Below are 48,646 nucleotides of genomic sequence, written 5' to 3' on the forward strand. Positions count from 1 at the left end.
AGCTCCGGGAGACGACGCTTGTGAGCCAGACCAGACAGCGGGGTGGTTGGGGCCAGAAACCACCCCCCCCCCCCCCCCCCGCCGCTCCATGCCGTACCACCGCACGGCACACTGTTCGCCACCCCACCGTGAGGAGACCAGCCCCATGGCCCTGTTCGACATGCCGCTGCCCGAACTCCGCGCCTACCGGCCGCAGATCGACGAACCGGACGACTTCGACGCCTTCTGGGTGAAGACCCTCGCCGAGACCCGCGCCCACGACCCCGCGGTCTCCTTCGAACCCGTCGAGACCGGACTGACCGGCATGCGCACCTGGGACGTCACGTTCGCCGGCTTCGGCGGCCACCCCATCAAGGGCTGGTTCAGCGCCCCCGCGAACGCCGAGGGCCCGCTCCCGCTCGTCGTCCAGTTCCACGGCTACAACGGCGGCCGCAGCCTTCCGCACTGCTGGGGCATGTGGCCGCTGGCGGGCTTCGCCCACTTCATCATGGACGTGCGGGGCCAGGGCAGCGGCGGCAACATCGGTGACACCCCCGACCCGGTCGGCTCGGGCCCCTCCCACGCGGGCTTCATGACCCGGGGCATCGAGGACCCGGAGAGCTACTACTACCGCCGGGTCTACGCCGATGCCGTACGCGCCGTGGAAGCGGCCCGGTCCCATCCGCTCGCCGACCCCGCCCGCACCGTCGCGCTCGGCGGCAGCCAGGGTGGCGGCATCACCCTCGCGGTCGGTGGACTCGTCCCCGACCTGGCCGCCATCGCCGTCGACGTCCCGTTCCTCTGCCACTTCGGACGGGCCGTCACACTCACCGACTCCAACCCGTACGCGGAGATAGCCCGCTACCTCAAGATCCACCGCGGCAAGGAGGAGACCGTCCTGCGCACCCTGTCGTACTTCGACGGGGTGTCCTTCGCCGCACGTGGCAGCGCCCCCGCGCTCTTCTCCGTCGCCCTGATGGACCAGGTCTGCCCGCCGTCCACGGTCTTCGCCGCCCACAACGCGTACCCGGGCGAGAAGGAGATCGAGGTCTACCCGTTCAACGGGCACGAAGGCGGTGCCATGTTCCAGGAGACCGCCCAGCTCCGCTGGGTGCCGAAGGCACTGAACCGGAAGGCCTGAGCCCTGCCACGCTCCGGCCGGCGTGGTGTGGATCACGGACAGCGTGTGGACAGCACGTATATCGTCCGTCGGGGCACGTCAATGCCCTGTGATGTGGCGAGGACAAGGGCGGACAGTGCGGCAGAAAGCCTATGCGCAGGCGATGCGTGTCATCGCCTGCGCGCTGATGGTGTGGCAGGTCTGGATGATGTGGTACATCTCCAGCCACGAGGCGGCGGGCGTGCAATGGGCCTGCGACGGGACCGGGGGCTGCGCCAGCGACCAGTTCGCGGCCATGTCCCCGATGCTCGGAACAGTCTTCGCCGTCGCCCTCGGTCTGCTCTCCGCCCGGTATCTGCACCGAGCGGCACCGGGCGCGATGATCGCACTCTCCGCCGTCGCAGCCGCAGCCGGTTGGTACGACGCGTTGGCGGAGGGGCAGGTCGAGCGGACCACCGTCACCAGTTTCCACATCTTCCTTCCGCTGGGCGATTTCTCCGTCTCCCAATGGCTCAACTTCCTGTGGTCGGTCGCGGGCGTGGGCTGCCTCGCCGCCTGGTGGGGCGCGGCCGTCAGCCTGCGGCGCACCGCGGGACTGCGCAGGCTGTCCCGCCGCTACACCACGGCCGACGCGGTGCTGGAGGGCTGGCGGTCGGTGGGCCGCAGGTACGGCGAGGTCACCGTGGTGTTCGACGACGAGGCCGGGGTGCGCCATGAGGTCCCGGCCGTCGTGGAACGCATCGCCCTCAGACGGGACGTCCTCGCCGTGTACGACGCCGACCGCCCCGGCGACCCCGCTCTCACCCGGGTCGCGGTTCCCCACCGAAAGCTGCTGCGCATCTCGTGAACCGATCGATAGCGTCCCTGCGCAGGCTCTTCGCCTCGCTCAGGCTGGTGGCGGTCCTTCTCATCGGAGTCTCCTTCGCCGCACTGGTCCAGGGCGCCGTGGACGGCCCCCGCTGGCTGCTGCTGACCGGTATCCCGGCGACGGCCCTGATCCTGGCGATTCTCGGTGATGTGGCCGAGCCGTTGCGGGCGGGCATCGCGATGTCGGGGCTGCGCTCCGGCGGACCGCGGGCCTTCGCGCCCGCCGTGGTCAACGGGGTGAGGACCGTCGACAAGAAGACCGGCCGGCCGGTCCTCGACGGGCGGTCGGTGAAGTCCGTGTTCGCCTTCGACCTCACCGTGATGCCCGATGGACTCCCCGCGTACCGGGTCCAGGTCTGTCACCCGCTCGACGTGCAGGGCCTGCTGGGCCGGTCCAGGGCCGTCGTCGAGTACGACCCCGAGCAGCCCTGGCGGGTCGTCATCCCCAACAACCCGCCCCGCGAATGGCTGGCCCGCGCGAACAGCGCCTCCCCGCCGGCCGAGGTCAAGGACCGGACCGGCGGGCTCCCGGCCGGTTTCTGGACGCTGGTGATGGGCGTGGTCTGCGCGGCCGTGCTGCTGGTACTGGTGCGGCTGCTCGGCTGACCCCCGACAGCCTCTCAGAGGCTGTCGGGTGACCTCGGACCGGGCGGCCACGCCCTGGCACGCACGCTTCCCGCGTTGTCGTCGGTCGACGACGCTCCGCGTCGCCTCCCTCCTCCGCCTTGGAACCGCACGCACCAGACCGCGTCCGCTTTTCCGATCCGAGGTCACCCGACAGCCTCTCAGCCGTTGCGCGGATACTTCTTGAGCACCTTGCCGTTGATGTCGGCCCGCAGATAGGCACCGCCGTACTCGTCCGAGACGTAGACGCTGAGCGTCGGCTGGAAGCCGTCGAACGGGGAGGCCGGGTCGATGTCCACGTAGTGGCTGGTGGGCTCGGCGACACCGAGCTCCTTGTCCGCCCGGCGTATCAGCCCCGGCAGGGCGTCCCAGTTGAACTTCTCCAGATCCACGGACTTGGCGTCCGGCTGGAGGGTGCCGCCCGCGCGTTCGCGGGCGGCCTTGCCGTCCCGGTAGGTGTAGACGTCGTACAGGCCCTTGTTCTTCGCGACCGGGGCCTCGACGCTCGCGTGCACGTCGAACAGCGAGAACGACGTGACCCTGGTGCCCCCCATCACCGGCTTGAGCGCCGCGATGACGGACCGCGCGGCGGCGGGCGTCAGTAGATTCTTGGTCGGTGCCGCGGCCTTCGGCGCGCTTTCCTTCCCCTCGGCCTCGGCAGTGGACGGACGGCCCGGGGTCCGGTCCGAGGCGGACGGGGTGCTGCCGGAGACCTTCGTGTCCGAGTCGGGCACCAGCGACCACACCAGGACGCCGGTCAGGGCGGTCCCCGCGAGCGCGGTGGTGATCGCGACGGCACGGCCCCGCCGGACCCGGCGACGGATCTCCTGGGCCCCCAGCGTCGCGGGTTCGGAACGCCGGGGAGTGGTGACGGGACGGCGGACGGACCCCTGCGCACCGGACGGGCGCCGCACGGGGGCGGTGGGCAGGACGGTGGTCGGGCCGGCCTGGCCGAAGCCGGGCGGCACCGCGTCCTGCCGGGTGGGCGGGTCCTGGCGAGGTGGTACGGCATCCCGCGATTCCGCACGGCTCGGTTCGGGCGCCGCGGCCGGTTCGCTCGTCGGCGCGACCACCGACGCCAGCATCCGGTCGAGCTCCTCGGGACCGGGCCTCGCGGCCGTGTCCCGGGTCAGCAGCGCGTCCAGCACCGGAGTCAGCGGACCGGCCTGCCGGGGCGGCGGGATCTCCTCGTCCAGCACGGCCGCCAGCGTCGCCAGTGTGGTGGCCTTGCGCAGCGGATGCCGGCCCTCCACGGCGACGTACAGCATCATGCCGAGCGACCACAGGTCCGACGTCGGGTCGCCCTCCTCGCCGCGGATGCGCTCGGGCGCCATGTAGTCGGGGGAGCCGATGATGGAGCCGGTCGCCGTCAGACTGGTGGACTCGCGGATCGCCGCGATGCCGAAGTCGGTGAGCACCGGACTCCCGTCGGCCCGCAGCAGTACGTTGGCGGGCTTGACGTCGCGGTGCAGGATTCCGGCGGCATGGGCGGCGCGCAGCGCGGACAGCACCCCGCGGCCCAGCCCGGCGGCCTCGACCGGGGAGAGCGTGCCCTCGGCCAGGCGCTCCGCGAGCGAGGCACCGGGCACCAGCTCCATCACGATCCACGGGTACGTCCCGTCGCCGCCGTCCACGATGTGGTGGACCGTGACGACACCCGGGTGGTCGAGCCGGGCCAGCGCACGGGCCTCACGCAGCACCCGCTCGCGCAGCAGCCTGGCCGACTCGGGGTCGCTCTCGGCGAGCGCCGGGTCCGGGGGCCGCACCTCCTTGAGCGCCACATCGCGGTGCAGGGCCAGGTCGTGGGCCCGCCACACCATGCCCATACCGCCACTGCCGAGCCTGTCCACCAGCTCGAAACGGTCGTCGATCACACGGCGCACAGGCCCCCCAGCGTTCATGGAAAAAAAGAGTACGGGGCGGGTGCGCGGCCGTAGGCACCCGCCCCGTACGCCTCACACGTCGTTGTTCGGTGTGAGCCTGAGCGTCACGATCTGGAAGGGCCGCAGCGCCAGCCGTACCGCATCGCCGTCCACCTCGGCGGTCTCGTCGGCGAGCGGACGCTCCAGCAGATCGGTGACGCTCGCCCCGGCCAGTGCGAAGCCCGTCGTCAGACGCGCCGAGACCCGTCCGCCGTGGGCTTCGTGGAGCCGGACCACCACATCGCCGCTGCCGTCGTCGGCGAGCTTCACGGCTGTCACGACCACCGCGTCGTCGTCGACCGAGACCAGCGGGGCGACCCCGGCACTGCCCGGCACCCGGCGTTCGGGAAGGCTGAACTGCCAGCCCTCACGGACCGCGTCACCGATCGTCGCCCCCGGCAGCAGCGCGTACCGCAGCCGGTGCACACCCTGGTCGGTTGCCGGGTCGGGATAGCGGGGCGCCCGCAGCAGCGACAGCCGCACCGTGGTCGTGGTCGAGCCGTCCTCGCGGACCGTACGGGTCACATCGTGCCCGTACGTCGAATCGTTGATCAGCGCCGCACCCCAGCCCGGCTCGCCGACGTGCAGGAAGCGGTGGGCGCAGATCTCGAACTTGGCCGCCTCCCAACTGGTGTTGGTGTGCGTCGGCCGCTGGACGTGCCCGAACTGGGTCTCCGCCGTGGAGTGATCGGCGCGCACATCGATCGGGAACGCCGCCTTGAGGAACTTCTCCTGCTCGTGCCAGTCGACCTCGGTGTCGATGTCCAGACGCCGGGCACCCGGTCGCAGCGTCAGCAGCTGGGTGACCCGGGACGAGCCGAAGGTACGCACCACCTCGACCCCGTCGCCGCTGCGGCGCACCACGTCCGCCTCGGTCAGATCGGTCACCGTGTTGCGGTAGAAGGCATCGACGTCCCACGCGTCCCAGCGGTTGGGCAGGTCCGGGTGGACCTGGAGCAGATTCGCCGCGCAGCCCGGGGCGACCGTCTCGCGTCCGGCCACCAGGTCGACGACCGAGACCACCAGCCCCCGCTCGTCCACGGTCACCCGCAGCAGTCCGTTGTCCAGCCGGAAGCCGGAGTCGAGCTCCTCGACCTCCACCGTCGGCTCCGGGTCCTGCGGAGCGAGTGCCGCGCCCCCCGCCGTGATGCCGGCCCGGCCGTGCGGAGCGGCGTTGAACACGACCGTGCCGCCTTCCTCCGGAGCGCCGGCCAGCGCCCGCTGCGCCGCCCCGATCACCGCTTCGAGCTCACCGGCGATCCGGGCGTACGTCGCCTCGGCCTCATGGTGCACCCAGGCAATGGACGAACCCGGCAGGATGTCGTGGAACTGGTGCAGCAGCACGCTCATCCAGATCCGGTCCAACTCCTCGTGCGGATACGGGAATCCGGTCCGGACGGCGGCGGTGGCCGCCCACAGCTCCGCCTCCCGCAGCAGATGCTCGCTGCGCCGGTTGCCCTGCTTGGTCCGCGCCTGCGAGGTGTACGTACCGCGGTGCAGCTCCAGATACAGCTCGCCCAGCCACACCGGCGGCCGGTCGTACTCCGCCTCGGCGGCGGCGAAGAAGTCCGCGGGCCGCTCGATCGCCACCCGGGGCGAACCCTCCAGATCCGCGAGCCGCTCGGCGCGCGCCAGCATCTCGCGGGTGGGGCCGCCACCGCCGTCGCCCCAGCCGAACGGCACGAGCGAGCGCGTGGCGTGGCCCTTGTCCCGGAAGTTCTCCTCGGCGTGCGCGAGCTCCTCGCCGGACAGTTCGGCCACATAGGTGTCCACCGGCGGGAAGTGCGTGAAGACCCGGGTGCCGTCCAGCCCCTCCCACAGGAAGGAATGGTGCGGGAACGGGTTCGTCGTGTTCCACGAGATCTTCTGGGTGAGGAACCAGCGCGAACCGGAGAGCTTCACCAGCTGCGGCAGCGCCGCCGAGTAGCCGAACGAGTCGGGCAGCCACACCTCCTCGGTCTCGACCCCGAACTCCTCCAGGAAGAACCGCTTGCCGTACACGAACTGCCGGGCCAGCGCCTCCGACCCGGGCATGTTGGTGTCGGACTCCACCCACATCCCGCCCACCGGCACGAACTGACCGGCGGCGACCTTCTCCTTCACCCGGGCGTACAACGCGGGCTGATGCTCCCGCAGCCAGTCCAGCTGCTGCGCCTGCGACATCGCGAAGACGAACTCCGGACGGTCGTCCATCAGCGCCAGCACATTGGAGGTGGTGCGGGCGACCTTGCGCACCGTCTCCCGCAGCGGCCACAGCCACGCCGAGTCGATGTGCGCGTGACCCACCGCCGACAGCCGGTGGGCGGAGGCATGCGCGGGGGAGGAGAGCACGTCGCGCAGCCGCTCCCGGGCGGCGGGCGCGCTCGCGCCCACGGCGTCCAGGTCCAGGGCGTCCAGGCAGCGCTCCACCGCGCGCAGGATCTCCCAGCGGCGCGCCGAGCCGAGCGGCAGCTGCCGCATCAGCTGATCGAGCACCTCCAGGTCCTGGACCAGCTCCCACACCTGCCGGTCGAAGACCGCGAGGTCCATCCGCTCGACGCGGTACAGCGGCTCGCTGCCCGCGGTCTCCCGGTCGCCCAGCGCACTGACGCCGTCCAGGATCTCCGGATTGGCGGCGGCTTCGAGGATGTAGGTGAACTCCTCGCCGCCCGCCACCGGTTCGCCGAGCCGCAGCCAGGTGTTGCGCGGGTTGAGGGCCTTGACGACGCTGCCGTCCGGCCGGTGGGCCAGCGCCTCCGCGGAGAACCCGGGCCGGTCCTTGGCGAAACCGAGGTCGATCACCGCTTCGACGGTCTCACCGGCCCAGTCCGCCGGGACGCGGCCGGTCACCCTGAACCAGCTGGTGCCCCAGGCCGGCCCCCAGTCGTCGCCGATGGCGCCGGGCTTGAAGGGCGCCGCCATCGCCTCGCTGAAGGGCACCGGTTCGCCGGGAGCGTGCCAGACCTCGAACTCCAGGGGCGCGGTACGGGGGTGGACGGCGGGGCGAATGCGCTCGCGCAGCGCGCGGTCGAGCCGTTCCTCGGTCAGTGTGCGGTCGTCATGCATGAGTGAAGGGCCCCTCTGAATGAAATGTGTGCGACGCGGTAGTGGTTCACGGGAGCTCGTCGAAGCCCACGCAGGGCAGTGACATCCCGTCGGCCACGGCCAGGAGCCTCTCCAGCCGGGCCGGGGTCACATGGTTGGCCTCGTGGGCGTCGGCGACGCAGTGGGCGTAGAGCGTGGTCACGCCGCCTTGGCCGGCGGTCCGGCGCAGCGCCGCCTCGACGCCGCTCAGATCGTCCCCGTACGCGAGGCTCCCGCGCCCGGAGTCCACCGAACAGCCCGGCAGGACCCGCCGGGCGGGGAGATCGCCGGCCGGGACGTGCAGGTCGTCCGCGAGTGACGGATCGGCGCGGCGGCCGACGGGCACTCCGCCGCGCAGCCGCTCGAAGAGCGTGAGGAGCAGCCGGTCGGTGTCCTCGTCGCGGGCACTGCACGGGTAGGCGAAGCTGCGGGACGGAAAGCCGAGGCGGCGCAGCCCGTCCAGGGCGGGCACCACCTCCCGGTCGAGATAGGCGGCCGGACCGTGCGCGGCGACGAATTCGGGTGCGCGCTCGTGCCGCAGGCCGTGGCAGCCGATGGTGTGGCCGTCGTCCGCGAGCCGGCGCAGCAACCGCACCTCGTCCCGGTCGAGCCGGTCCGGCTCACAGACGAAGAAGGTGACACGCGCGCCGTAGGACGTGAACAGCGGTGCGGCGGCGGCCCATTCGCGTACGTGCCGGTCGTCGAAGGTGAGCAGGAGGGCGCGGTCGGCGCGGGCCTGCGGACGGTCGGTCATCGCCCGGACTCCTGCGGTGCCCAGCCGGGTACCGAGCCGTGCAGCGCCGTGTAGAAGGGGTCGCCCGGGACGATCTCGCCGGCCGGCACCGGGCGACCGGTGAGCGCCGCCTTGTACATCGCGGTGATCAGCTCCAGGGAGCGGCGGCCGTCCCCGGCGCTCGCCCTGGGCCGCCGGCCCGCCCGCATGTCGGCCAGCAGGGAACGGAGCTGGGCGCTGTGCGAGCTCGGGACGTCCTCGGCCGGGGTGCTCCAGCCGTCGGCCCGGCCGGGCTCGACACCGGGCGCCGGGGTGTAGGTCCAGTCGCCGTTCCCGTATCCGTAGAGATGGTTCAGCTCGATCGTGGCGTCGCGCAGATCGATCCGCAGATGACTCAGCTGGCGGGGCGAGATGGCGCTGTTGACCACGGTGGCCAGCGCGCCCGAGGCGAAGCGCACGGTGGCGGCGGTGACGTCGTCGGTCTCCACGTCACGGGCCAGCCGGCCCGCCATGGCCCGTATCTCCGCCCAGTCACCGAGCAGTTCGAGCAGCAGATCGATCTGGTGGATGCCGAGCCCCATGGCGGGGCCCGCGCCCTCGGTCGCCCACTTCCCGCGCCAGGGGACCGCGTAATAGGCGTCGTCGCGGTACCAGGTGGTCTGGCAGTGGGCGACCAGCGGCGCCCCCAGCTCCCCGGAGGCGATGAGCGCCTTGGCGTGCTCGGCCCCCGAGCCGAACCGGTGCTGGAAGACGATCGGCGCGTACGGACCGTGCTCGCCCTCGGCGGCGGCCATGGCGTCGTACTCCGCCAGGCTGAGCGCGGGCGGCTTCTCGCACCACACCCAGGCCCCGGCCGCCAGGGCCGCGACGACCTGTTCCCGGTGGGCGACGGGCGGTGAGGCGATGACGACGAGATCGGGACGGAGCTCGCTCAGCGACGCGGCGAGATCGGTGGAGTGGTGGGGGAGCGCGAAGTCGGTGGCGAAGGAGCGGGCGGCCACGGGATCGGCATCGACGGCGCCCACCACCGCGAAGTCCGAGGGGAGTTCGAGGAACGCCGGCATATGGACGGCACGGGCGATGTTGCCCGCGCCGACGAGCAGTACACGATAAGGAGTCACAGTCACAGAGGGCCGTCCAGGCTGAGGGCGTGAGCCGCCGGGATTGGTAAGCGTTTTCCAGCAGGTCGGGAAGGTGCCCTTCCCGAAGGAAGGGCAGGGGTGTCAGAGGGTGGCGTAGAGCGCCCCGGCACTGGTCACGGGTCCGGTGCGGAGCCGGTCCGGCCAGTCGAGGGCGAGACCGAGAGAAGTGCTCAACCGGTCCTGGAAGGAGGTGAGCCTGTACTCGCTCCCGCGGACCGCACGCGGCGGCAGCCGGTGCTCCAGGCAGTACGAGACCAGCGCGCCGACGGCCTCACCGATGCTCCACTGGCCCGCGTGCCCGCCGAGCGCGGGTGCGCTGAGATGGGTGGCGCCGATGTTCCGCCCGGCCGGAAGCAGATTCTCCACCCGTACCGGTAGCAGGGCGCCCAGCGGCAGCTGGAACGGCAGGCACTCCAGATCCAGCCCCGCACCGCCACCGGTCCCGGGGTGCAGTGTGATCCGGGAGCGCAGGGTGCCCACACTGTCCGTGAAGGTCTCGGCGCCCGGCGCCCCGGCCCGTGCCGCGGCGGTCAGATGCTGTTCCAGCAGGGTGAACTCGGCCCGGATGCGCCGGGATTCGCGTACGTGCGGGGCCTTGGCGAAGCCGTCGACCGTGCCCGTGACATCGGGCCTCAGCCGCAGCTCGGGATAGCCGTGACCGCCGTCGTGCCGGGGCGCGCTCGTCTGCATCCAGTACAGGAACGACAGGGCCTGCTCGCGTGCCTCCTGCTCGGCCCCGGCCCGCACCTCGTCCCCGGACCCGGTGAGCGGGAGCCGGGTGTAGGCGGTCTGCTCCCAGTCGACCAGGGTGATGTCGCTGTCGAACGTACCGGGCAGATACCGGCTCCGGGCGAGCGCCCGCAGCTGGTGCCAGCGGTCGTTGGGCGGTGCGGCCCAGTGCGGGACGTCGTCCGGCTCGTGCAGGAAGAGCGGCACGGAGCGGGCCGGGCCGCCGCCCGGTTCCGCGGTGTCCCAGGAGAAGGCCTCGGACCACCGGGCGTAGCCGGCCGGCCGGTCGATGGTGTGGTCCTCGCCGGGGCGGTGGTCCAGGGCGAAGACCCAGGAGACCGGCTGCTGGTCCAGCGGATCGGCGAGGGCGGGCGCGTGCGGCTCGCCGGTCTCCTCGCGGGACTCGGCGCCGGTGACGTGCTCGACACCCGCGAGGCCGAGCAGTTCGCCCAGGTCCGTCGCGTCGACGACGTAGGAGGCGCTGACCGTCAGCGGCTCGCCGTCCGCCGCCTCCAGGGTGACCGCGGCCACCCGGTCCCCGTCGGCCTGGGCAGCGACCGGGCGGTGGCCGAGCAGCAGGGTGAGCCTGCCGGAGGCGAGGTGCGGGGTGAGGAGCTCCTGGACGACCGCGAGTGCGGCGCGCGGTTCGTGGCTGAGATGGCCGGTGGTGCTGAGACCGGGGTCGAGCAGCGGATCGGCGAACGGCTCGGGGCACAGCGGGTAGTTGCGCCGGTAGAAGTCGCGTATCCGCTCACGCAGATCGCGGTAGCCGGGGGAGACGGGGTCCAGTTCGATGCGGTGGCCGTCCGCGAGCGGCACGGCCTGCGCGGTGAACAGGCCACCGGGCCAGTCGGTCGCCTCGGTGAGTACGACGCGGTGTCCGAACCTGACGGCGGTCAGCGCGGCGGCGAGACCACCGAGACCGGCACCGACCACCAGGACATCGGTCCCGAGTTCGCGGGTACGGGGGGTGGGGGCGGCGAACACAGGAGTCTCCTCCCTCAGGGCCGGCGGGCGGCGACGGTACGGAGCCGGACCGGCACGGACTCGCGCGTCCTGATCCGGACGGGAAGCACGATCTGCTCGGCGCTGCGGTACGGGTCCTCGCCCGCCGTGCGCTCCGCGATCCGGGTGACCAGCTGCTCGACCGCCCGGCCGCCGATCTCCCTGGCGGGCAGTCGGGCGGCGAAGCTGGTGAGCGGCAGCAGATCGTAGGGGCCGGCGTCGTCCATGCCGGCCAGCACGATCTCGTCGGGTACGGCGATGCCGAGCGAGGCCAGATCGGCGGCGGCGGTGGCGACCGCGAAACCATGGGCGCACAGCAGGGCGGTCGGCGGCTCGGGCGAGCCGAGCAGGTCGGCCAGCAGCTGCTTGCGGTCGTCCTCGGGCAGCGCCGTGTACGAGCGCAGCGCGGTCAACTGGGGGAGCAGGGGCTGGCCATGGGCGCGCAGCGCCTGTTTGTGCCCGGTCATCCGGTCGTGGACGCTGGTGCAGTGCGTCTCGCCCCAGAGCGTCGCGATCCGCTCGTGGCCGTCGGCCAGCAGATGTTCGGTGAGCCGGTAGCCGACGTGGTAGTTGTCGGCGGTGACCGCGTCTATGGCGTGCCCCGGAAAGTACCGGTCGACCAGGACCATCGGGATGCGCAGGCGTCTGATCTCGTCGAGGACATCGGCGTCGGGCGCGTCCTCGACGGGGTACAGGATGATGCCGTCGACCCGGTCCTCGACGGCCTGGCGCAGCGCCTGGTCCTGGCGGGCCAGCGACGCGCCCTGGTCGGCGTGCCCGGTGTCGGTCATATGGACGGCGGAGTCCGAGAAGAACAGCCGCATCCCGCGTTCCGAACAGCCGGACTCGATCCCGCGCAACACCTCCGACTGGTACGGCCCCTGGCCGCTGATGATGCAGGCGATCACACCGGACCTGTGGGACGGAACCGGCTCCGCGGCCCGGTCCCCGGGGTCGGCGACAAAGGTCCCCCGGCCGCGGCGGCGCACCAACAGGCCTTCTGCGACAAGGTCGTTGAGCGCCCGGACGGCGGTGGTGGAGCTGACGCCGAAGCGCTCGCGCAGCTGGTTCTGCGTGATGAACGGAGCACCGGCCTCGTACTCGTCACGCGCCACCTCGGCCCGCAACTCATCCTTGATGCGCTGGTACTTGGGCCCGGACGTACCCATCCAGCCACCACCCTCCCGGATTTGACGCGTCAAGCGACGCTGAATTCAGTGTGGTGGTGGTTAACGCATTATTTCAAGAGGGTTGCAGCGAAAGGATCGGCAATTTGGCGCGTCAAGCCGAGGTCGTGTCGCTTTAATGCGTCATTTCGGTGCCTCGGGCCGGCCCAGGGGCCGCCCGATCAGAGGTCACCCGACAGGCTCTCAGCCGGTCACGCGGGGCGGCGGTGCCGTGCTGGCCCGCACCACCAGACGCGAAGGCACGGCGAGCGTGCGCGGCGAAACCGTCGCGTCGCCGAGGGCCAGCAGCAGCGCCCGGCGGCCGATCTCCTCCAGCGGCAGCCGTACGGTGGTCAGCGCGGGCGTGACGTCACAGGCCACCGGCAGATCGTCGAAGCCGACGACGGAGACATCGGTGGGTACGCTCCGGCCGAGGTCGTCCCGGAGCGCCGCGAGCGCACCCAGCGCCATGGCGTCGTTGAGCGCGAACAGCGCGGTGATCCCCGGCGACCTGCGGAACAGCCGCACCGCCGCGGCCCGCCCGCCGTCCCGGGTGAAGTCGGCCTCGACGCGGTGGTGTTCCTGTACGACGACGCCCAGTTCGGCGGCCCGCTCCAGGAAGCCGTGCAGCCGGTCCTGCACGGAGACCAGTGCCAGGGGTCCGCAGATGACGCCGATCTCGGTGTGCCCCAGCCCGGCGAGGTGCTCGGCGACGGCCCGGCCGCCCTCGCGGTTCCCCGGCATGATCGTGTCCACCGGGAGATCCTGATGCGCGACCGCGGTCACCCGGCCGCCCTGTGCCGCGAAGGCCTCCAGCTCCTGGGCGAGCGCGGGGCTCCCGTCGGTGAAGCCCGATCCGGCGAGGACCACGGCGCGGGCCCGCTGCGCACGCAGCCGGGCCACGTACTCCGCCTGGAGCGCCGGTTCGTGGAACGTCCCGGCCAGCATCACCAGGAGCTTGTGGTCGCGGGCGACCTCCATGACACCGGCCGCGATGGCGGAGTAGTAGGCGTCGTTCACATCGTGCACGACCAGACCGACGATGGAGGTCGTGGACTGCACGAGCGCGCGGGCTGGCGCGTTGGACACGTAACGGAGCCGGGCCGCCGCCTCCAGCACGCGCTCCTGCAGCTCCTGGGTGACGTTGCGGTCGCTGTCGCTGAGGACGCGTGAAGCCGTGGCGAGAGAGACCCCGGCGTCCTGCGCGACCTGCTGGAGCGTCACGGCGGACGACGGGCGGGGACGGGCGGAACGTCGATTGACCTGGCTCTGCATAGGGCTACGATAGCCGCACTGAAAGCGTTTTCCCATTGCGTACGCCATAGGAAACCCGCCACCGGGACCGTCCTCCCGCCCGAAGGGTCAGCCCGTGCGCCACCGGCCCGGTTCGGCCGGCGGCATCGCGGTCGCACAGCGGTAGACGGCATCGTCCCGGAAGGCGTACCGCCGTTCCATCTCCGGCGTGAGCCGGACTCCGAGCCCCGGGGCCCGCGGAGCGAGCAGACATCCGTCCTCCAGACGGAACGGCTCGACCAGCAGTTCCGACCGCAGCGGATACCGGGGCATCGGCCATTCGGCCAGCCGCCCGCCGCCGGCGAAGGCGGCGTGGTAGTTGGCCGCCTGGCACACGGCGCTGCCCCAGCAATGCACGACCGCTTCCACGCCGTGCTCCGCCGCGCCCGCGAAGACAGCCAGCGTCTGGTGCAGACCGCCGACGACCGTGGCGTCCGGCTGAACCAGGTCGTAGTGCCCCGATGCCATGCGCGCCAGCAGTTCCTGCGCGGTGGTGACGGTCTCGCCGCCCGCCACCGGACAGCCGGCCGCCCGCCGCAGAGCGGGGTACGCGGCGGTCCGGGCAGGCCCGAGCGGCTCCTCCAGAAAACGCACCGGCCACCGGGTGCCGGTCCTGACCGTGTCGAGGAACGCCAGGGTGTCCGTCACCGACTGGCCGGGGTCCTCGAGGTTCTGCGCCATGTCGATGGCGATACCGATGCCGTGCGCGGCCGCGTGCTCCAGCGTCCACACCGCCTTGTCCGCTTCGTGGCCCCGCGCCCTGATCTTGAAGGTGTCGATGCCGAGGGCCGCCACGGCGGCGATCTCGGCGCCCATCGCCGACGGGGAGGTCGAGTCGCCCCCGCTGGCGTAGAGCCGGATCCGGTCCGTACGACGGCCGCCCAGCAGCTCGTACGCCGGTACGCCCGCCCGCTTTCCGAGGGCGTCGACCAGGGCCGCCTCCATGGCGGAGACGACATGGCGGGCCGCCCCCTGAAGACTCCAGTAGCCCGTCACGAGCACCATGTCCCGGTACCGCCCCGCCAGGTCCCCGGCCGGACGGCCGACCAGGTAGGGGGCGACCAGTTCGACCGTCGAGACGAAGACCTGCGGCGCGAAGACGGCGAGATAGGCCTCGCCGAGCCCGGTCGTGCCGTCGTCCAGGGTGACCTCCACCAGACCGGTCGTGCGCCACCCAGTCGGCAGCGCCAGGCGCACCTCCAGGTTCTCCGGATCCGCGTAGGGAGCGCTGAGCAGCACCGGCCGGATCGCGGCGATGCGCACCCCGTCGCCGGCCTGTGCGCCGATGTGTGCGGGAGGGGGTTCGGGCATGATGTCGCGTCCTCAGAATCCTCTGGACCACTGCACGGGGTTGCGCAGCGGTGAACCGGTATGGAATCGGCGCCAGTTGTCGGTGAACAGGTCGATGACCCGGGTGCTCTCGTCCGTCGAACCACCCGCGGTGTGCTGGGTGAGGGCGACCCCGGGGCAGCTCCACAGGGGGTGACCGGCGGGCAGCGGCTCCTCAGCGGTGACATCCAGCACCGCTCCGCCGAGTCGCCCGGAAGTCAGCTCGGACACCAGGGCCTCCTCGTCCACCAGCGATCCCCGGCCGGCGTTCACCAGAACGGCCCCCGGCCGCATCAGGGCCAGCCGCCGCGCATCGAGCAGTCCGCTCGTTTCGGGCGTCCCGGGCAGCAGCCCCACCACCACGTCGAAGCACGGCAGTTGCTCATCGAGCTCGGCCAGGGTGCGGATGTCGCCGGAGCCGCGTGCGAAGTACGAAACGGGGCAGCCGAACGGGCCGAGCAGCTCGGCGAACCGCCGGGCGATGGACCCCCGGCCCAGCACGAGGACCCGGGCCCCGGTCAGTAGACGCAGCCGGGGCCGCACGGCGGACTTCGCCCAACTGGCCTCGGCGCGCAGCCCGGAGAGTTGGTCGATACCGCGATGGAGCGCGAGGATGCCCGCCAGGCACGACTGCGCGACCGGATCGGCGAAGACATCACCCAGGTTGGTGACGGTCAGCCGGCGGCCGAGGGCGGGCCAGTCAAGACCGAGATAGCCGTCGATCCCGACCGAGGCGAGCTGCAGCCACCTCAGCCGGGGTGCGTTCGCCACCCAGGCCGCCCTGGGATTGCCGAGCGCTGTGCCGGCATCGGCGAGGGCACGGGCGTCCGCCTCCGACGCGGTCCCCGGCTCGGCGAACCACACGGGCCCGGGGCCGAGTTCACGCAGGCGGGCGCGATCGGCCTCGGTGAGCGGCAGTTCCACGTACAGGCCGGTGCCGTCCGCGTCCGGGTTCACCACGGGTGATCCGCGAGGTACTCGGTGATCCGCTCCCGGTCCCACTCCCCGTCCGCCACGGTGACCCGGTAGCGGCGGGCCAGGGTGTCGCCCGGGGCGAGCTCCAGCTCCTCATGGAACGCGAAGGAGGGGGCGACCGCGGCGAAGGGCTCGTCGCGGACGAACCAGTGGGCCGGGTGGGTGCCGCACGCTCCCGTGTGATCGTTCTCCGGGGCGTGCTGGAAGATCAGTGTGGCGTGACCGTCGGTGCCGTCGTGTTCGCCGCTGTAGGCCAGCCAGGGTGCCTGCGTCCCCATCAGCTCCGGGCCTTCCCCGTCCGGGCCGAGGATCCGGCCGCCCCGGAAGGCGCGCGGCCCGCGCCAGAAGAGGCCGGTGTAGCCGGCCGCCTTCCGGCCGTGGGTCGTCGGGCTGCCGAACTGCAGCGGCTCGGTACGCCGGTTGATGATCGCGCTGGACCAGGTCAGCGTCCAACTGCCGCCGGTGTCCGGGCCCGTGGCGCCGGAGCCGGATCCGGCGTGCTCGACGTCGTGCAGTTCGACGCGGCGCAGCTCGTCCGCCCAGCGCGTGCCGTCGTTGTGGCGCCAGCTCAGCCGCTCCGCGATGACCGCGCGTCCGGCGTCCGCCGTGATCTCGTCGAATCCGATGTGCGCCATCGACCCGACCCGTTCGGGCAGCGGCTGGTAGTCCTGGCCGTGCACATAGGTGTTGCCTCCCCAGAGGTTCTGCCCGGAGAGGTGGGAGGCTGTCATCTGGAGGCCCTTGTGCCAGCGGTGATCGTTGGGCCGATAGTCGGTGACAACGTTGTCGGTCAGTGTGCGCATGGGGTGGATGTACGGCTTGGGGGCCTCCCACGCCGCTTCCGGACGGTAGACGTAGCTGATCAGGTCGATGCCGCCGCGCTCCTCCGTGACCGTGATCCGGTCCCCGTGGGCGTGCGTGATGCGCAGTGGACTGCTCATGTCCCGAGTCTCCTGGGTGCGGCTGGAAAGCGCTTACCGCAACCTAGGTCCTTCGCCTGAGGCACGTCAACAAGAACCCTCCGGCGTCAGGTAGGAATGGAAGACGTCCTGAGGGTCGTGACGTGCCCTCAGCCGCTGCAGACGTTGCCAGTCACGCTCCGTGAACGAGCGCTCCGCGCGGGAGGGGTCGGCGGTCAGATCAGCCTCGGCGATGTAGTGGCCCGTCCCGAGAGGCTCCACGGCACCCATCGCCTCGCGCAGCCAGCGGGTGTTGACCTCGTCCTGCGCCGGGTCGTCCCAGATGGCGTACGGGACCACATAGCTCGGTCCGAGTACCGAGAACGCCATGTCGCGCAACAGTTCCTCGTCGTGCGAAGCGGGCGAGACGGGCGCCAGGACCAGGGACTTGTCGGAGGGCGCGCTCTCGACCGCGTCGCCGAGACGGGAGAGCAGCGTGCCCAGGTCCGCCTGCGACCACAGGGTGTCGGCCGCGTAGCGGTGATGTGCGGGCCAGACGTCGTCGGAGGCTGCGTAGAGAGCGGCGAGGGAGACCGGCTCGTCCACGGCGTCGAAGAGTGCGCGCTCCGCGACGGGGCAGTTCCGGAGCGGCCGGAGCGACCGGACGGCCTGCTCGGCCGAATCCGCGAATGCGGTGGCGATGACGACGACCACCTTCGGGCGCGGTCGCGCCCCGGTCATGTGCGGGGCGGCTGTGGCGAGTTCGAGCGTCACCTCCACGGTCGGCCGGAGCCTCGACGCGGTTTCGGTGACCCAGTTCGCCACCTCTTCGACGTGCGCGAGAGGAAAGGCATGAGTGGTCGACACGATCGCGCCGGGAACCCGGTGCAGATGGAGCAGGAAGCGGGTGACCACGACGAAGAAGCCTGGCCCCGCCCCGCGTGCCGCCCAGAGCAGTTCAGGGTTCTCTTCCCTGTCGCACCGGACCACCTCGCCGTCGGCGGTCACGGCTTCGAGCCCGTACACGCTCCGGCAGGCCGGCCCGAGGGCGCCGGAATTCCATCCAAGACCGCCGCTGAGGAGATATCCGCCGACGGCGACCGACCCGCAGTGCCCGGTCGGAAAGGCGAGACCGTGCGCGGCGAGTTCCGGGGCGAGCCGGCTGCCGGTGACGGCGGGCTGCACGGTCGCCGTCTCCGAGGCCGCGTCGATGTCGCCCCGCCGGAGCCCGGAGAGGTCGATGAGCATGCTGTCGGAGCGGACGGAGGAACCGCACCAGCTGTGCCCGCCGGACCGGACCGCCACCCGGAGCCCGCGGGAACGGGCCAGTGCGACGGCTTCGGAGACATCGCGTGCCGAAGCGGCCCGCACGATGACCTCCGGGAACCGTGACGGCTTGAGCCCGTTCCACACCATGCTCGCCAGCACCGCTCCGTAGGCATCGTCGCCCCGCCGGACGTGGGTTCCCCCGGTGTCTGTGACCTGCATCCGTTGGCGCATCACACTCTCCCGGAATCGCACGGGCCGAGGCGGCTGCGGAGGAAGCGGAAGGACCGGTGCGTGCCGGAATCAACCGGTGGTCAGACCGAAGATCGTGATGATCACCAGGCAGCACACCGCCACGACCGCGGCCCCGGCCACATGGACGCGGACGGACCGCGCGCGGCTGGGCAGCAGCCAGAACGCGAGCGCCCGGTTTACCAGCGGCATCAGCAGCCAGGTCAGGACGCTGACGCTCAGTACGTTGCTGATGAACAGCGCGATGTATCCGGGCACCCCCAGGTCCTTGAACCAGTCGCCTGCCGTCAGCTCCAGGATCATCACCGTCGGATACAGCGCCAGCACCACGGACATGGCCTGTTTCCAGTTGGGCGGTACACCCTCCTGCGGGCCCGAACCGAAGCGGAACCAGCCGCCGAACGCCGAGCCGATCTTGCGTACGTCGTAGGAGCCGAAATGAACGCGCCCTTCGTCGACGAGCCGCCTGCGGGTGTCGGAGTCGAGCCATGCCTCCAGGTGCTGACGGGTGTCGAAGCGGAAGGCCACCACCCAGCGGTCCTGGATGCCCTTCACCGGTCTGAACAGCTCGGAGCCCATGAAGCCCGGTTGGTTCTCCTGCTCCTTGAGGATTTTGTCCTGCCAGCGCAGGAAGTCCCGCTCGTGCCCCGGCCGTACATCGTGCGAGACGACCGCCGTGACGACGTCGTCGGTCGGCGTCCCGCCGGAGAGCACCTCCTGCGTCGCGGGCCCGTCGAACAACGGGCCGCCCTCGTCGAGGAGTTGCCGGCGTGCCGTCGAGTCCAGCCAGTGGGTGAGCTGCTCGACACGGGAGAAACGGAATACGACGACCCACTCGTTCTCGTCACCGGAATCCGGTGTGTACATCTCCGTTCCCTGGAACCCGTCGAAGCCCCGCACAACCTCGTTGGTCTTCTCCTGCCAGCGCTTGTAGTCGTCGTTCCGGCCGGCCCGGACTCTCTGGGAGATGACGACCGTGGCACTGCCGCGGGGGTCGGGGCTTGCACGGGCACTCATACGGAGTAGTCTAGTTCTAAAGGGAGTTATCGGACAAATTGGGAAAATGTTAGTCCTTGGGGAACGGTCGCGCCAGGTGGGCGAAGAGCCGATGAGCGAGAGGTTCTGCGATGGGGCACAAGGAGTTCATGGCCGAAGCCGTGCGACTGGCGACCGAGTCCGTCGAGAAGGGCTGGGGCGGGCCGTTCGGTGCGGTGATCACCAATGACGGCGAGATCGTCGCTCGCGGGCAGAACCGTGTGCTTCTCACCGCCGATCCGACCGCCCATGGCGAGGTCGAAGCCATCCGCAAGGCCGTTCAGCTCCTCAACCCCGAGGCGCCCAGCATCTCCGAGGAGTACCAGGACCGGTACACGCTCAAGCTGGTGCCGCGTCCTGAGGGCTCGCCCGATGTCGTGCCGGAGCGTGCCCGGATGCTGCAGGGGTGCACGATCTACACGAGTGGCGCACCGTGCCCGATGTGCATGAGCGCCATCTACTGGGCCCGCATCGGCGCCGTCTACTACAGCTGTGACTGGAAGGCGACCCAGGAGATCGGTTTCGACGACGTTTACCAGTACGAGGACTTTGCCAAGCCGCCGGAACGGCGCAGCATCACACTGGAGCAGATCCACCCCGAACTGGGGAACACGTCCTACCGGGCCTGGGCGGACAAGGCGAACAGGCACCCGTACTGAAGCAGCGGCCGAGGACCGGGGAATCGGGATTCGGGGGCGGGCTGCGGGCCCGGTCCGGCACAGCGGCCGACGGCTTGCCGCACACTCATGGAAGAGCGGCAAGACGTCGGCCGTTGGCGTGAGGCGGGTGCTACTTGGGCGGACGGATGCCTCCGCCGCCCAAGAGGCGGGTGCTACTTGGGCGGACGGATGCCTCCGCCGCCCATGTTGCCCTGCTGGTCGCACTGCTCCTGGAGTTTCCGGGCCTTCTCCTGGAGCCGCTGGCGCTGCTCAGGGTCGGTGGTGCGCTCGGCGGCCTCGGTCATGTGCCGGGCCTTCTCGCGCAGCTGCTGCGCACGGTCACCGGATTCACGTGCAACGCTCATCATCGCTCCTTGTGCGGTTGGGAAGAGCGGGCTCCATCAGAGAACCAGCGCCGTCGGGCCACCGCACCTCGAATCGTCACGCAGAGTCACGGCCTGCAAGGGGGGTGCCGCGACGCTGGCATGATCAAGGGCATGAACGAAAGCATCATCGCCGCGTGTGACGGGGCATCCAAGGGCAATCCGGGGCCTGCGGCCTGGGCATGGGTCGTGGCCGACGCGCAGGGGCGCCCCGAGCGCTGGGAAGCGGGCCCGCTGGGGACCGCCACCAACAATGTCGCCGAACTCACCGCGCTGCGGGAGCTGTTGGAGTCGACGGATCCCTCCGTGGCGATCGAGGTGCGGATGGACTCGCAGTACGCGATGAACGCCGTGACGAAGTGGCTGCCGGGATGGAAGCGCAACGGCTGGAAGACCTCGGCCGGCAAGCCGGTGGCCAACCGTGACCTCGTGGCCGGGATCGACGCCCAGCTGACCGGCCGGACCGTGCGCTTCACCTATGTTCCCGCCCACCAGGTGGACGGCGACCCGCTCAACGCACTTGCCGACCAGGCGGCCAGCGAGGCCGCCGTGGCGCAGCGCCCGGCCGGAACCGCGCACGGTGCCACGCAGTTGCCGACACCCGCTCCCGCCCGCGCGACCGAGGGCCGGCGCGGCGGCACGGCGACGAAGAAGGCGGGGAGCGCGTCACGCCCCGCCCGTTCCGGCGGAACCATCCGGGCCAAGTTCGCCGGCCGCTGCCACTGCGGAAAGCCCTACGCGGCACAGGACATGATCGCCAAGAACCCCAACGGCTGGGGCCACCCGGAGTGCCGCACCGCACCCGCCTGAGAAGCACCGCCGGCCGGAGCGGGCGATGGGCCGCGCGGGACCGGGTCCGCGTGCCATGATGCGGCTCCGGCGGCGGCGTCCTCGCATCGCTGTGCCGATGCCGACGCCGCTCACGACAGCGGCACGCTGGGGGGCGGATGGGAAACACGGGCACGGTTCTGCGCGAACTGCGCGGTGCGCAGAAGACGGCCAAGGGGGTGTCGCTGTACTCGCGGTACGTGAACCGGCCGGCCGGCCGGGTGTTCGCGGCCGGTGCGTACCGGATCGGATTGACGCCCAACCAGGTCACGTTGACCAGCGCGGCCTTCACCTTCGCCGCCATCGCCTCGGTGGCGCTCGTCCCGCCGTCCGTCGGGCTGGCGGTGGCGGTGTACGCCGGTCTCGCCATCGGCTTCGCCCTCGACTCGGCCGACGGGCAACTGGCCAGACTCACCGGCCGGGGCGGCCCGGACGGCGAATGGCTGGACCATGTCGTGGACTGCGCCAAGATGATCCTCGTCCACACCGCCGTGCTGATCTCGTTCCAGCGGTTCTCCGGAGTGCCCGGCGAGGGCTGGCTGCTCCTGCCGCTCGGCTTCCTGTTCACGGCCGTGCTGACCTTCTGCGCGGGGCTGCTGCGCGAACAGCTGGGAAAGGCGGCGACCACCCGGTCCGGTGCGGGCACCGGCGCCGCCGCCCCGGTCTCACGGCTGCGGGCCGTCGCACTGCTGCCCGCCGACTACGGAGTGTTCTGCCTGGTGTTCCTGCTCCTCGGCGACCGCACCGCGTTCCGCATCGGCTATGCGGTGCTCGCCGTCGTGCACGCGCTGTTCCTGGTGGCGTTCCTCACCAAGTGGTTCAAGGAGCTCAGAGCGCTCCGGACTGCGGACTGACGAGCATGTCCAGCGCCCGGCGCAGCTGGGTGCTGGACGTGTGCACGGTGTACGGGAAGTAGACGACCTCCACGCCGACCTCGGCGAAGTCGCGTTCCAGTCGTTTTCCCCTCTCCGTGTCCCGCCAGTCGTCCCCCTTGAAGATCACGTCGAACCTCACCTGCTGCCAGGTCTCGACCTTGTCGGGCACCGTCTCGACGAACGCCGCGTCCACGTAGCGCACGCTGCGCACGATCTCCAGGCGCTCCGGCAGCGGAATCACCGGCCGGTGGCCCTTGGCGAGCGCGGCCATCTCGTCCGAGACAACCCCGGCGACGAGGTAGTCGCATTGACTGCGGGCATGCCGCAGGATGTTGAGGTGCCCCACATGGAACAGGTCGTAGACCCCCGGCGCGTAGCCGACCCTGTGCGCCATCCGTTCTCTCCCCCCACGGTGAACGCGATGTCCGTGTCCCGCGGCAGTTGTCCGGACATGGCATCCGGTGCGGCGGGAGATCGGTATCGGTGTTGATGGTGCAACGACCTTACTGTGAAGGCCACTTGCGCATCACGTGAACGGATAAGCTCGCTTTTGGGGCTGTTCCTTGGGGGGGGAACACAGATTGTTCCGGGGGGAAGGCGAGCGTCCATGTCCGATGCCGAGCAGCACAAGCCGTTCGAGGGCCGCGCCCTGTTGGTCGTCTCGACGAACTACGCACCGGAGCTGACGGGCATCGGCCCGTACGCCGCACAGCTCGCCGAACACTGGGCCGTGGCCGGGGCCGACACGCACGTACTGACCGGAATGCCGCACTACCCGTCCTGGCGGACCGACCCGGAGTACCGGGGTGTGTGGCGGGTCGCCGAGAAGCGGGCCGGGGTCACCGTGCACCGGCGAAGACACTATGTGCCGACCCGTCAGACCGCCCTGCGCAGAGCCGCGTTCGAGGCGACGGTGCTCGGTCACGGTCTGCTGTCGCCGCCCGCCGCGCGCCCGCCGGACGCGGTGGTCTCCCAGATGCCCAGTCTCGCCGGCGGTGTCATCGGTGCCCGGCTGGCCGCCCGCCACCGCGTCCCGTACATACCGGTCGTGCAGGACCTGATGGGCGCCGCCGCCGCGCAGAGCGGCATCCGGGGCGGGGACAGGGCGGCAGCCGTCGCCTCGGCCGCCGAACGGTATGCGCTGCGCTCCGCGGCCCTCGTCGGCGTGATCCACGAGAGCTTCGTGCCCCGCGTCACCGCGTACGGAGTGGACCCGGGGCGCATCCGTACCGTGCCCAACTGGTCGCATGTGCGGGCGCCCTCCGCCGACCGGGCCGGCACCCGGGCGCGACTGGGCTGGAGCGAGGGCACCCCGGTGGTCCTGCACTCCGGGAACATGGGGCTCAAGCAGGGCCTGGAGGTCCTCGTCGACGCGGCCCGGCTCGCCCCGGAGATCCGCGTGGTGCTCATGGGGGACGGGAATCAGCGCGAGGCGCTGCTGGGGCGTGCCGCGGGCCTGCGCAACCTCGACATCCTGCCCCCGGCCGACGCGGCCGATTTCACGGACATCCTCGCCGCCGCCGACGTGCTCGCGGTGACGCAGCGGGCATCCGTCCTCGACATGAGCGTCCCGTCCAAACTCACCTCCTACTTCGTCTCGGGCCGGCCCGTCGTGGCCTCGGTCGCCGACGGGGGAGGCACCGCACAGGAGGTCCAACGGTCCGGCGCCGGGCTCCTCGTCGCCCCGGAGGACCCCGCGGCCCTGCTGTCGGCCGTACGGAAGCTCGTCGAGGCGCCGGCCGGGGCGGACGCGCTCGGGGCCAACGGACCGCAGTACGCCGCACGTCACCTGAGCCGCGAGGCGGGCCTGGCCCGCTTCGACGCCCTGCTCACCGAGGTCCTCGCGGACGCACAAGGGAGACCACGTCGATGAACCAGCCGATCCGCGCCCTGGAGGACCAGGACGAACCCGCGCTGCTGAGGGACCAGTTCCGCCAGCTCCTGCGCTACCGGGCCCTGCTCGTCTCCGGCGTGGTCGTCGGGCTCCTCGGCGGCGGCTGGCTCGCCCTGAGCGGCGAGGAGAGCTACACGTCGACGGGCGAGGTCGTCGTGCGCTCCGCCGCCTCGGACCCCTTCGCCGCCGGTGCCTCCGCCGACAAGGGCATCAACATCGGCTCGGAGAGGCAGACCGCCGTCAGCGACACCGTGGGCACCCTGGCCGTCGCCACCCTGGCCAGACAGGGGGACCGGGTGGAGGTCCGGCCGCTGCTGTCCGGCCTCCAGGTCACCAACCCGCCGAACACCCTCGTGCTCCGCTTCTCCTACACCGGCCGCACCCCCGCGCTGGCGAAGGACCGGGCCCAGGCACTCGCCGACGCCTATCTGGAGATTCGCAGACAGCGCACCGAGGACAGCATCGCCAACATGGTCGAGGGCTACCGCGCCCAGCTGAATCCGCTCACCACGCAGCGCGACCAGCTGGCGCAGCAGGCCACCGGGAGCGACGACGTGACCAGCGCGCGGGCCAACCTCGTGGTCGCGATCTCCGAACTCAGCCGGAAGATCTCCGAGTTGCACGCGCTGGACACCACGCCCGGATACCTGACGAAGAAACCCGTCGCCCCCAGCGGGCCCACCGGCGCCGGACTGCCCCTGCTGCTGGGGCTCGGCGGTGTCGTCGGCCTCGCGCTGGGACTGCTTCTGTCCTGGGTGCGCCTGGTCTTCGACCCGGCCGTGCGCTCCACCCGGGAACTGGTCCGCTCACTCGGCGCGCCCCTGCTCGGCACCCTGCCCAGGGAGCGCGCGTCCGCCGGGACGCTGCTGGCCATCGGGCGGAGCGGCAGCCGGCTCGCCGAGGAGTACCGCGCGGTGGCCTTCCGGCTCGCCTACGATCCTTCGTTCGCCCAGCGCCGCAGGCTCCTGGTCACGGCCCCGCGCGGGGACGGCGCCGGGGCGGCCGCCGCCGCGGCCAACCTGGCCGCGGCCTTCGCCGAGATGGGACGTGACGTCATCCTGGTCGAGGCCGATCTGCGTACCCCCGCGCTGGCCAGGGACCTGGGCCCGGCGGTGCAGGGTTACCGGCCCCGCTGGGCGACCCGGGGCGAACGGGCCTGGCCGTCGGAGAGCCGGATGAACGTGGACGTACCCGGGGCGGGTGCCTTCACCCTGATAGCGGGCCGGCGCACGGACAATGTGCCGCGTGCCTTGACGTCGGCGCCCGTCGGCGTGATCGTCGCCGAGGGCGACCGGCCCGGCGCCGTCGTCATCGTGCTGGCCCCGCCCGTGCTGTCGTACGCCGACGCCGTCGCACTGATCGACCGGGTGGAGGGCGTCGTGGTGGTCTGCGACCCGCGCGAGGTGCGCCGCAGCGACCTGGAGCGGATCCGGGAGATCATCGGGGCGGCGGGCGGCACCGTACTCGGCGCCCTGCTGCACCCCGGCCGGAGCCGCCACGAGCGCCGGGCCCTCAGGAAGGCCGCCAAGCGCCACATGGGCGGTGGACGTCCGGGCCGGGGGAGCGGAGCGGGCAGCGGGCCGGCGCACACCGGTGACCCCGCCGAGACGCTGGGACTGCGCCCCTACGACTCCACCGCCGGACACAGATGAGGGCACGGACCGCGATCGTCTGCTCGGTCGCGGACCAGGGGGTGGCCGCGCTCACCAACATCCTGGTGCTGGTGACGGCCGCCCGGCTCTCCACCGTGGCCGACTTCGCCCGCTTCTCGGCGGTCTACCTCGTCTTCACGGTGCTTCTGGGCGTGTCCGGCGCCTACACCGGGCAGCCGCTCGTGCTGCGGCGCGGCGGGAGCGATGAGGTGCGCGGCGCCTGCCGGTCGGCGGTCGTCTTCACCCTGCTCGCGGCGGCGGTGCTCGGCGCCCTGGTGGCCGGAGTCTGTCTGCTGCTGCCGGGAGCCACCGCGCACGCCCTGATGGCGCTGGGACTCGTCCTGCCCGTCGTCCTGGGCCAGGACACCATGCGGTACGTCTTCTCCACCCTGCACCTGCCGCACCTGGCGCTGGCGGGCGACGTGCTCAGACTGGTCTGTGTGCTGGGCGCGCTGGCCGTCCAGCCGCACGGCGCCCCGGCCGCCCGGCTCGTCATCGTCTGGGGGCTTTCCACACTGCCGGCCCTGCTGCTGTCGGCCGCCCTGTTGCACCGCAGGGTGGCCGGAACGCCCCTGCGGCTGAGGGTCCTGTTGCGGCGAGGCCATCTGGGGCGACGCTTCGTGGTGGAGTTCGCGGTGGGCAATGCCACTGGACAGTTCTCCGTGCTCGGTCTCGGCGCGGTCGGCAACCCCTTGGTGGTCGGTGCCCTGCGCGGCGCGACCACCCTCTTCGGACCGCTGAACGTGCTGTTCACCTCGGCCACCGGCTTCGGACCGCCCCTGCTGGGAAGGCTCGCCGACGAACGGCGCAGGGTACGGGCCGTGGTGACGCTCGCGGCCGTCCTGGCGGCCACCGCCGCTTCTTGGGCCACCGCACTGGCCCTGCTGCCCGGCGGAGCCGGACGCCACCTGCTCGGCGACACCTGGCCCATGGCGGCCGCCCTCCTCCCGGCGACCGGCAGCCAGTACGCGGCGATGGCCGTCGGCACCTGCGGACTGCTGGCCCTGCGCATGCTCGACCCGCGCACCACCCTCTCCATCCAGGTGGTCTTCTCGCTCGCCGCAGTCGCCTTCCTCATCGGCGGCTATGTGCTCGGCGGGGTGCCGGGTGCGGCCTGGGGTCTGTGCCTGGGCTCCGTGTGCAAGGCGGTGGCCACCTGGACCAGGGTGGCCGGGCTGACGCGCCGCACCGCCGTCGAACGGGCACCGCTCAGCGCGGACGCCGCCCGTCCTGGCTCCGGAAGCTTGTGACCAGCAGCAGACAGAGCGCCGCGACGGCCGGCTTCCCCGCCGCCTGCAACAGCGGCCCGCGCAACAGAATGAAGGTGTACCCGGCGATCAGCGGCGCGATGACGGCGAGCACACTGCCGGGTCCCGGACCGTCGCGGGAGACGGCCCGCGCGTACCGCCGGTCGGTACGGGCGGCGACGTACCCGATCAGCGCGAAGGCACCGGCCATGCCCGGCGCACCGAAGTCGACCCAGAGTTCGGTCCACAGCGGTGCCGACAGGTTGGTCATGCTCATCCCCATCCACTGACCGACGCGCACCCCCGTGTCCTCCGGCTTGCCGCTCCACACCGAACGGGGCACGAAGAAGAGGCCGGAGCCCGCCAGTTGACGCCCGTACGTGTGGCCGCGGGTTTCGACCCAGGTGATGGTGTTGGCGAACATCACCGTCTGGTCGTAGTCCTTGGTGGCCAGCGGCTCGAACACCGACGACGAATCCACCGGCCGGTACCCGGCGCTGTCGTAGCGGAAGCGGTCCGCGTACGGGAACAGCACCAGGGCTCCGACCACCCCCATGGCCAGTACCGAGCGGTACATCGCCGCGCTGCTGGGGAACGCGGTGAACAGCAGCGAGACCAGTACCGTCAGGAACCAGTAACGGGCGTTGGAGACCGGGTTGTTGACGATCGCGTTGAGCCCGATCAGCCCGGCCCAGACCAGCACCGTCGACGGGGAGCGCCGGGCCCTGCGCGAGGTCACGAGGCGACGGGTGAAGAAGAGCAGCGCGAGCAACGCGGGTACCGTACCGAAGCCCTTGAGGAAGGCCGATCCCACATTGGACTGACCCGACACCACCCCGCTCGCCGCGACCGACGCACTGATCTCCTGGCGGCTGGTGAAGAAGACGGCGGGCCCGCCGAGCTTCAGGACGTAGTAGCCGCTCGCCGCGAACGCCAGCAGCACCAGCAGCCTGAGCCGCCCCCGGTGGGCGACGGCTGGACCGCTCCCGGAGCGCGCGGCGACCCGTCGGCGCAGCGGTCGCCGGGACGCCAGCAGAGCCCCCAGGTCGAACGCGGCACAGCCCACCAGGATCAGCGCGACGGCCGTCACCAGATCCGACCGCGGCCCGACCATCGGCGTCGGTGTCTGCCCGATGACGGCCTGGGCGAACGGCGCCACCCCCATCGCGATGTAGACGAACATCCAGAAGATGCCCTGGAGCAGCCGCCGCCGGGTCGAGAGGACCATGGTCGCGAGCCGGGCCCCCGCATAACAGGTCAGCACGAGCTGGAGCCAGTACGCGGTGTCCCGGACGCCCGTGCCCGGCTGCGCGGCGATCACCGCGGGCAGGAAGCAGACCAGGGCGAGGATGAGAGGTACGGCCAGGGCGCGCGAGAGCATCGCCCACGACATGGGGTTCGCCGGCGGATGGACCGGCTCTCGCGGGCCGTGCTCCGGTACGGGCGCGGACGACACCGCCTCGTGCACGGACGTCATGTGCTCCCCGTTTCCGTGGACCTGTGAACACTCTAACGAATCAACCCACTTGGGGTGTTTGGATGACTAGTCTGTGAGGGTCGGCCGAGGTCGAGGGGAACCCTGGTGAAGATCCTGCACGTGGTCACGCTGCACACCCCGGACCATGCGTTCGGTGGCCCGACAAGGGTGGCGCTCAACCTGTCGAAGGTCCAGCGGGCCGCCGGTGACGACGCCAGGATCATGGCGCTGGGCGACGGCTTCGAGGGGCCCCTCCCGCGCGAGGTCGAGGGAGTGCCGGCCCATCTCTTCCGGGCCCGCCATCTGCTCCCCGCATTCGAGGTCAGCGGAATCACCTCCGGTGCGCTCCTGCACACCGCGCGCCGCATGATGCGCGGCGCCGACCTCGTCCACGTCCATCTGATGCGCGACCTGGTGACACTGCCCGCCGCGCTGCTCGCACTGGCCTCCGGCACACCCCTGGTCGTGCAGACGCACGGCATGGTGGACCCCACCGAGAACCGGGTCGCCCGGCTGACCGATCTGCTGGGGGTGCGCAAGGTGCTGCGCAGGGCCGATGCCGTACTGCACCTCACCGAGACGGAACGCCTCGATGTGAACGCCGTCGCCGCGCCGGTCCCGCTGACCCGCACGGTTCGGCTGGTCAACGGCGTACGCCCGCAGGAGATCAAGCCCACCCGGGAGCCGGGGCGGCCGCCGACGGTCCTCTTCCTCGCCCGGATCCAGGAGCGCAAGCGCCCGGAGGACTTCGTCGCCGCGATGCCGGCGGTCCTGGCCGAGCACCCGGACGCCCGCTTCGTGCTGGCCGGTCCCGACACCGGCGCGCTGCCCGCGACCCTTGAACTCGCCCGCAGGCTGGGGGTGATGGGGTCGCTCGACCATGTGGGGCCGCTCGGGCACGAAGAGGTCCTGGCGGCGGGGCGGCGCGCCGACGTGTACGTACTGCCGTCGATCGAGGAGCCCCTGGGCGTGTCCGTCCTCGAAGCGATGTCGGTCGGCACCCCCGTGGTCATCACCCGCACCTGCGGACTCGGCCCCGATGTGGCGCGCGCGGGCGCGGGCCGGGTGATCGACAGCCGGGTCGGCGAGGACGGGAAGAACGCCCTCAAGGTCGCCGCCGCCGTCCTGGAACTCCTCGAACCGGAGGCCAACACCCGGGCGGGCAGGGCGGCTTGGGGCATGGTCAATGAGGACTTCACCATCGGGGCCGTGACCGCGACCCTCCGGTGGACCTACGAGGACGTGGTCCGCCGGAGCGGCCGACAGGTCAAACGGTCCTTCCCTCACGGGACTTGAGCGCGATCTGCCAGCGGTAGAAGCTCATCGCCAGCGCGAAGTCGAACCCCGCCCGCCCGTCGAGGAACCCCAGCCGGTACACATACATGTAGGCGAACGACACCAGGGGCTTGAACGGTGCCTTGTGGAACAGCTGCCCCTGGCGCGATTTCACCCTGCGCACCTGCTCCTTGACCTCGGGGTGGTGCTCCAGCCACGCCTCCCAGTCCGAGTAGCGGTTGTGCCGCTCGAACCAGGCGGTGACCGGGTCGAGATCCTGGTGCTCGATCGGATTGCGGAGCGATCCGGCCGATGCGGCGACCGGCTGGTAGTGGCCCTCGACCTCGCCGATTCCCGGCGCGTCGAGATCCCCCACCTCCGGGTACCGGCAGCGGGTGCGGTCGGTCAGCGACCGCTTGCGGATGGTGTAGCCGTGCCGCAGCCGCTTCCCGGAGAACCAGTAGCCGAGCGGAATGTCGTACGCGGCGGGCCTCGGCGCGCCGGGGTCGGCGAAGATCCGGCGCAGTTCGGCCAGCAGACCGGGACCGATCCGCTCGTCCCCGTCGAGCAGCAGAATCCAGTCCAGGTCCGTGCGGACATGGTCCAGACACCACTGCTTCTTGCGCGGATGACCGCCGTCCCAGGTGTACGTGATCACCTCGGCCCCGCAGTCCTCGGCGATCTCCGCCGTGTCGTCGGTGCTGTGCGAGTCGACGACGACCACCGCCTCGAAATGGCCGAGCACCGACTTCACCGCCTCGGCGATGTTGAGCCCCTCGTTCTTCGTGGGGATCACCACGGCTATCGGCAGCTTGCTCATCCGAGGTCTCCTTCGGGCAGCCAGGCGTAGCAGCCTGTGGAGGTGAAGGCGCGGGCCTCCCGGGGGACGGTGATCGTGGCCCGCTTCCCGGCGGGGGCGGAGCCGGAGACCAGGGGCCTGCCGTCCGCCCCGGTGATCTGCCAGGTACAGCTCCCGGTGGGGGAGACGTCGTGGTAGCGGCCCGGCCGGAGCCGCCCGTCCTTGTGCGTGCCGTCCGCGTAGCCCCGGGCGGCCTCCCGCAGCAGGTCCCTGTGCCGGGTGCAGAGGTGCTCGACGGCGGGCTCCGCATCGGCGATCTCGCCGGTCACGATCGCGCCGACCGCCACGTCCCGGTCGGCCTTCACCAGGAATCCCAGCCTGTCGCAGGTCTCCTGACCGGTCTGGAGCACGGCTGCCGGGTCCATGCCCCTGGGCACCCGGTCGACCAGATAGTCCTTCTGCTTCCTGGTGAACGAGCCGGTGGCCGGGGTGAGTTCATCGGAGGGAAGCTTCGGCGGCTCGCTCGTGCGCGGAGCCGAGGGGCCACCGGACGCGGTGGTGCCGGGCCCGGCCGACGGGGCGGTGAGCGGGGCCCGTTCCGCCGACGGCCCGGCGCCGCTCGCCCCCTTGTCCCCCTCGGAGGACGAGCCGCAGGCGGCCAGCGCCGCCGTCAGTGCGACGACGGCGGCGCCGGCCCGGAACGGATGCCTCATCCAGCTGTCCTCAGCGCGTAGTGAGCACTGACCTGCGCGCTGCTCAGCGCGGTCGGGTAGACGGCGGTCTCGTCGAGCTGCCCGGCGAAGAAATCGCTCGTCGGCCTGCTGGGCCAGCCGTTCAGGTTGTCCCCGCCCACTCGCCAGTAGCCGTCGTACTTCTCGTTGCCGGTGTACAGGGCGGTCGAGGCGCGGAGCTTCCCGTCGACGTACAGCGCCATGCCGCCGGAGCCCTGCGTGGCGACGACGTGGTGCCAGGCGCCGTTGTTGTAGGCGGCGGGTGTGGTGATGGTCCGGGCACTGCCGCTCTTCACGCCGAAGACCAGCCGGCCGTCGTCGCGCATGTACACGTGCTTGTCGTACTGGGTGCTGTTCTGCATGGTCAGACTGCCGAAGCCGATGATCTTCCCTCCCTTGGTGGTCGTCGTCCTGATCCAGGTCTCCACCGAGAATTTGGCCGGCTGCGGATGGCGCTTGTTGCTGTAGACGTACTGGTTCGAACCGTTCAGGCCGACCGCGGTCGAGGGTCCGGTGACAGCGGCCGGGGTCACCCGCCGGGCGGGGGAGTTGCGTGCGAAGCCGTTGTCCCGCCCGGCGCCGGTGTCTCCCGCGAAGGTCGAGGCGTCGTCGTACCGCCAGTAGAGCGAAGCACCGTCCGCGAGGACCTTGGCGGGATACTTCTCGGCCGCGGATGCCACGGTCGCGGAGACGGCGGTCGACTTGGCGCTGGTGTTGGTGCCGTCGCTCGCACTGATCCGGTACGAGTGGGTCTCGCCCGCGGCCACGTCCGTGTCGGTCCACCTCAGCTGCGGCCGGTCCCAGAACACTGAGCGCCCCGTCGTGGTGTGCACCGGGGTGCTCGCGCCGTCCCGGTAGATCCGGTAGGTGAGTTCACCGTCGTCGGTGTCGAAGCTCGCCTGCCAGTTGACCTCCACCTTGCCCGCGGCGACCGTGGACAGGCTGACGTTCGGCACCCACGGAGCCCCGGTGTCGGGACCGTCGGCGAACCGGGTCAGGCCCTGCTGGGCCGAGCCGTTGACGGTGGTGAACTCGCCGCCGACCCACAGATAGTGGTGGCCGCCCTTGTCGGCCTGGGCCATCACCCGCGGCCCGACCGGCTCCCCGATCCCGTCGTTGGTGTCCGGGAACCAGGGGAGCAGTTTCGGATCGTCGACGGACTGGGCCAGCAGATGCTTGCGCGGCTGGTTCGGGAACTCGCCCATGGTGGCGCAGTCATGGGCGTGACTGCCGCTGTACAGCACGCCGTTGTGCACGAGCACGGTCTGGGTGGCGCCGAGGCAGGTGTCCCGCCAGCGCTGCTCGAAGTTGCTCAGGTTCAGTGCGATCCGGCCGTCGAAGACACCCCCTCCGGTGCCCTCGTTGGCGGTGTAGAAGCCGGTGGCGTCCGTGGCCAGGTCCTTCACCGTGGAGGTGTTGGGAATGAACCCGGCCGGATAGCTCTTGGCCACGGCCCCCGTGGTGGCGTCCACGACCGCCAGTGCGTGCGACGTGGTGCCGTTGACCTTGAAGAAGTCACCGCCGATCAGTACGTGCTTGCGGTCGGGCGTCAGCTCGACGGCCCGGCCCACCTCGTCCGTGTTGGCCTTCCACGGTTTCAGCGCGGCGCCCGTGGTGACGGCGGCGAACTTGTTCCTGGTCTGTCCGGCCACCGAGTTGAAGTCACCGCCCAGGTACACGGTGTCGGCGGTGACGGCGAGCGCCCGTACCGTCGCGGAGACGGCGACCTTGAAGTTCTGGCGAGGGGTGCAGGTGGCGGTGTCGATCGCGGCGAAATTGCTCACCCCGACGCCGCTCACCGAACCGAACTTCCCTCCGACGTACAGGGTCTTCTGGTCCGGGGAGAGTGCCAGGGCCCGCACGGTCGCCGTGCCGGACGAGAGTGTGAACGACAGGCTGCAGCCGGTCGGCGCACCGGTCGCGGCGTCGAAGGCGGCGAAGTTCACCGCCGGCCGTTCCGAGGTGCCGGCTGCCGCGTCCCGCGGCCGGACGGTGGAGAAGGTGCCGCCGGTGTAGACGACGCCGGCGTCCGATCCGGCCATCGACCAGACGATGCCGTTGGTCTGCCAGGTGGTGAGGTCGTCCGCGGTCAGGGAGACCGGCGGGGTGAGGGCCGTGGCCGGGGAGCCCCCCGACGCGGCGGCGGTCAGCGCTCCGGCGAGCAGGCAGAGCGCGGCGGCAGCGGCACGTAGCCGGCCGCGGCCGGAGCGCCTGCGCCCCGTGGTTCCGTTCATCATTCAGCTCCGAAGGTGAGAACGAGCTGCGGCCGGCAGGCCGCGGCGCCCGGCTCCACCGGGGTTGCGGTGGAGTCGGTTGTCGTATCGGTCCCGGGCGATCTCATCGGTCCACCCGCACGGCCGCTCCGGCGAGTTGGTCGGACAGCTGGCGGATGTCCGCCTCGACCATGATCCTGGCGAGCTCCCGCGACCGCACGACCGGTTTCCAGCCGAGCAGTTCCTCGGCCTTGGTGGCGTCCCCGATCAAGGCGTCGACCTCGCTGGGGCGTTCGTACTTGGCGTCGTGGCGGACGTGTTCGCGCCAGTCCAGGCCCGCGTGGGCGAAGGCGTACTCCAGGAACTGCCGGACGCTGACGCCCTCGCCGGTGGCCACCACGTAGTCGTCCGGGTCATCGCACTGGAGCATCCGCCACATCGCGTCGACGTACTCGGGGGCGTACCCCCAGTCTCGTACGGCATCGAGGTTGCCCAGGTGGAGATGGGTCTGCAGGCCCGCCTTGATCCTGGCCACCCCGCGAGTGATCTTCCGGGTCACGAAGGTCTCGCCGCGGCGCGGGGACTCGTGGTTGAAGAGGATCCCGTTGACCGCGAACATGCCATAGGCCTCGCGGTAGTTGACGGTGGACCAGTACGAGTAGACCTTGGCGACGCTGTACGGGCTCCGCGGATGGAACGGGGTCCGCTCGTTCTGCGGCGGCGGGGTGGCGCCGAACATCTCGGACGACGACGCCTGGTAGACACGGGTGTCGATGCCGCTCGCGCGGACCGCCTCCAGCAGCCGGATGGTGCCGAGACCGGTGATGTCACCCGTGTACAGCGGAGCGTCGAACGAGACGCGGACGTGCGACTGCGCGCCCAGGTTGTAGACCTCGTCCGGCCGGATGTCGCGCAGCAGATTCACCAGCGCGACACCGTCGGCGAGGTCGGCATGGTGCAGCAGAAACGAACGGTTCTCCTCCTCCGGCCCCTGGTATATGTGGTCTATGCGTTCGGTGTTGAAGCTCGACGAGCGGCGTATCAGTCCATGGACCGTGTACCCCTTGTCGAGCAGCAGCTCGGACAGGTACGAACCGTCCTGTCCGGTCACGCCGGTGATGAGCGCGGTCTTCGCCACGACTCCCCCTTCTCTGGTCACCTCAGTGGCTGTTGTTCCGCACCGAATACTTCCCGCCGAATTATCTGAACTGAGCTGTCTGCGGTAAGACATCACCGCGGGCTGCGGGTGCTGGCAGAATCCGGCCCATGACGACTGATCTCCCCGGCCCTTCCCAGGAATCCGTCCGCCCCTTCCTGCGATCCGGTGCGCGCATCTTCGTCGCGGGCCACCGCGGCCTGGTCGGATCGGCGGTGGTGCGCCGCCTCACCGCCGAGGGGCACGAGGTGATCACCCGTGATCGCGACCACCTCGATCTGCGCGATGCCGCGCGGACCGAGGCGTTTCTCCGTGAGGTCCGTCCGGACGCCGTGGTGCTGGCCGCCGCCAAGGTCGGCGGGATCATGGCCAACCACACGTATCCGGTGCAGTTCCTCGAAGACAATCTGCGCATCCAGCTGAGCGTCGTCGCCGGGGCGCACGCGGCCGGGGTCGAGCGGTTGCTCTTCCTCGGCTCGTCCTGTATCTACCCCAGGATCGCCCCGCAGCCGATCCCCGAAAGCGCCCTGCTCACCGGCCCGTTGGAGCCGACCAATGAGGCGTACGCGCTGGCCAAGATCGCCGGAATCGTGCAGACCCGGTCCTACCGCCGGCAGTACGGCGCCTCGTACATCAGCGCCATGCCCACCAACCTCTACGGTCCGGGCGACAACTTCGACCCGGAGACCTCGCACGTACTGCCCGCGCTGATCCGTCGCTTCCACGAGGCGCGCCGGGACGGCTCGTCCGAGGTCACGCTCTGGGGCTCCGGGAGCCCCCGCCGGGAATTCCTGCACGTCGACGATCTCGCCGCCGCGTGCCTCCTGCTGCTGGAGCGCTACGACGGTGACGAGCCGGTCAACATCGGCTGCGGGAGCGATCTGACGATCCGTGAACTGGCCACCATTGTCCGGGATGTGACGGAGTTTCAGGGAAACGTCGGATGGGACACGGCGAAACCCGACGGCACTCCGCGCAAGCTGCTCGACGTCTCCCGGCTCACCGCTCTCGGCTTCGTGCCGCGGATCGCGCTGCGTGACGGGATCGCCCGGACCTACGCATGGTGGCTGGAGCGGCAGACCGCGCAGGTCTGAGCGGGCCCGGCGGGCCGACCGGTACGGGCCGGCCGCGCACGGCCGGAGCGTTCGCGCTCCTCCCATCGACGGCCGCCGCTCTCAGTACGCCCCGCGGCCGTCGGTGACGGCGCGCAGCGTACGGGCCATGAGTCCCACGTCCGTGGCCACCGACCAGTTGTCGACGTACCACAGGTCGAGCGAGACCGTCTCCTGCCAGGACAGGTCCGAGCGGCCGCTGACCTGCCACAGACCGGTCAGTCCCGGTTTCACCGTGAGCCGCCGGAGCTCGCGCTCGTCGTAGCGGGACACCTCCTCCGGTAACGGAGGGCGTGGACCGACCAGTGACATGTCGCCGCGGAGCACATTGAGCAGCTGCGGGAGCTCGTCGAGCGAGGACCGGCGCAGCAGACGGCCGATTCCGGTCACCCGGGGATCGCGGCGCATCTTGAACATCGGGCCGTCGATCTCGTTCGCGGCGACGAGCCGCTGCTTGTGGCTCTCCGCGTCGACCACCATGGTGCGGAACTTCCACATCGTGAATGGCCGGTTGTGCTGCCCGTGGCGGATCTGGCGGTGGAACACCGGCCCGGCGGAGCCGAGCCGTACCGCCGCGCCGATCAGGATCAGCAGGGGTGCCAGGACCAGCAGGCCGAGGGCGGCACCGAAGCGGTCCACGACGGCCTTCAGAGCGGGCTGCGGCCCCCGGCGCAGGGGTGGTGCGATGTGCAGCAGGGTGAGCCCCGCCGCCGCTGTGGGCCGCACCCGGTCGGCCGCTATGCCCGAGAGCCCCGGCAGCACGGACAGCGAGAGCCCGCCGTCGTGCAGCCCCCGGGTGAGCCGGCACAGCCGCTCCTCGGAGAGCCGGGGCCCGGGAACCACCAGCGCCAGGTCCGCCTCCTGGGCGAAGGCCCCGCCCAGCACGGTCGACACGTCGTCGTCGGCCGGAGCCGGTGCGAGCCGGCCCGGCACCGGAACCCCGCACTCCAGCGGTGCGGTCCCGACCGGGACCGCGGCCACGACCGCGTACGGATGGTCCGCACGGGACGCGAGCATCCGGACGGCGCGGTCCACCCCCGGCGCCTCGCCGACCACCAGCACCCGCCGGACGGCCCGTTGCCGGCGTCCTGGCCACGGCAGCCGCCGCAGAGCCTGCGCCGCGATGCCGGCCGGCAGGCCGGGCAGCAGTGCCACGACCGCCTCCGCGGGATCGGCCGATCCGCCGGTGATGGTGCTCAGCACGGCGAGCACACCTATGAGGAGCAGCCAGTCCCCGGTTGTGCTCAGCACCCCCGGCGGTCCGCCCGGGGGCCGGTCCGCGTACCGGCCGCGCACGGCCCGCAGGCCGGACCACGCCAGTGCGGCCACGGCCACGGCCGCGGCCACCGCGGTCCGGGACTGCTCGCCGACGCGCAGGACGAGCCATGCCGGAACCCCGAGGCCGAGGAGCTCGGCGCCGACGACGACCGGTATGCACCGGGCCGTCCTTCTCTTCGCGGCGGCCGACCCGGAACGTTCGCGCTGTGCGCTCGGCGCCCTCCACAATGCGTCGAGTTCGTTGCTACGAGGCCGATCCGCAACAGACCGCGGACGTGGCGCTCCCGCCAGTCCCACGGGTGCTGATCTGTCCGAATCGGGTAGCTCGACATGCCCCATGAACCCCCCAGTCACAGTTGCATCGTCACAAACGGGGCGCATCCGCCGATCTCATGGACTGACGGATGCGCCCTCGCTCGGTGCACGATATCCACACACGTGCCATTTCGCTGGAGTTCTCGTGAAGTTCAGACATGCGCACTGACTCGGATCTCGTCCCGTTCCGCGCCGGATCTCTTGGTCTGCGGCCAATTGTTGGCATTTGAAATGCACCTGAATCGGGTTGTGTGCGGACATGTGCGCCGGCAACTGCTCGGCCTGCCCACCAGGTTCGTCCGCGACGACGTGCTGTCGGGAGACCTTCCCCGGCCAACAAACGAGCAAGTGGGCAGTCGGTGACGGCCGTTGGCCGAATTGTTTCGGTGTGTTGTGCCGACGCGGGAGTGCGCCGGGGGCGGTGACGGAGGGGCGCGTGGTGCTCAGCCGCCGTCGAGTTCATCCTCGGGCCGGGGCGGCCATGCGGCCGCCGCCCTTCCCGGCGCCAGGTGATCCACCACTTCGGCCAGTTCCTCGCAGGCGCGTTCGATCCTGTGCCGGATATTGCTCTGCTCGGTCACCAGCGCCGCGAGCAGCAGCGCGATCAGGGCCACGCAGCCGTTGAGCACGGTGAGGTTGACCATCACGTGAAGGATGGTATGGCCCTCGAACGGACCCACCCTCTGCGTTCCCGCGATCACTGCCAGGACGGACACCAGGAGGGCGCAGGGCGCGCTCCCCGCCAGCCGGAATCGCAGGGCGGCCCAGACGACCAGGGGGAACACCAGGTAGAGCATCGCCAATGAGCTGCGGGTCGCCACCAGTGAGACCGTGACGGAGACGATCAGCAGCGCGCTCGCCTCGATCCACCGGTCGGTGGTCCGCGGCATCCGCAGCCTGCGCAGCACGAGCAGCAGTGGGGTGACCACGAGCACCCCCATCGCGTCCCCCGACCACCATGCCGCCCAGACCGGCCAGAACCCGCTCAGGGGCAGTTTGCCGTCCAGCAGCAGCATGCCTGTGCCCACGGTCGCGCTGATGACCATCCCGGCCAGCGCGCCGAGGAAGACCAGCATGACTCCGTCGCGCAGCCGGTCCAGCTCCGTGTGGAAACCGGCCCTGCGGAGTATGAGATACGCGCAGACGGGCGCCACGGTGTTGCCCGCCACGACGGCGAAGGCGGAGGGCGTGACCGAGCCGCTGAGCGTGGCGACGACGAGCAGGGCGCCCAGCGCGATACCGGGCCAGGCGCTCAGGCCCAGGTAGAGCAGGGCGCCCAGCGCGATGCCTGTCGGCGGCCAGAGCGGTGTGACGACCGCGCCGTGGACGGACACCTCCCGGATGAGGCCGAGCCCTCCGGCCGCGTAGTAGGCAGCGGCGACGGCCAGGGCACGCAGTACGGCCACGGCCGTACGTCTGGTTCTCTCGCTGCGGATCACGCATCTCATCAGACACCGCCCGGACGGGTGGCGGCTGTTTGACACGCCTACGGCCTGTCCGGCAGATCAGGGCCGGTCGGGGGCGGCCCCGTGACGTACCACGAGGACGGCGGCGTCGTCCTGGTGCCCGGTCTGCTCCGCCGCCCGCAGCACCGCGTCGGCCAGCTCGCCGGCGTCGGCGCCGACCTGTGCGAGCACCAGCCGCGTCACCGCGTCCAGACCTCGGTCGATCGGGAACGAAGGACCCTCGACCACCCCGTCCGTGACCAGGACGAACGCGCCCGGAGCCGTCAGCTGCCGCCGGGTGACCGGATAGCGCTCGCCCGCCTGGATCCCCAGGGGCAGCCCGCCCTCGTCACTGGTCACGCCGGAACGGCCGTCGGCCGTGGCCCACACCGCGGCGACATGCCCGGCGCGGGCACTGTGCAGTTCCCGGGTGTCCGGGTCGAGGCGGACGAACGTACAGGTCGCGAAGAGGCCGGAGCCCGCCGAGACCAGCAGGTCGTTGGTCCGGCCCACGACCTCGCCGGGGTCCGTGGCGGTGGCGGCGATCGCCCGCATGGCGATGCGGATCTGGCCCATGAACGCGGCGGCCTCGACGTCGTGGCCCTGTACGTCCCCGATGGCGAAGGCCAGCGCACCGTCCGGCAGTACGAATCCGTCGTACCAGTCGCCACCGATGTCCAGCCCGCTGCGGGCCGGTGTGTACCGGGCGGCGGTCTGGAGGCCGGGACGGGCGGGCAGCGCCGCGGGGAGCATCTCGCGCTGGAGCGCCTCGGCCAGTTCCACCCGCGCCTGATGGAGCTCCACCTCGCGGCGGGCCCGGGAGGTGAGCTGTTGCAGCGTGGTGAGCAACTCCTCGGCGCTCGCCGAACGGGGAGGACGACGCCGGTTCATGGGCCGCTCCGCACTGCGTTCGTCCGCGCGGCGCAACACAGGGACTGCCGCGGCGGCGCCGACGGACCGGATCCCGGTGCGACGGCCGGCCGTCGCCCGCCTTCGGTGGAATTCGACATCCCGCATCCTATTTCGGCGGTGTGATCTCCGCAGGACGAGCCGGAACGGGCGAACCCGCCGGAGCGGGTGGATGCTGGTGGCAGGACCGCGTCGAGGCGGCGCATCGCGACCGGACGCGGTCGCAGGAGGTGCGCGATGACCCGCACGCTGGAGTGGAGGCTCCGTCTCGGTCTGACCGAGGACGACGGGACGACCAGGGCGGAGGCGGTGCTGGACACCGGTTCCGCACAGCTCACGGGACACGGGGTCGCCCGGTGCAACCCGCAGGACGTGGACGTACCCGTCATCGGCGACGAACTCGCGGCGAGCAGAGCCATGAAGGACGTCGCCGCACAGTTGATGAAGGCCGCCGACGAGGAACTGGAGACCGTGGGCGCCGGACCCGCGAGCGGCCCCGTGGCCCCGCCCTACGCATGGTCCGACACCACGGCCTGATCCCCGGGGAGCGCAGATGACCCGCATATCGATGACGGTGGACGGCACACGGTACGAGGACGAGGTCGAGCCCCGACTGCTGCTGGTCCACTACCTCAGGGACCACCTGGGCCTCACCGGCACCCCGGTCGGCTGCGACACCAGCAACTGCGGGGCATGCACCGTCGAACTCGACGGCGACAGCGTCAAGAGCTGCTCCGTGCTGGCCGTACAGGCCGATGGCGGGGAGGTGACGACCGTCCAGGGACTCGCTTCCGGCGGCGAGTGGACACCGCTGCAGACAGCGTTCCACGAGCAGCACGCGCTGCAGTGCGGCTACTGCACGCCCGGCATGATCATGGCGGCCCGCGACCTGCTCAAGGAGAACCCCGATCCTGCGCCCGAGGAGATCCGCCACGGGCTGGAGGGCAACCTCTGCCGCTGCACCGGCTACCAGAACATCGTGCGCGCCGTCCTGGCCGCCGCCGCCGAGGAGCGTCGTTGCCGGGCCCCCACGCCCCGGCCCACGGAAGCCGGCCGGTCGGACGGGCAACGACCCGCGGCCCCGGTCACCGCCCGGCAGGAGGCACGGACATGACCGGTCCGGTCACCACCGGGAAGCCACGCCCCGAGGTCGGCCGCTCCCGGACCCGCAAGGAGGACGCCCGGCTCGTCACCGGCCGCACCACCTGGACCGACAACATCACGGTGCCGGGCCTGCTGCACCTGGCGATCCTGCGCAGCCCCATGGCCCACGCCGGCCTCGCGCCCAGCCGCGTCCTGCGCGATCTGCGGTACGCCGCCGGGGGCTGGGAGGCCGCCACCATCCGCATGCTGCCCACCGGGAAGGTCGAGGTCACCTATGCTGCGCACCTTCCTCGACCGCTGGGGGCAGCGCTCCTGCGCACGGGGAGCGGTGATGGTCGTCCTCTCCGACGGCTGGGAGCGCGCGGACCCCGCACTGCTCGCCGCCCAGATGCGCCGACTGCACCGGCTGGCGCATCGCGTGGTCTGGGCCAACCCCCGCAAGGCGCAGCCCGGTTACGCACCGCTCGCGGCGGGCATGGCGGCGGCGCTGCCGCACGTGGACGCGTTCGTCGAAGGGCACAGTCTGGCGGCCCTGGAACATCTGGCCGCAGTGGTGCGGGGGGTGGCTTCCGATGCGTGAGATCCTGCCGGTGCTCGGCCGCTGGTACGCCGCCGGGGAGCCGTTCGGGCTCGCCACCGTCGTCGCGGTCAGCCGCAGCGCGCCGCGCGGCCCCGGCGCGGCGATGGCCGTGGGCCCGGACGACGAGGTCGTGGGCAGCGTCTCCGGCGGCTGCGTCGAGGGCGCGGTCTTCGAACTGGCCAAGGAAGTCGTGGAGACCGGCCGGGCCCGGCTGGAGACCTTCGGATACAGCGACGAGGACGCCTTCGCCGTCGGACTCACCTGCGGCGGCGAGATCACCCTCCTGGTACGCCCGGTGACGTCGGCGAGCGACCCCGCCTTCGGCGAGGTCGCCGCATCGGTCGCCGGGCACCGCCCGGTGGTGGTCGCCACCGTGACCGACGGACCCGCCCCGCGCGGCGCCGCCCTCGCGGTTCGGCCGGACACCGTCTCGGGGTCCCTGGGCGCGAGCGGCCTCGACGCCGCGGTGACCGCCGACGCACGCGGGGAACTCGCCCGTGGGGCAACGGGACTGCGGCACTACGGCCCGAACGGCGAACGGCGCGAGGACGATGTCGCCGTGTTCCTCCAGTCGTTCGCCCCGCCGCCCCGGATGCTGGTCTTCGGCGCGATCGACTTCGCGGCGGCGGTGGCCGGGATCGGCGCGTTCCTCGGATACCGGGTCACCGTCTGCGACGCCCGCCCCGCCTTCGCCGACCCGCGCCGCTTCCCCGACGGCGCGGAGGTCGTCGTCGACTGGCCGCACCGGTATCTGCGCGACACGGAGACCGACGGGCGGACCGTGATGTGCGTACTCACCCACGACCCCAAGTTCGACGTCCCGCTGCTGGAGGTGGCGTTGCGCACCCCGGCCGCGTACATCGGTGTGATGGGCAGCCGCCGGACCCACGAGGACCGCATGGCCCGGCTGCGCGAGACGGGGCTCGGCGAAGCGGAACTGGCGCGGCTGCGATCCCCCATCGGCCTCGACCTCGGGGCGCGCACCCCCGAGGAGGTGGCCGTCTCCATCGCCGCGGAGATCGTGGCCCTGCGCTGGGGCGGCACGGGCAGCCCGCTCACCGAGAAGGCCGGGGCGATCCACCGCCCGCGGCTCGGATCCGGGTGACCGCGCCGGCCCCATGACCCTGCGGTCTTCGTGACCGCTGTGATTCGTGAGAGGAGCGGACCATGCAGCTGCAGAACTCATTCACCGTGCCGGTCCCGGTCGACGAGGCCTGGCGGGAACTGCTCGACATCGAACACGTCTCGCAGTGCATGCCGGGCGCGACCGTGGAGGAGTTCGACGGTGACACCGTCAAGGGCTCCGTGAAGGTGCGGGTGGGACCGATCACCGTGACGTACCGGGGCACGGCGACCTTCCTGGAGAAGGACGACGCGGCCCATCGCATGGTCCTGTCCGCCCGGGGCAGCGAAGTACGCGGCCAGGGCACGGCGAGCGCGACGGTGACCGCCGCACTGACCGGCCACGACGGCGGGACGACCGTCTCGGTGACCACCGACCTCACCGTCACCGGACGGTCGGCCCAGTTCGGCCGCGGGGTCATGAGCGATGTGAGCGACGGACTCGTCGGCCGGTTCGCCGACTGCCTCGCGCAACGGCTCTCGGCCGCACAACCGTCCGCATCGGCACAGTCCGCCGACGACGCGGCGGACACCTCGCCGACGGGCGGGGCCGAGCCGATCGATCTGCTGCGCACGGCGGGCGGACAGGTGGCCAGGCGTGCCGCGGGGGCGGTGGCCGTGGCCGCACTCGCCGTGCTGGCCGTGCTGCTCGCCCGGCGCTGCTGCCGCTGCGGCGGCGCGTGCCGCACGTGTCACACCGGATGACGGCCGCCGGAGCCGTAGCGTTGCGCTCGGTGATCCTGCTGTGCCGGTCCCGCCCGGACCCTGCGACCGGCTTCCAGACCGGCCGTGGCAGGCCGATCGGGTTGGGGAACGGCAGCAGCTTCGCCCCCAGCACCTGCCGGGTCGGCAGCTCCAGGGCGGCGAGCAGTTCGTCCGCCGCGCTCTCGGCGAGGGGGCACAGCAGCCGCGCGGCCAGCCGGTCGGTGGTGTCCTCGACGAGCTCCCGTTCCCGGTGACCGCGCGGCGTGGCATCCGACTCCGCGTCGATCAGGCCGCGGGAGCGAAGCCGTTCCTCGGCGTCCGCCCACTCCGCCTCGCTCCAGCCGCGGTCGAGCCGGATGCCCTCGCGCGGGACACGGTCCGTGGCGGCGGCGAGAACGAGCGCCTCGGGCGCGTCGAGACCGTGGTCGGCGAGCGCGGAGACGTGCGCATCGCCCCGGAACTCCCGCAGTGTGGTGGTGAGTTGCCACAGGCTCTGACGCTCCGCGTCGCCTCCCTCCTCCGCCTTGGAGTCGCACGCACCAGACCGCGTCCGCTTTTCCGATCCGAGGTCACCCGACAGCCTCTCAGCCGCCGGTGCCGAAGTGCCGCTCCACGATCGACGCGGCATCGGTGCCGCGCGGCAGGATGCCGTACTGATGGCCACGGGCCTCGCCGAGCCGGGCGGCCAGGAACGCCTCGGCCGACGCCGCGGGAGCGTGACGGAGCATCAGCGAGGCCTGCAGGGCCAGCGCCATGCCCTCGACCGACGCTCGGGCGCGGGTCTGCGCCGCCAGCGGGTCGCGCAGGTCCTCGGCGAGCTCCTGGCGGACCCGGCGGACGTGTGCGTCCAGCACGGAACTGGCACCGGCCGTGGTCTCCAGCTCGGCCCAGAAGGCGTCCAGCGACTGCGGTGTTCTTCCGATGCCCCGCAGCACATCGAGGGCGATGACGTTGCCGGACCCCTCCCACACCGCCATCACCGGCTGCTCGCGGTAGCGCCGGGCCAGCGGCCAGTCCTCGGTGTAGCCGTTGCCGCCCAGGCACTCCAGCGCCTCGTAGGCGTGGTGCGGGCCGCGCTTGCAGATCCAGTACTTGGACACCGCGGTGGCCAGCCGGCGGAACATCTCCTCGGACTCGCCGCTGCCGCTCTCGTACGCGTGGGCCAGGCGCAGCGAGGTCCAGGTCGCGGCCTCCGTCTCCAGCGCCAGGTCGGCGAGGACCGCAGTCATGGCCGGCTGGTCGGCCAGCCGGGCACCGAAGGCGCTGCGGTGCCGGGCGTGCCAGATCGCCTCCGACACCGACTGGCGCATGCCCGCGGTGGTACCGAGCACACAGTCGAGCCGGGTGTGGTTGACCATCTCGATGATGGTCGGGACACCGCGGCCGGGCTCGCCGACCCGTACCGCCCAGGTGCCGTCGAACTCCACCTCGGAGGAGGCGTTCGACTTGTTGCCGAGCTTGTTCTTCAGCCGCTGGATACGGACGGTGTTGCGGGTGCCGTCGGCCAGTACCCGCGGCACGAGGAAGCAGGTGAGTCCGGCCTCGGCCTGGGCCAGCACCAGGAAGGCGTCCGACTGCGGGGCGGAGAAGAACCACTTGTGGCCGGTCAGCAGATGGGCCCGGCCGTCGGGGTCGGAGCCCAGCGGGACGGCCCGCGTGGTGTTGGCGCGCACGTCGGAGCCGCCCTGCTTCTCCGTCATCCCCATGCCGAAGGTCAGCCCGGACTTGAGGTCCGGGGCGATCAGGCGGGGGTCGTACGAGCGGCTGAGCAGGCCCGGCAGCCAGTCCCGGCCCACCTCCGGATCGCGCTGCAGGACCGGGACCACGGCATGCGACATGGACATCGGGCAGGCGTGGCCGGGCTCGATCTGGGCGAACAGCATGAACGACGCCGCCCGCGCCACCGCCGCTCCGGGCTTCGGGTCGGCCCAGCCCGCGGTGTGCGTGCCGTGGCTCACGGCCGCGCCGATGATCTCGTGGTACGCGGGGTGGAAGTCGATCTCGTCGACGCGGTTGCCGTACCGGTCGTGGGTGCGCAGGGCGGGCGGCGAGGCGTGGGCGAGCTCCGTGGCGGTCTGGAAGCGCTCGGAACCGACCAGGGTGCCGATCTCGTGCAGCTCCGGTTCGTGCCAGGCCGCGCCGAAGGTGCGGACGGCCTCGGCGAGCGGCAGGTTGGTGCCGTACTCGTCGAGGTCCTTCCGGGGCGGTGCCTGGTTGGTGACCTCGTGGGTGGGGTGCGGCGCGGGGGCTGCGGGTGGCAGGCCGGTCCGGTGCTGGGTGACGGTCATGGCGGGTGGTCCTGTCCTGGGTCGGCGGTCGGCGGTCGGCGGTCGGGGCGGCGGGGGAAGCGGTGGGGCGGGACGGGCGGCTCGTGTTCAGGCGCCTTCGGCGCCGACCGCTCTGAGGCACAGCGCGGTGATGCTCTCCACGACCGGTTCGGGGTCGGTCCGCGCACCGACCGGGGAGAGCGGCCCGAGCAGTGCCTCGCCGACCGCCCCGATCACGGCGGCGGCCGACAACTGGGCGTTCTGCGGGGGAAGTTCACCTGAGGAGATACCGGCGACGATGACCGTCTCGGCGAGGATGTGGTAGCCGCGCCGGTAGGTGAGCCGCTCCTCCTCGACGAGCGGATCGACCGGTTCGGCCAGCAGCGCCCAGGCCGTACGGGGGCTGCGCAGCGCGCGGTACGAGAAGACCTCGACGAGCGCGCGCAGCTGCTCGGTGACGCCGCTGTGTGCCTGCACCGCCTCCTGTACCGCGCTGAGCTCATGGCCCGCGACATGCCGGAAGACCGCGGCGAGCAGCTCCTGCTTGGAGGCGAAGTGGTTGTACACGCTGCCGGTGGCGACGCCGGCCCGCCGGGCGAGCGCGGAGATGCTGGCCGCCGGGTACCCGCCCTCGGCGAGCAGCTGCCGTGCCGCGTCGAGCAGCCGATCACGGTGGGCGATCCGGGTCGCTTCCGTACGGGCGGTGGGTCGGTAGGCCATGATCTGAACCCCGATTCATATCTTCTGTTGTCCAGCCAACCACTGTTGTTCTCCGGGTGCAATGGCCCGTCACGGAAGCGTCCGGCCCCGGTCAGGAATCGTCCGCGGCGGGCCCGAGCTCCTGCTCGGTCCACAGGGTCTTGCCGTCGGCGCTGTAGCGGGTGCCCCAGTGGGCGGCGAGCTGGGAGACGATGAACAGTCCGCGTCCGCCCTCGTCGACCGTGCGGGCATGGCGCAGATGGGGTGAGACCGGGCTGCTGTCGTGCACTTCGCAGGTGAGCGTGCGGTCCAGGATCAGCCGCAGCCGCAGGGGAGGGGTGCCGTAGCGGACTGCGTTGGTGACGAGCTCGCTCACGATGAGTTCGGTCGCCTCGATCGTCTCCTCGTCGAGGTGCCAGCCGTCGAGCCGGTCGCGCACGAGCGTGCGGGCCATGCCCGGCGTGGTCCGGTCCTGGAGCAGCTCCCAGGCCGCGACCCGGTCCGGCGGGACCACACCGGTCCGGGCGAGGAGCAGGGCGGCGCCCCCGGGGTGTGCGTCGGCCGGAAGGTTGTAGACCACGTCGTCGCACAGGTCCTGCAGGCTGCGGCCGGGGTCCGCGAAGGCCTCGCGCAGCCCCGCCGACTGCCGGCCCTCGGGCATGGGGGTGCCGGAGAAGAACGCCAGAACACTGCCTTCGTCGAGTGCGAAGGTGGCCGTGGCGACGGGGGCGCTGTCGCCGGAGAAGAGCCGGGGACCCTCGGGCACGTCCAGGGGCTTCGTGGTGCCGTCGGGGGCGACGAGGCCCGGTGTCGCGTCCCCCGCCCGCGCGATGGTGCAGGTGCCGGCGAACGGGTCGTGGACGGCGTACATGCAGGTTGCCGACAGGGACTGCCCGAGCAGCCGGTCCCCCGGCGGCAGCGCCGCCCGTTCCCCGGCGAGGCGGTCGGCGGTTTCGGCCAGCCGGGCGAGCACCTCGTCGGGTTCCAGGTCGAGTCCGGCCAGCGCGTGGATGGCGGTCCGCAACTGGCCCATGGTGATGGCCGTCTGGAGCCCCGGCCCCTCGACGGCACCGACGATCAGGGCGGTGCGGGCGCCGGAGAGGCCGATGGTGTCGAACCAGGAGCCGCTGTTGCGTCCGGGCAGCAGGACATGGGCGGTCTCCACGGCGACGTGGTCACTGTCGTGCTGCGGAAGGAGCCTGCGCTGGACCGTCGAAGCGATCACGTGGTCGCGCTCGTACTGCCGCGCGTTGTCGATGCTGAGGGCGACATGGGCGGCGGCCGTCAGCGTCAGCGGGAGATCGTTCTCCTCGAAGGGCTCCGACTCCCGGCACCGGTAGAGACTCACCAGGCCGAGGATCGCGCCGTGCAGTTTCAGCGGGACCACGATCATGGAGTGGGCCCCGATCGCCTCGATCAGCCGCGTGCTGGCGGGGGCCGTGTCCAGCCAGGGCGTCCGCGCGGTGATCCGGACCAGCCGGGGCCGCAGGTCCGAAACGGCCAGGGCGTAGGGCGTACGGGCGGGCAGCCGGCGCATCTCGCCGACCAGGCCGTCCCGGTGACCGTCGGCACCGAGACCCCGGAGGGCCGCGCGGCGCAGCGGGACATCGTGTCCCAGCGGCCCCATCGGCGGATCCGATCCCCGCAGGACCTCGTCCACCACCTCGACGACGGCGAAGTCGGCGAACACCGGCACCACGGATTCGACGAGCCCCTCGCAGGTGGCCGCCACATCGAGCGACCTGCCCACCCGGGTGCGCACCGCGGTCAGACACGCCGCCCGGGTGCGCGCCTTCTCCTCCTCGTCCACATCGACGACCGTGGCCAGCAGCCCGAGCGTCCGCCCCCGGGCGTCGTCCAGCCGGTGGACGGACACCTTGAGGCTGCGATCGGGGCCGGGCACGTCCATGAGCCGGCCGCGGACCACGAGGTCGCGCACGGTCACACCGCTCTCCAGCACTCCTCGCAGCACCCCCTCCGCCTCGTGCGGCCTCTCCAGCCAGTACGCGTCGGTGAAGTACTGCCCCGCGAGGCGCTCGGCGGGGACGGCGTCGGACAGGACGTTCGCCCGTATCACCCGCAACCGCGTGTCCAGCACATGCAGCCCCACGGCGGACTGGGCGAACAGGGTGTGCAGGATCGCCGCCGCCATACCGTCGGCCCCTGCCGGCTCGGGGACCGGTGCACCGGCGTCCGACACGGATTCACCCCCATCAGGCTGCGCCCGCCCGTCCGGGTCGGCAGGTCAGGGACAAGCGTCGGCGCACCGCGCGGACTCCGCCACCCGGGGAGCGGCGGACGGGGGAGCGCCGTCCGGCCGGTGCGCGCGACCGCACCGGCGTGCCACGGGCGCGACTCCCGCATTTCGCCCCGGGTTCACCGGCCGGTTCCGGAATGAAGAAATCCTCCTGGTGGCGGCCCGGGGGGCCGGCCCCAGACCACCACCACCCCACACAAAAGAGGACGACGCGTCCTTTCCCCCCCCCCTCCCCAACGGGCCGACCCCCAAAGTCCCACGGAGC

Annotated in this window: 40 protein-coding genes and 2 pseudogenes; 16 read left to right on the forward strand and 26 right to left on the reverse strand. The window is 71.6% G+C overall.

Annotated features, from left to right (window positions below; translation table 11 throughout):
• The first annotated feature begins 145 nt into the window (after positions 1 to 145).
• From ACFVX4_RS21765 to ACFVX4_RS21775, 3 genes are all read left to right on the forward strand, one after another.
• On the forward strand, positions 146 to 1,120 hold the full coding sequence (locus ACFVX4_RS21765; RefSeq protein WP_389979796.1) for an acetylxylan esterase: 975 nt from the start codon (positions 146 to 148) through the stop codon (positions 1,118 to 1,120).
• 115 nt (positions 1,121 to 1,235) lie between these two features.
• Positions 1,236 to 1,946, forward strand: a complete 711-nt coding sequence (locus tag ACFVX4_RS21770) for a hypothetical protein (protein WP_389979799.1) — start codon at positions 1,236 to 1,238, stop codon at positions 1,944 to 1,946.
• The gene (locus tag ACFVX4_RS21775; protein ID WP_389979802.1) at positions 1,943 to 2,572 is read left to right on the forward strand and encodes a hypothetical protein; all 630 of its coding nucleotides are present in this window, start codon (positions 1,943 to 1,945) and stop codon (positions 2,570 to 2,572) included. Before ACFVX4_RS21770 ends, ACFVX4_RS21775 begins: the two co-directional genes overlap by 4 nt.
• Positions 2,573 to 2,751: 179 nt before the next feature.
• On the opposite strand, the gene ACFVX4_RS21780 is transcribed toward ACFVX4_RS21775, so the two are convergent.
• The 12 genes from ACFVX4_RS21780 to ACFVX4_RS21835 all read right to left on the reverse strand — a co-directional run bounded on the left by ACFVX4_RS21780 (position 2,752) and on the right by ACFVX4_RS21835 (position 19,381).
• The gene (locus ACFVX4_RS21780) at positions 2,752 to 4,491 is read right to left on the reverse strand and encodes a protein kinase (RefSeq protein WP_389979805.1); all 1,740 of its coding nucleotides are present in this window, start codon (positions 4,489 to 4,491) and stop codon (positions 2,752 to 2,754) included.
• A gap of 54 nt (positions 4,492 to 4,545) precedes the next feature.
• Positions 4,546 to 7,557 (reverse strand): alpha-mannosidase, encoded by a 3,012-nt coding sequence (locus ACFVX4_RS21785; protein WP_389979808.1) that lies wholly within the window; start codon positions 7,555 to 7,557, stop codon positions 4,546 to 4,548.
• 46 nt (positions 7,558 to 7,603) lie between these two features.
• A complete protein-coding gene (locus tag ACFVX4_RS21790; protein WP_389979811.1) occupies positions 7,604 to 8,329 on the reverse strand; it encodes a polysaccharide deacetylase family protein in 726 nt (241 codons plus the stop codon).
• Positions 8,326 to 9,429, reverse strand: a complete 1,104-nt coding sequence (locus ACFVX4_RS21795) for a Gfo/Idh/MocA family protein (protein WP_389979814.1) — start codon at positions 9,427 to 9,429, stop codon at positions 8,326 to 8,328. The genes ACFVX4_RS21790 and ACFVX4_RS21795 overlap by 4 nt, the downstream gene beginning before the upstream one ends.
• Positions 9,430 to 9,531: 102 nt before the next feature.
• Positions 9,532 to 11,166: an FAD-dependent oxidoreductase gene (locus ACFVX4_RS21800; RefSeq protein WP_389979817.1), complete on the reverse strand. Its 1,635-nt coding sequence runs from the start codon at positions 11,164 to 11,166 to the stop codon at positions 9,532 to 9,534.
• 14 nt (positions 11,167 to 11,180) lie between these two features.
• A complete protein-coding gene (locus tag ACFVX4_RS21805; protein WP_389979820.1) occupies positions 11,181 to 12,353 on the reverse strand; it encodes a LacI family DNA-binding transcriptional regulator in 1,173 nt (390 codons plus the stop codon).
• A 201-nt stretch (positions 12,354 to 12,554) separates the two neighbouring features.
• Entirely contained in the window at positions 12,555 to 13,625 is a 1,071-nt protein-coding gene (locus ACFVX4_RS21810; protein WP_389979823.1) for a LacI family DNA-binding transcriptional regulator, read from the reverse strand.
• Between the two features lie 87 nt (positions 13,626 to 13,712).
• Complete coding sequence (locus ACFVX4_RS21815; protein WP_389979826.1) at positions 13,713 to 14,954, reverse strand: mandelate racemase/muconate lactonizing enzyme family protein; 1,242 nt, start codon at positions 14,952 to 14,954, stop codon at positions 13,713 to 13,715.
• A gap of 12 nt (positions 14,955 to 14,966) precedes the next feature.
• Complete coding sequence (locus tag ACFVX4_RS21820; protein ID WP_389979829.1) at positions 14,967 to 15,932, reverse strand: D-2-hydroxyacid dehydrogenase; 966 nt, start codon at positions 15,930 to 15,932, stop codon at positions 14,967 to 14,969.
• Positions 15,926 to 16,888: a PmoA family protein gene (locus ACFVX4_RS21825; RefSeq protein WP_389979832.1), complete on the reverse strand. Its 963-nt coding sequence runs from the start codon at positions 16,886 to 16,888 to the stop codon at positions 15,926 to 15,928. The genes ACFVX4_RS21820 and ACFVX4_RS21825 overlap by 7 nt, the downstream gene beginning before the upstream one ends.
• Positions 16,889 to 16,954: 66 nt before the next feature.
• Entirely contained in the window at positions 16,955 to 18,334 is a 1,380-nt protein-coding gene (locus ACFVX4_RS21830; protein WP_389979835.1) for an FAD-binding oxidoreductase, read from the reverse strand.
• A gap of 81 nt (positions 18,335 to 18,415) precedes the next feature.
• Entirely contained in the window at positions 18,416 to 19,381 is a 966-nt protein-coding gene (locus ACFVX4_RS21835) for an antibiotic biosynthesis monooxygenase (RefSeq protein ID WP_389979838.1), read from the reverse strand.
• 128 nt (positions 19,382 to 19,509) lie between these two features.
• Here ACFVX4_RS21835 and ACFVX4_RS21840 point away from each other — a divergent pair, with 128 nt between their 5' ends.
• Complete coding sequence (locus ACFVX4_RS21840) at positions 19,510 to 20,058, forward strand: nucleoside deaminase (protein WP_389979841.1); 549 nt, start codon at positions 19,510 to 19,512, stop codon at positions 20,056 to 20,058.
• A 173-nt stretch (positions 20,059 to 20,231) separates the two neighbouring features.
• Here ACFVX4_RS21840 and ACFVX4_RS21845 read toward each other — a convergent pair whose 3' ends face one another.
• Positions 20,232 to 20,423, reverse strand: a complete 192-nt coding sequence (locus ACFVX4_RS21845) for a DUF6381 family protein (protein WP_389979844.1) — start codon at positions 20,421 to 20,423, stop codon at positions 20,232 to 20,234.
• Between the two features lie 132 nt (positions 20,424 to 20,555).
• Here ACFVX4_RS21845 and ACFVX4_RS21850 point away from each other — a divergent pair, with 132 nt between their 5' ends.
• A complete protein-coding gene (locus ACFVX4_RS21850; protein WP_389979847.1) occupies positions 20,556 to 21,251 on the forward strand; it encodes a ribonuclease H in 696 nt (231 codons plus the stop codon).
• Between the two features lie 137 nt (positions 21,252 to 21,388).
• Positions 21,389 to 22,123 carry a CDP-alcohol phosphatidyltransferase family protein gene (locus tag ACFVX4_RS21855; protein ID WP_389979850.1) on the forward strand — a complete coding sequence of 245 codons (735 nt, stop codon included), beginning with the start codon at positions 21,389 to 21,391 and terminating at the stop codon, positions 22,121 to 22,123.
• Here the strand turns inward: ACFVX4_RS21855 and ACFVX4_RS21860 are convergent.
• Positions 22,098 to 22,538, reverse strand: a complete 441-nt coding sequence (locus tag ACFVX4_RS21860; RefSeq protein ID WP_389979853.1) for an adenylyltransferase/cytidyltransferase family protein — start codon at positions 22,536 to 22,538, stop codon at positions 22,098 to 22,100. The two genes, ACFVX4_RS21855 and ACFVX4_RS21860, sit on opposite strands and share 26 nt — an antisense overlap.
• Before the next feature lie 213 nt (positions 22,539 to 22,751).
• Here ACFVX4_RS21860 and ACFVX4_RS21865 point away from each other — a divergent pair, with 213 nt between their 5' ends.
• The 3 genes from ACFVX4_RS21865 to ACFVX4_RS21875 are packed head-to-tail and all read left to right on the forward strand — an operon-like array spanning position 22,752 to position 26,940.
• A complete protein-coding gene (locus tag ACFVX4_RS21865) occupies positions 22,752 to 24,017 on the forward strand; it encodes a glycosyltransferase (RefSeq protein ID WP_389979856.1) in 1,266 nt (421 codons plus the stop codon).
• Complete coding sequence (locus ACFVX4_RS21870) at positions 24,014 to 25,690, forward strand: lipopolysaccharide biosynthesis protein (RefSeq protein WP_389979859.1); 1,677 nt, start codon at positions 24,014 to 24,016, stop codon at positions 25,688 to 25,690. Before ACFVX4_RS21865 ends, ACFVX4_RS21870 begins: the two co-directional genes overlap by 4 nt.
• Entirely contained in the window at positions 25,687 to 26,940 is a 1,254-nt protein-coding gene (locus tag ACFVX4_RS21875; protein WP_389979862.1) for a hypothetical protein, read from the forward strand. Before ACFVX4_RS21870 ends, ACFVX4_RS21875 begins: the two co-directional genes overlap by 4 nt.
• Here ACFVX4_RS21875 and ACFVX4_RS21880 read toward each other — a convergent pair.
• Positions 26,900 to 28,414: a hypothetical protein gene (locus tag ACFVX4_RS21880; protein WP_389979865.1), complete on the reverse strand. Its 1,515-nt coding sequence runs from the start codon at positions 28,412 to 28,414 to the stop codon at positions 26,900 to 26,902. The two genes, ACFVX4_RS21875 and ACFVX4_RS21880, sit on opposite strands and share 41 nt — an antisense overlap.
• Positions 28,415 to 28,519: 105 nt before the next feature.
• Here ACFVX4_RS21880 and ACFVX4_RS21885 point away from each other — a divergent pair, with 105 nt between their 5' ends.
• Positions 28,520 to 29,710, forward strand: coding sequence for a glycosyltransferase (locus tag ACFVX4_RS21885; protein ID WP_389979869.1), 1,191 nt, complete (start codon positions 28,520 to 28,522; stop codon positions 29,708 to 29,710).
• On the opposite strand, the gene ACFVX4_RS21890 is transcribed toward ACFVX4_RS21885, so the two are convergent.
• The 4 genes from ACFVX4_RS21890 to gmd all read right to left on the reverse strand — a co-directional run bounded on the left by ACFVX4_RS21890 (position 29,682) and on the right by gmd (position 34,570).
• Entirely contained in the window at positions 29,682 to 30,509 is an 828-nt protein-coding gene (locus ACFVX4_RS21890) for a glycosyltransferase family 2 protein (RefSeq protein ID WP_389979873.1), read from the reverse strand. The two genes, ACFVX4_RS21885 and ACFVX4_RS21890, sit on opposite strands and share 29 nt — an antisense overlap.
• Positions 30,506 to 31,201 (reverse strand): hypothetical protein, encoded by a 696-nt coding sequence (locus tag ACFVX4_RS21895; RefSeq protein WP_389979876.1) that lies wholly within the window; start codon positions 31,199 to 31,201, stop codon positions 30,506 to 30,508. Before ACFVX4_RS21895 ends, ACFVX4_RS21890 begins: the two co-directional genes overlap by 4 nt.
• Positions 31,198 to 33,456, reverse strand: a complete 2,259-nt coding sequence (locus ACFVX4_RS21900) for a LamG-like jellyroll fold domain-containing protein (protein WP_389979879.1) — start codon at positions 33,454 to 33,456, stop codon at positions 31,198 to 31,200. The genes ACFVX4_RS21895 and ACFVX4_RS21900 overlap by 4 nt, the downstream gene beginning before the upstream one ends.
• Before the next feature lie 100 nt (positions 33,457 to 33,556).
• Positions 33,557 to 34,570, reverse strand: a complete 1,014-nt coding sequence (gene gmd, locus ACFVX4_RS21905) for a GDP-mannose 4,6-dehydratase (RefSeq protein WP_266423691.1) — start codon at positions 34,568 to 34,570, stop codon at positions 33,557 to 33,559.
• A gap of 128 nt (positions 34,571 to 34,698) precedes the next feature.
• On the opposite strand from gmd, the gene ACFVX4_RS21910 reads away from it, so the two are divergent.
• Positions 34,699 to 35,682 (forward strand): GDP-L-fucose synthase family protein, encoded by a 984-nt coding sequence (locus ACFVX4_RS21910; RefSeq protein WP_389979882.1) that lies wholly within the window; start codon positions 34,699 to 34,701, stop codon positions 35,680 to 35,682.
• 81 nt (positions 35,683 to 35,763) lie between these two features.
• On the opposite strand, the gene ACFVX4_RS21915 is transcribed toward ACFVX4_RS21910, so the two are convergent.
• From ACFVX4_RS21915 to ACFVX4_RS21925, 3 genes are all read right to left on the reverse strand, one after another.
• Entirely contained in the window at positions 35,764 to 37,317 is a 1,554-nt protein-coding gene (locus ACFVX4_RS21915) for an exopolysaccharide biosynthesis polyprenyl glycosylphosphotransferase (protein ID WP_389980018.1), read from the reverse strand.
• 419 nt (positions 37,318 to 37,736) lie between these two features.
• Positions 37,737 to 38,732 carry an MASE1 domain-containing protein gene (locus ACFVX4_RS21920; protein WP_389979885.1) on the reverse strand — a complete coding sequence of 332 codons (996 nt, stop codon included), beginning with the start codon at positions 38,730 to 38,732 and terminating at the stop codon, positions 37,737 to 37,739.
• Between the two features lie 66 nt (positions 38,733 to 38,798).
• The gene (locus tag ACFVX4_RS21925) at positions 38,799 to 39,629 is read right to left on the reverse strand and encodes a PP2C family protein-serine/threonine phosphatase (protein ID WP_389979888.1); all 831 of its coding nucleotides are present in this window, start codon (positions 39,627 to 39,629) and stop codon (positions 38,799 to 38,801) included.
• Positions 39,630 to 39,884: 255 nt separating this feature from the next.
• Here ACFVX4_RS21925 and ACFVX4_RS21930 point away from each other — a divergent pair, with 255 nt between their 5' ends.
• From ACFVX4_RS21930 to ACFVX4_RS21950, 5 genes and pseudogenes are all read left to right on the forward strand, one after another.
• Entirely contained in the window at positions 39,885 to 40,184 is a 300-nt protein-coding gene (locus tag ACFVX4_RS21930) for a DUF1876 domain-containing protein (RefSeq protein WP_385323472.1), read from the forward strand.
• 16 nt (positions 40,185 to 40,200) lie between these two features.
• A complete protein-coding gene (locus ACFVX4_RS21935) occupies positions 40,201 to 40,761 on the forward strand; it encodes a (2Fe-2S)-binding protein (protein WP_389979891.1) in 561 nt (186 codons plus the stop codon).
• A 267-nt stretch (positions 40,762 to 41,028) separates the two neighbouring features.
• A pseudogene (locus ACFVX4_RS21940) lies at positions 41,029 to 41,331 on the forward strand (VWA domain-containing protein); the annotation flags it as partial.
• A complete protein-coding gene (locus ACFVX4_RS21945) occupies positions 41,324 to 42,436 on the forward strand; it encodes an XdhC family protein (protein WP_389979894.1) in 1,113 nt (370 codons plus the stop codon). The pseudogene ACFVX4_RS21940 and the gene ACFVX4_RS21945, both read left to right, overlap by 8 nt.
• Before the next feature lie 62 nt (positions 42,437 to 42,498).
• Positions 42,499 to 43,158 carry an SRPBCC family protein gene (locus tag ACFVX4_RS21950; RefSeq protein ID WP_389979897.1) on the forward strand — a complete coding sequence of 220 codons (660 nt, stop codon included), beginning with the start codon at positions 42,499 to 42,501 and terminating at the stop codon, positions 43,156 to 43,158.
• Between the two features lie 121 nt (positions 43,159 to 43,279).
• Here ACFVX4_RS21950 and ACFVX4_RS21955 read toward each other — a convergent pair.
• The 4 genes and pseudogenes from ACFVX4_RS21955 to ACFVX4_RS21970 form a co-directional block, all read right to left on the reverse strand.
• A pseudogene (locus tag ACFVX4_RS21955) lies at positions 43,280 to 43,786 on the reverse strand (hypothetical protein); the annotation flags it as partial.
• Positions 43,743 to 45,446, reverse strand: coding sequence for an acyl-CoA dehydrogenase family protein (locus ACFVX4_RS21960; protein WP_389979900.1), 1,704 nt, complete (start codon positions 45,444 to 45,446; stop codon positions 43,743 to 43,745). The pseudogene ACFVX4_RS21955 and the gene ACFVX4_RS21960, both read right to left, overlap by 44 nt.
• An 87-nt stretch (positions 45,447 to 45,533) precedes the next feature.
• The gene (locus ACFVX4_RS21965; RefSeq protein WP_389979903.1) at positions 45,534 to 46,145 is read right to left on the reverse strand and encodes a TetR/AcrR family transcriptional regulator; all 612 of its coding nucleotides are present in this window, start codon (positions 46,143 to 46,145) and stop codon (positions 45,534 to 45,536) included.
• A 91-nt stretch (positions 46,146 to 46,236) separates the two neighbouring features.
• Positions 46,237 to 48,324 (reverse strand): SpoIIE family protein phosphatase, encoded by a 2,088-nt coding sequence (locus ACFVX4_RS21970; RefSeq protein ID WP_389979906.1) that lies wholly within the window; start codon positions 48,322 to 48,324, stop codon positions 46,237 to 46,239.
• Positions 48,325 to 48,646: the final 322 nt, after the last annotated feature.

This window comes from Streptomyces sp. NPDC058240, from assembly GCF_042882135.1.
GTDB lineage: Bacteria > Actinomycetota > Actinomycetes > Streptomycetales > Streptomycetaceae > Streptomyces.

Excerpts from the sequence above, each read along its gene's own strand:
- ACFVX4_RS21785 (WP_389979808.1), bottom strand. The coding sequence starts at position 7,557 with ATGCATGACGACCGCACACTGACCGAGGAACGGCTCGACCGCGCGCTG.
- ACFVX4_RS21815 (WP_389979826.1), bottom strand. The coding sequence starts at position 14,954 with ATGCCCGAACCCCCTCCCGCACACATCGGCGCACAGGCCGGCGACGGG.
- ACFVX4_RS21830 (WP_389979835.1), bottom strand. The coding sequence starts at position 18,334 with ATGCAGGTCACAGACACCGGGGGAACCCACGTCCGGCGGGGCGACGAT.
- ACFVX4_RS21810 (WP_389979823.1), bottom strand. The coding sequence starts at position 13,625 with ATGCAGAGCCAGGTCAATCGACGTTCCGCCCGTCCCCGCCCGTCGTCC.
- ACFVX4_RS21840 (WP_389979841.1), top strand. The coding sequence starts at position 19,510 with ATGGCCGAAGCCGTGCGACTGGCGACCGAGTCCGTCGAGAAGGGCTGG.
- ACFVX4_RS21825 (WP_389979832.1), bottom strand. The coding sequence starts at position 16,888 with ATGAGCAGTCCACTGCGCATCACGCACGCCCACGGGGACCGGATCACG.
- ACFVX4_RS21910 (WP_389979882.1), top strand. The coding sequence starts at position 34,699 with ATGACGACTGATCTCCCCGGCCCTTCCCAGGAATCCGTCCGCCCCTTC.
- ACFVX4_RS21850 (WP_389979847.1), top strand. The coding sequence starts at position 20,556 with ATGAACGAAAGCATCATCGCCGCGTGTGACGGGGCATCCAAGGGCAAT.
- ACFVX4_RS21935 (WP_389979891.1), top strand. The coding sequence starts at position 40,201 with ATGACCCGCATATCGATGACGGTGGACGGCACACGGTACGAGGACGAG.
- ACFVX4_RS21895 (WP_389979876.1), bottom strand. The coding sequence starts at position 31,201 with ATGAGGCATCCGTTCCGGGCCGGCGCCGCCGTCGTCGCACTGACGGCG.
- ACFVX4_RS21845 (WP_389979844.1), bottom strand. The coding sequence starts at position 20,423 with ATGAGCGTTGCACGTGAATCCGGTGACCGTGCGCAGCAGCTGCGCGAG.
- ACFVX4_RS21925 (WP_389979888.1), bottom strand. The coding sequence starts at position 39,629 with ATGAACCGGCGTCGTCCTCCCCGTTCGGCGAGCGCCGAGGAGTTGCTC.
- ACFVX4_RS21870 (WP_389979859.1), top strand. The coding sequence starts at position 24,014 with ATGAACCAGCCGATCCGCGCCCTGGAGGACCAGGACGAACCCGCGCTG.
- ACFVX4_RS21900 (WP_389979879.1), bottom strand. The coding sequence starts at position 33,456 with ATGATGAACGGAACCACGGGGCGCAGGCGCTCCGGCCGCGGCCGGCTA.
- ACFVX4_RS21880 (WP_389979865.1), bottom strand. The coding sequence starts at position 28,414 with ATGACGTCCGTGCACGAGGCGGTGTCGTCCGCGCCCGTACCGGAGCAC.
- ACFVX4_RS21890 (WP_389979873.1), bottom strand. The coding sequence starts at position 30,509 with ATGAGCAAGCTGCCGATAGCCGTGGTGATCCCCACGAAGAACGAGGGG.
- ACFVX4_RS21780 (WP_389979805.1), bottom strand. The coding sequence starts at position 4,491 with ATGAACGCTGGGGGGCCTGTGCGCCGTGTGATCGACGACCGTTTCGAG.
- ACFVX4_RS21805 (WP_389979820.1), bottom strand. The coding sequence starts at position 12,353 with ATGGGTACGTCCGGGCCCAAGTACCAGCGCATCAAGGATGAGTTGCGG.
- ACFVX4_RS21765 (WP_389979796.1), top strand. The coding sequence starts at position 146 with ATGGCCCTGTTCGACATGCCGCTGCCCGAACTCCGCGCCTACCGGCCG.
- ACFVX4_RS21835 (WP_389979838.1), bottom strand. The coding sequence starts at position 19,381 with ATGAGTGCCCGTGCAAGCCCCGACCCCCGCGGCAGTGCCACGGTCGTC.
- ACFVX4_RS21865 (WP_389979856.1), top strand. The coding sequence starts at position 22,752 with ATGTCCGATGCCGAGCAGCACAAGCCGTTCGAGGGCCGCGCCCTGTTG.
- ACFVX4_RS21960 (WP_389979900.1), bottom strand. The coding sequence starts at position 45,446 with ATGACCGTCACCCAGCACCGGACCGGCCTGCCACCCGCAGCCCCCGCG.
- ACFVX4_RS21930 (WP_385323472.1), top strand. The coding sequence starts at position 39,885 with ATGACCCGCACGCTGGAGTGGAGGCTCCGTCTCGGTCTGACCGAGGAC.
- ACFVX4_RS21945 (WP_389979894.1), top strand. The coding sequence starts at position 41,324 with ATGCGTGAGATCCTGCCGGTGCTCGGCCGCTGGTACGCCGCCGGGGAG.
- ACFVX4_RS21855 (WP_389979850.1), top strand. The coding sequence starts at position 21,389 with ATGGGAAACACGGGCACGGTTCTGCGCGAACTGCGCGGTGCGCAGAAG.
- ACFVX4_RS21915 (WP_389980018.1), bottom strand. The coding sequence starts at position 37,317 with ATGGGGCATGTCGAGCTACCCGATTCGGACAGATCAGCACCCGTGGGA.
- ACFVX4_RS21790 (WP_389979811.1), bottom strand. The coding sequence starts at position 8,329 with ATGACCGACCGTCCGCAGGCCCGCGCCGACCGCGCCCTCCTGCTCACC.
- ACFVX4_RS21860 (WP_389979853.1), bottom strand. The coding sequence starts at position 22,538 with ATGGCGCACAGGGTCGGCTACGCGCCGGGGGTCTACGACCTGTTCCAT.
- ACFVX4_RS21965 (WP_389979903.1), bottom strand. The coding sequence starts at position 46,145 with ATGGCCTACCGACCCACCGCCCGTACGGAAGCGACCCGGATCGCCCAC.
- ACFVX4_RS21875 (WP_389979862.1), top strand. The coding sequence starts at position 25,687 with ATGAGGGCACGGACCGCGATCGTCTGCTCGGTCGCGGACCAGGGGGTG.
- ACFVX4_RS21950 (WP_389979897.1), top strand. The coding sequence starts at position 42,499 with ATGCAGCTGCAGAACTCATTCACCGTGCCGGTCCCGGTCGACGAGGCC.